The organism is Paenibacillus sp. JJ1683, assembly GCF_053006485.1.
Genome location: NZ_CM129820.1, coordinates 3,517,399 through 3,575,069 on the forward strand (window position 1 = coordinate 3,517,399; position 57,671 = coordinate 3,575,069).

A 57,671-nucleotide genomic window follows, 5' to 3' on the forward strand; every position below is an offset into this window, starting at 1 on the left:
TCCAAAAAACGGGCTGGTGATGGCTGTGACGTTGTAGGTAGTTCATCAGCCCGTACCAGTTCGCTGTAAAACTGTGCAGCTGACATCTCAATACCGTCCAGGTAAGCTGTGCTTCCGAACATCACCGTCAATGGTACAATGACTATGCCGAGACGATCTGCTATTTCCTGTGGAATATCAGCCGTGCTATCTGTCAAAATGATAGTTCTCATCAGTCAGACCTCCTTTGTAGTGGACTACCATGGGTGTGCCAAAGCACATCAGGTTTCCACTGAGAACAGATAAGGATAAATCGGCTGACCACCTTCATGAACTTCCACTTCAACATCCGAATAATTTTCTTCAAGCCACGCAACAAGCTGATTTGTCTCTTCTTGTTTTGCGTCCGAACCTGTAAGAATCGTAACAATTTCATCGCCATTCACCAGCATTTTCGCCAGCAAAAGGCGGGATGTTGCCATTAATTGCTCCTCAGTCGCCACGATCTTAGAATCCTGAATACCAATGTAGTGGCCCGCTGTAATATGCAGATCATCAAGTGTCGTATCCCGAACCGCATAGGTCACTTGTCCAGACTTCACACGGGTAACTGCGTCCCGCATATTATCTTGGTTTACCTCAAAGGCTTCTTCCTCTTGGTAAGCAAATGCTGCTGCAATGCCCTGAGGAATTGTTTTGCTTGGAATCACCGACACCAAACGTTCCACCTCTAGCAATTCACGCGCTTGTTCAGCAGCCAAGATTATATTGGAATTATTCGGCAGAATAAAAATATGTTGAGCCGCAATCGAGCGAGCCGCATTCACGAAGTCTTCTGTGCTCGGATTCATCGTCTGACCACCCGAAAGGACAACATCAACACCCAAGCTTTTGAAAATATCAGCAATCCCTTCACCAGAAGCCACAGCTATAAAGCCAAAAGGTGCTAGCTCATGAGCTGGAGGCTCAGATGGCTCCTCCTCACGTGCAGGCTCTGTTGGTATTTCTGCAAACCATTCAGGCTCAGGAGCACCATCCATACCTGCAGACAGCAAATCACGATGCTGCTCGCGCATATTCAAAATTCGAATCTGTGTAATTTCCCCGTAACGCAGCGCAAGATTCAAGACTTCACCTGGAGCCTTCGAATGCACATGAACCTTGATGACATCATCATCCGAAATAACGATAATCGAATCACCATCTACTGACAACGCTTTCCGGAAAGCTTCCTCATCAAAATTTGTACCTTGCGCTTCGCCCAATTGTCGATTAATAAAAAACTCCATATCATACAAAAATTCAATATTCTCCGTTTCGAGCTTCGCCTGCGCAGAAATCGGCGCATCTGGAGAAGGAGCAACAGGCGCAGCTGTAGGTCTCTCCAATACATAAGGAGCAAAAACCGGGCGTACACTATCGCCTTTTGAAGTTGGAGATGTCACCAATCCGCTTCCAAGATGCTGCATAAATCCTTCATAAATATACACAAGTCCTTGTCCACCCGAGTCTACAACCCCTACTTGCTTCAGTACAGGGAGCATGTCCTGCGTCATGGCGAGCGTTTCCTTTGCTTTGGCAAGCACTTCTTCCATCAGTTCTGTGATGTCGTTCGTCCGGCGCGAGAAAAACACAGCATGTCTGGCCGCTTCCTTCGCCACGGTAAGAATTGTACCCTCCACCGGCTTAACCACCGCCTTGTAGGCCGCATCCACCCCGCTCTGCAATGCCGATGCGAACTGAAGGGTATTCAATTCCTCGTATGGGGCAGCGTAACGGCTGAAGCCACGGAACAACTGAGACAGGATAACCCCTGAATTGCCGCGGGCCCCCATCAGCAAGCCTTTGGATAAGATGCCGGACATGACACCGATAGAGGAAGAATCTCCCCTCTTCAATTCCGTTACGCCCGCGCTCATCGTCAGATTCATATTGGTTCCCGTATCACCATCTGGCACCGGGAATACATTTAGTGAATTGACATGCTCCGCATGCTGCTGTAATTGTTCCGCCCCGGCTAAAACCATCGCGGTAAAGTCTGTTCCATTCAAAGAACGATTACTCAAGAGAATTCCCCTTCCTAGCTTAATACAATTGTTTTACAATCCATCTTCACAACACATGTTCAAGGTTCAATTGAATTATACTAAAGCCAGACGACGAATACGAATGTCACCCTTTCGTAAGCTTCCGTAACCATCCTCTGGTTTCTTTCCACAGCTCATATAATATGAAAAACCAGTCAACTGCCCAACAAAAAATCATTGGCCGGAATGATGATTATGGTCCCGCCTCTGAACTGCCCGGCATGACTGGAATAAGAATTCACATTCCATTAAAAAACAAAATAGTCGCAGCAATAGCTATCCCATATTGTACTATAATGCGAAAGAGAAATAAATAAAGTTTTTGAATCAGTTGACGGAGCTTTTTTGACTATGATATTATATTTAAGTATTGTTTTGTTCAGGTTAGTGACTTATAAAGTCCGGCTGACCCAGTCGGCCTGAAGAGCGACCCATTCCATATGGAGTTTGGTTATTTTCAGAATAGGAGGTGGAATCATGTCTCGTAAATGTTCTGTAACAGGCAAAAAGCCTGGCAGCGGTAACCACGTATCTCACGCTAACAACCGTAATCGCCGTACTTGGGGCGTCAACGTACAAAAAGTTCGCATTCTCGTTAACGGTAAACCGAAACGCGTTTATGTCAGCACTCGTGCATTGAAAGCCGGTAAAGTGACTCGCGTGTAGTCGTAAAAAAATATCGTTATAAACAAAAGGCACCTCGTTTTAAACGGGTGCTTTTTTGATTATTCGAATAATATCCCACTGATTCAGGAGGACAAAATGTCAGGCAACTTCCCGCGCATTCTTGTCTTTTATTGCCGAGCTATCAATCTGCTGTGCCCGGGAAGCGTGCCTCCTGTGTACCTTTCGCCTTCATCCTACATCCTGTGTCAACGTTACTTTGATTTCAGTTCTTCTGGAATGTATTCAAAATGGCTTTGACGAATCCACCCAGAAATTTTGGCAGCTTGATTGTGTAAAACTTCATGCCTCACCCTCCCCATCATCCTCCTGCATCCGTTCTCTGTAGTTTATGCAACCTGTCAAGGGTTGTTGCCCCACAAAAAAAGGCTACATGAGAATCCCGCTCATGTAACCATATTTATGCACAACCATCCCAGGCTATACCATCAGACAAGTCCGCGAACATAGAGATATGCTGAGAGTATAAAAATAAACAGAATATAATAAAGCACACTGCAGACCACAAAACCGATACGCAAACCACGCCGTTCATTTTTACGAAAATAAAACAGGACAATAAGAACAGCCAAAAGTGAAAGTATAGCATTCCAAGGCGTCTTCACTAGCGAGAAACAACTGAGTGTCAAACCGGTCAGCATGCTCGCTAAGGTCATCCACAGTGCTTCAGTTAGCTTCACTTGGACAAATGAGCGACACTATCCCGAATAGCAGCAATAGCCGCTGCACGGTCTGCTCTGCCGTACACTGCACTGCCTGCCACTAACACGTTAGCACCCGCTTCAAATACGGCTGGTGCCGTCTCCTCCGCAATACCTCCGTCCACCTCGATATGTACGTCTGGACGACCCAATTCGTTCAACCAAGCACGGATTTGTCTGATTTTATTCAACGTCTCTGGAATGAAGGACTGGCCCCCAAAACCAGGGTTAACCGTCATCACCAGAATCATATCTACATTGGGCAGCACTTCCTTGATCGCGTATGGTGAAGTCCCCGGATTGAGAGCCACTCCCGCCAGAGCGCCTTGCTGCTTGATCATGTGAAGAACACCATGCAAATGAACACAGGCCTCCGCATGGACCGTGATGATATTAGCTCCTGCCTTTACAAAATCACTAATATAACGTTCAGGCTGCTCAATCATCAGATGAACGTCCAGTGGGAGAGTTGTATGCGGCCGAATAGCCTGAACGATAGGGGGGCCCAGTGTAATATTGGATACAAAATGACCATCCATAACATCCACATGAATCCAGTCTGCCCCCGCTGCTTGGACTTCCGCGACTTCACTGCCCAAACGAGCAAAATCAGCGGATAAAATCGACGGTGCTATTTTTAACATATGCTCAATACCTCCGTTTTTTTTCTTTTAATTCCTGATAAAACTGCAGATAGCTATCATAGCGTCCCTGTGAAATATGTCCCTCTTCCAAGGCCTCTCTTACTTTACAGCCAGGTTCGTGAATATGCGTACAACCCCGAAATTTGCATCCTTCCGCATATTGTTGGAATTCTCGAAAACAAGGCGATAACTCATCCACACCCAGCTCTAAAAAATCCAGTTGGCTAAACCCCGGTGTATCTGCTACAAACCCGCCGTTGTCTAAAGGAATTAGCTCCACATGGCGAGTCGTATGTCTTCCTCGTCCCAGCTTATTGCTTATGGCGCTCGTCTCCAGCGTTAAGCCAGGCTCCAAAGCATTAAGCATGGAGGACTTCCCTACACCTGACTGACCGGAAAACACGCTGATTTGGCCGGCCAACAGCTTCTTGAGCTCAGCCGTACCCTCTCCAGTACGGGCGCTGGTTACCAGCACCTCGTAACCAATCTTCCGATACATTTCCTGAACCATCAGCACCTTATCATCCTCTGAAGGGCTGCCTTCATACAAATCGCGCTTGGTCAGACAGATAATCGTATCCAGCCCAGCGTGCTCAATATGGACTAAAAATTTGTCCAGTAAAGGCAGGTTTAAATCCGGCTCACGCAGGGAAAACAGCAGCACGGCCAGCGTGGTATTAGCTACTGGAGGGCGAATTAGCTCCGTCGTACGCTTTCTAATCTCCTTGACCATACCTTCCCCGTTTTCAGTTAGTTCGTAAAGGACCCGATCACCAACAAGGGGCGTAATCTCTTTTTTCTTGAAAAGGCCACGTGCTCTGCATTGTACCGTAGCTTCGCCGGATACCGGACGCCCATCCTGATCCAGGCTGGAGACATAATAATATCCGCTAAGCGCCTTGACGATCAGACCTTCAGGCATGTGTAAGATGTCCTCCTTCATAATGTTCAAGTTTCATAGTGTGGAACAGGTTAAGCTTCTTTCTCTAGTAAGTTTACTGATGCTGCACAGCCTCGATCACTTTGTCCTTCTTTTTGCGGGAACCGTGACCGGGGTTGTTTTTTTTGCTAACCGCCAACTCACTGCGCGTAACTCCTGAGGAATCGGTTCCTGGGGCAAAAGCAGAAGGATCACCATCGCCTTCTGTCCCCTCCTGGTTGTTAGAGTCGCCTCCACCATTACCACTATCGTTAGAAGATTCCCCGCTGTTTCCTTCCTCACCGTTTCCACTTCCATTCGGTGAGGAAGTACCACCAGATGTATCAGTCGGTGATGTTCCTGCAGGTGGAGCAATTTGAGGCATCGTCACCGTTCCATTTTTTGCATCAATATAAGAAACAGGATACGTGTCAACAAAAGCACCATCTCTAAATACGGAGACGACACTGTCTTTGTTAGGGGCCATCAGCAGGTTGATCGTAAACACCTGTGTCGTATTAATCGTACGGTTGCCCCACTCCTGATTTTCTCCACGTGCATCTGTATAAGTGATACGAATTTTACTGTTTTTGCCCTCTTCCTTCGGCGCCACAGGTACATTAAACGGTAACGTAATCGCTTCTGGCGGGTAACCCGTACTTACATAAAACGTAATTTCCGTATTTGGGGGCAGATCACTGCCCGCCTCTGAAGGCCATTGTTTGGTTACTTTTCCTTTATCCTGCTCATAGCTAAATTCCTCTTTAATTGAGCCAACCTTCAGCCCCGCCTTTTTGACCTCATTTTCCGCCTGGCTCTGCGTCATCCCTACCAGATTCGGCATTTTAACAGTGGCAGCGCCTTTGCTGACGGTGAGCACTACCTGAACCGAATCCTTATCAAATGGCTCATTTGCAGCAGGTGTCTGACTAATGACGGTTCCTTCAGCCTGATCACTGAACTGCTCATTTTGCTGAATCTGCGTTTCCTTAATCTGCTGGGCGGTCAGTAGCTTGACAGCATTCTCGTAGCTTTGTCCTTTGACATCTGGCATCGGGGTGAGCGGCTTGGCAATCCCGACTTTCAGACTAATCTCCGTTCCTTCCTTGACTAAAGAACCTTCAGGGTAGCTTTGATAAAAAACAACTCCCGGTGCAATCCCCTCTTTATATTCATGCTGGATTGGATCATCAATGACTAGTCCTGCTTTACTTAGAGTGACCTTCGCTTGGTCTTCTGTTTGTGTCAGTACACTTGGTACTTTCACCTCAGGTACGACAAGCACACTTTGCACATAGTACACCACGCCGCCCATGCACAAAAGTAGTACCAACACTAGTGTTACCCAGAAGATCGTTTTTTTTCTATTTTTCTTGGATGTTTGCTTGTTCGGAAGCTGTTCAGACTCCCGAGGTTGGACAGGCACATCGTCACCACTGGAAGACACACCTAATTGTTGAGGCTTAATAGCTGGGATAACCCGCGTTTGGCCCTCATCATCCAAATGTGTAAACTCCAGCTTGGATTCATTGCGCCGCCCCGGTAGCAGACAAGTCTCCAAATCCCTTAGCATTTCGTCTGCTGATTGGTAACGTTCCTCCGGATTTTTACGCATCGATTTTAGAATGACATTTTCTACACTTTGCGGAATCAACGGATTAATTTTACGCGGTTCCTCAAATTCCTCTTGCAAATGCTTGAGTGCCACACTAATTGGGCTTTCTCCCAGAAAAGGAAGCTGTGCCGTTAGCATTTGATATAAGACAATACCTAAAGAATATAAGTCCGATTTTTCGCCGGTAATGACACCCTTTGCATGCTCAGGTGAAAAATAATGAACAGAGCCCACAACAGAACCTGTCTGAGTAATTGTCGTTGACGTAACAGCTCGAGCAATCCCAAAATCGGTTACCTTAACCCGTCCATTACGTCCAATTAAGATATTATGAGGCTTAATGTCCCGGTGAATAATCTGATTTTGGTGGGCATGTTCCAGCGCATCACAAATCTGGGAAGCAATCCGCACTGCTTCATCCACTTGTAATGGCGCACGTTCTTTAATAATCTCATTCAAATTTTTGCCTTCAACGCACTCCATTACAATATAATGGATTTCATCCTCTTGGCCGACATCATAAATACTGACCACGTTCGAATGAGAAAGCGAGGCCGCTGACTGTGCCTCACGCCGAAACCGGCGAATAAATTCCTCATCATGAACAAATTGCTGACGCAACACTTTTACCGCGACATTGCGATTCAGCAAAATGTCTTGAGCCTTATACACCAGCGCCATACCGCCGCCACCGATGCGCTCAATAATTTCGTACCTTCCCCCAAGCAGGTGCCCGATCATGCTTCACACCCCTTTTCACTCAATGAAACCGTGTTGTCGGGCAATTCAAACAAAGCTACAGTAATGTTATCGTCTCCACCGGCAAGCAGCGCCAGATGTAGCAAACGATCCGCACGTTCCTCCAAAGGATTTTCTGCGGCACCTACTACCTTACTGATCTGTTCTTCTGTTACCAAATTGCTTAATCCGTCACTGCATAGTAATAGTACATCGCCTTTTTCCAGCGTAATGGTGTCAATGTCTACCTTTACCTCGGAATCAGTGCCCAATGCCCGTGTCAGCACATTGCGACGGGGATGGTTCTCCCGCTCTTCCTTACTGATCTGACCGTTTTTGAACAACTCATTAACCAAAGTATGGTCTTCTGTAAGCTGACGTACCGTTCCTTTGGATATGACATAGGCGCGACTGTCACCAATATGTCCGATAATTCCAGATGCATCATTGAGCAACACGGCAACAACCGTCGTTCCCATATTATGATACTGGTCATCGCGCGCAGCCGTTTGGAAGATGACTTCATTGGCATGCAAAATAGCGTCGCTGAGCGCCGCCGTCAAAGAATGTGCGGATAATCCGCTCTCCAGCGTCGCCAAATCAGCGGCAAGTGTCTCTACCGCAAGGCGGCTGGCCGTATCACCGGCCAGATGCCCTCCCATACCGTCGGCAACAATTCCAAGAATATAGCCTTGCTCCAAGTGCCTGATCCAGGCAGAATCCTCATTTACCGAACGCACACGTCCGACATGGCTGACATGAACTGTTTTGATCAAATGGTTTCACCCCAACTCCATATGCTTTGCACGCAACTGACCGCAGGCAGCGGCAATATCGTGACCCTGTTCACGCCGGATCGTCACATTGACGCCTTTTTCGGCAAGAATACGTTGAAAATTAAAAATATCGCTGCGCGATGTGCGCACATACTTGCGCTCAGGCACATGGTTGACTGGAATCAAATTGACGTGACACAGCATGTCCTTCAACACATCCGCAAGCTCTTCAGCATGTTCTGCCTGGTCGTTTACTCCACCGATCAAGGCATATTCGAACGAAATTCTCCGCCCCGTCTTAGCAAGATAATAACGAAGAGAATCCATAACATCCTTAAAAGGATAACGGCGATTTACAGGCATCAGCTTCGAACGCAACGCATCATTGGGCGCATGAATGGATATTGCCAGATTAATCTGTGTATCCTCGTCAGCAAATTTATAAATATTGGGCACAATGCCGCTGGTTGACACCGTAATATGACGTTGACCAATATTCAGGCCCTTTTCATGAATCATTGTACGCAAAAACGTCATTGTCGCTTCATAGTTCTCAAAAGGCTCACCCGAGCCCATAATCACAATACTGCTCACTCGTTCATTCGTTTTATCCAGAATTTTCTGAGCCTGCACCACCTGTGCCGTAATTTCGCCAGCCGTCAGGTTTCTTTTGAGACCCCCAAGCGTCGAGGCACAAAAAGTACAGCCAATCCGGCAACCCACTTGAGTCGTTACACAAATACTGTTTCCGTAATTATGTCTCATGATAACCGTCTCAATAGCATGGTCATCGTGTAAACCAAACAGAAATTTAACAGTCCCATCTTTCGATTCCAACTTTGTTATTTCGTGAAGCGTCACAAAACTGAATTGCTCCTCCAGCTTTTCTCTCAGCCCCTTGGACAAATTCGTCATCTCACTGAAATTATTGACCCGCTTTACATACAGCCAGTCAAAAATTTGTCCTCCCCGAAAGGCAGGCTCACCGTTGTTTTTGGCCCAGTCCTGAAGCTCTTCCAGTGTTAAATCATATATAAAAGGTTTCATCAATATTTGCACCCGTTCCTTCTTCATTAAGTTCTGTTTAATCGCAGACAGTGTTTTTCATTCTTCCTATTTTAGCACAAATCCCTGAGGGGGTAAAAATTTTTCATCTTCATGCAAAAAACCGCCGGAAGTGTCCGGCGGATTGTGGAAATACTGGTGGGCAGCTACCTGGAATTCTCTTCCGATCTACTTTACCCGGCGCAGACGCGCAATATAAAATCCGTCACTGTGAAAATGCTGCGGTAACAGCTGTACCGAGCCTTTCTGTATACCGTCCATTTCATGACTCACGGCTGGAAAAGAATGATCCTTTGCCAACTCATACTCTGGATGTTCGCTTAAAAACCGGGCCAATTGTCCTTCATTTTCGTCAGGCTCAATCGTGCAAGTGCTGTATACCAGAATACCACCCGGCTTCAACAGTCCGGCCACGCTATCCAGCAACTCGTGCTGCAGTTGAGTAATGTCGCGAACATCCTGCACAGTTTTGCTCCAACGCAGATCAGGTTTACGGCGAATCACCCCAAAGCCCGAGCATGGCGCATCCAGCAAAATGCGGTCAAAAGAAGCCGGAGCATATCGTTCTTTCAAGTCCAACGCATCACCAGTAACCGTCTCAACAGCATCCAGACCAAGCCGATTTGCTTGCTCACGGATTAGTTGATGCTTATGGGCATGCAGATCGTTTGCAACGATCCGGCCGCGATCCTTCATCAACTCAGCCATATGAGCTGTTTTGCCGCCTGGAGCTGCGCAGCAATCCAGCACCGCCATGCCAGGCTCAGGAGCGACCGCTTCAGCAACAAGCATGGAGCTTTCATCCTGTACAGACAACAATCCGTCCGTATACCACGAGGTAAGCGCCATATTTCCGCCGCTACGAACAACAATCCCATAGGGACTAACGGCCGAAGGAACGGCATCAATCCCTTTTGCAATCATCTCGTCAAGCAGCTGATCACGACTGGTCATCGTCGTATTCACTCGCACGCTGACTGCAGGGGGCTCGTTATTAGCCATGCAGATAGCCTCAGCTGTATCGGTACCGTATTGCTTGATCCAGCGCTTAACTAGCCACTGTGGATGGGAATGTTCTAACGAAATCCGTTCCTCTGCTGACAAACCGTCAGGAATACGCAGCTTGTCCGACTCACGCAGCATGCTGCGAAGCACGCCATTGACCATACCGGAAATCCCCTGATGCCCACGCCGCTTGGCAATGGTCACTGCTTCACTAACAACTGCATGATCCGGAACTCGATCCAGATACACCAGCTGATATACGCTCATCCGCAGCAACGAACGTACCCAAGGCTGAAGCTTGGCCGTTCCTTTTTGAACAAATTTATTCAAAAAATAATCCAGTGTATTTCGGCGTGCCACTGTACCGTATACAAGTTCCGTCGTCAAACCAACATCACTTGCAGATAACCCTGCCTGCTGAAGCCGGCGATTGAGCTCAAGATTGCTATACGCGCCCTCTTGCTCCACACCGGTCAGCACGTCAAGTGCAACTTCCCGCGCCGTCTGTTTGCGAGTTTTGTCGGATCTGGTCCCCACTACCTTGCGTTGGTCTCCCTGACGGGAGTGTCCCCCGCTCATCCGAGCACCGTGCCAGGCTTCATCTGTCCGCCGCGTGCAAAGGTTCCGGCTTCCATAACCTTCTTGCCTGCCGGTTGAACCTGGGTCAGCCAGAGAGTGCCTTCGCCTGTCTGCACCTCAATGCCACGGGCGGTTAATTGAAGAACCGTGCCGGGTGCTGGAGCATTTGAGCCACTCGCTTCATTATTTATGGAAGGCTGCTCCGCAGCCCATATTTTAAAAACATTGTTCTCCCAAAGTGTAAACGCGCCAGAAAAAGGAACCAGACCGCGAATCCGGTTGTATATTTGCTCTGCATTATCACTCCATGTAATGCGCTCATCATCACGGTTCAGGTTCGGGGCATAGGTCGCCTCGTCCTCATTTTGCGGTGTACGGTCTGATTGCCCTGCCAGCAACTTGGGCAGCTCGTCCTGCAAAAGTCTAGCTCCGGCTACACTTAGCTTTTCAAAAATTGTGCCCGATGTATCCTCCGGCTCTATAGCCACCTCAACCCGCGATATCATATCGCCGGTGTCCAGCCCTTCAGCCATATACATTAGCGTCACACCTGTCACAGTTTCACCGTTAATAATCGCACGCTGGATCGGTGCACCTCCCCGATATCGGGGAAGTAACGAACCATGCACATTCAGACAGCCGAAACGAGGCAGGTCTAATACGGACTTAGGCAAAATTTGGCCATAAGCTGCGGTTACAATCAGGTCGGGACGCAATTCCGCCACCTGAGCTACCGCTTCCGGTTGACGCAGGCGTGTCGGTTGCAGCACAGGCAATCCGCGCTTCTCAGCCGCTTCCTTGACTGGTGTAGGCGTCAATATTTTTTTCCGTCCCTGTGGCTTATCCGGCTGAGTAATTACACCGACCACGTTATATCCGTTGTCCAGCAACATGTTCAGCGATGGGACTGCAAATTCAGGTGTACCCATAAAGATAATACGAATGTCTTGGCTCATCGAACCTCACTCCCCTGTCTGACGGTTCGGTCCTGGCTGTTCCAGAGCAACCTCATATACTTTTTCTGCAATATCCGTGAACAATACTCCATTTAGATGATCAATTTCATGCTGAAAAGCACGAGAAAGCAACCCTGTCGCTGTAACGGTAATAGCCTTACCCTCGCGATCCAGTCCCTTGACTGTAACCTTCTCGGCACGACGTACATCCCCGTTCAACCCTGGAATACTTAGGCAGCCTTCAGGTCCCAGTTGCTCTCCTTCTTCGGCCACAATTTCTGGATTGATCATTTTTATCAAGCCATGCTCATCTCCAGCATCTACGACGATGAGCCGCTTCAAAATACCTACTTGTGGAGCAGCTAGACCTACTCCTTCCGCTTCATACATCGTATCTGCCATATCGTCCAGCAGCTTTTGCACATTAGGCGTAACTTTAGTAACTTCCTTCGCTACTTTGTGCAATACGTCATCCGGCTCCAACACTATAATTCTAATTGACATGACAACAGAACACCTTCCTCTTTTTCCTTCATTTAGGCTTTACTGTATTCATCACAAAAGCGACTGCTACATTATCCTATGTACGGACGGCTTGTCCGCATCAATTGTGCGAATAACTTTAGTGTTAACACTCTACATTAGCATCTGCGGATCAACATCCAGACTAATCAGCAACTTTTGTGCCTGTGCAGATTCGGCCATTTCATCAGCCACTTGCTGAGCCAAACCAATCGCGTCGATATTTCCACGCCATTTTATCATACATTGAAATCGGTATCTATTCTTGATTCTCGAAATGGGTGAAGCTACTGGCCCCAAAATGTCCAATACATTCGATGTAAGCCGGTCCATATTCCCGAACCAGCCCCGTTGTCTGGCTCGTCCCTGTAGTGTCGCTGAATAATTTTCAGCCAATCGGACTAGCACTGGAAGCTGTTCATGAGAAAAGGTCACCAAAATAAGTCGGCAATATGGCGGGTAGTGCAAATTACGGCGGTGTTTCAACTCTTCCCTCACAAAAGATGAATAATCATGACGGCTTGCATGAACCACCGAATAATGCTCTGGAGTGTAGGATTGTACGAATACTTCCCCCGGCAATTGATGCCTTCCAGCACGCCCGGCTACTTGTGTTAACAGCTGAAAGGTCTTTTCCGCAGCCCGAAAATCCGGTAAATTAAGAGCAGAATCCGCAGTAATGACACCTACCAGCGTTACATCGGGAAAGTCCAGCCCTTTGGCTACCATTTGAGTACCCAGTAGTACGTCTGCTTTTTTATCACGAAATTGCTTAAGCAGCTTTTCATGAGCGTTTTTTTCAGTCGTTGTATCGACATCCATTCGGACAACACGTATACCAGGGAATAGCTTAGCCAACTCTTCTTCCACTCGCTGAGTACCTGTACCGAAGTAACGAATATGCTCACTACCGCATTCCGGGCAAGTCTGAGGTACAGTCTCGGAATAGCCGCAATAATGACAACGTAAATTGTTCGACCGCTGATGATAGGTAAGCGAAATATCACAATCCGGACATCCCGCCACATAGCCGCAGCTCCGGCACATGACGAACGTGGAGTGACCACGCCGGTTCAACAGTAATACCGTCTGCTCCTTACGCTCTAATCGCTCTGCGATTCCATTATGCAACGCGCGGCTGAACATGGAGCGGTTGCCGGCCCGTAGTTCCTCACGCATGTCCATGATATGGACTTCGGGTAACGTGTTCCCCAATGCTCGGGTCGGCATTTCAAGCAGTAGCGGCGCAAACTCGTCATTGCTTTGGGAGCGGGCAGCATAATAGCTTTCTAGTGACGGTGTAGCTGAACCGAGAATAACGACAGCCCCGTGCTGGTGCGCTCTGCGAATGGCTACATCACGCGCATGGTATTTGGGCGTCTCTTCCTGCTTATAGGACGTTTCGTGCTCCTCATCCATAATAATGAGCCCTAGCTCACGAAAAGGGGCAAATACCGCTGAACGAGCGCCAATCGCTACTTTTACACGGCCTTCGCGTATTTTGCGCCACTCATCGTACCGTTCTCCCCCGGACAATCTACTGTGCATCACTGCGACCTGGTCGCCAAAACGTCCTTTGAAACGTTCGACCATTTGTGGAGTTAATGATATTTCAGGTACGAGCACAATCGCCTGGCGATTCTGCTCGATACAGCGCTGAATGGTCTGCAGATAGATTTCCGTCTTACCGCTTCCTGTGACTCCATGCAGCAAATAAGCTCCTTGCTCACGCATGTCCAGCTGACGAACAATCCGTTCATACACCGACTGCTGCTCTGCCGTAAGAGGGAGTGGGTCTGTAGGCTTGAAGTTTCTGCCCCGGTAGGGATCGCGGAACACTTCAACATCTTCCTGTAACACATAGCCCTTATCTTCCAGTGCCTTAACCGTCGCAGCTGATACACCTAACGAGGTCATAACTTCCTTCAGCGGCAGAGGCAGAAACTCGCTACGTTCCAGCAAAAAAGCAAGTACCTCCCGCTGACGCTGCGCCTTGGCAGAAAATTGCTCCAGTGCCATGGATGCTTCATCTATGCTGATAGCCAGATCAACAGCTTTCATCGTCTTTTTGCCAAGCTTGTCTTTAATAACCTGGCTTTCCTGAAGCACTCCGCGGCGTAACAGCGATTTAATAACCTCCGCCTCCTCGGGGAAACGTCTACTAAGTTGCTGCAACGGGACTTGCTCCTTATTCTGAATGAAGCTGACAATCTGACGCTCCGCCGGGTCGCTCATACCGTCGTCAGTCAGAAGGGCCCATTCGATCTCATCCCCCTGATTAGACAGCATAGACCACTGTGGATTCGTAGACTCTTGCTGTTCGGCAATGGAGATATAACGTTCCGCCTTGCCCTTAAGCGCGGTAGGAATCATCACTTGCAGTGCCATAATTTGATTACAAGCATAACGCTCGCTCATCCATTTGCCCAGTTCAACCAAATCGGGAGATAAGGGCGGTACCAGATCCAGCAACTCCTGAATCGCCCTCATCCTGTATTTCGGCGGCTCTTCAGCTGGAACTACCGAGATAACAAAAGCCTGCACCGTCCGTTTGCCAAATGGCACAGCTACCCGACTACCTGGCTCAATCCAAGGTCTCATGGAATCTGGGATCAGATAATCGAAGGTACGATCTGTATCCTTGGCAGGTACATCGACAATGACCTTGGCAACTAAATTGCCTGTCTCCATTAATGCAGCACCCCACCCATGCGTCCCGCGGCTAGAGTAAGCAATTTACGCGCAACCTCTTCCTTTGACTGTACAGGAATCTGCTCCACCATCCCGCTTCGGTCATATATTTGAACAGCATTTGTATCGACGCCAAAACCTGCACCATCCACAGTTACATCGTTTGCCGCAAGCAAATCACAATTTTTACGTTCTAATTTATCTATTGCATACGTCTCCAAATTTCCCGTTTCTGCTGCAAAACCAATTAAAAATTGATGTTTCTTGCTGCGTCCGAGTGATTCCAGAATATCGACGTTCTTCACTAACTCCAGTGTAAATACACTATCTTTTTTCTTGATCTTGGTCTGTGCCACCTCACGTGGTCGATAATCTGCAACGGCAGCAGCCATAACGACCATATCACTCGTTTCCCATTGTTTTAGCACAGCCTGGTACATGTCTTCAGCTGACCGGACCCTTTCAAGCGAAATACCTAAAGGCGGTTCCGCACTGGTATTGGCAGCAATCAAATGCACCTCTGCCCCCATCTCCTGAGCCACTTTCGCAATGGCAAAGCCCATTTTACCAGATGAATCATTCGTAATATAACGGACAGGATCAATTCGCTCAATCGTGCCTCCAGCCGTGACAATGACTTTTTTTCCCGAAAGCGCTAATTCATTCTTATCTACAAGTCGCTCGGTTACTTGTTTCTCCGTAGATTTTTCTCCAAACCACCGTGCTTCAGACTTGATTGTGGCTTCAGGCTCCTGAGCTTGCTGATCAAAAAAGCGCTCAATCGTTTGCACAATAGTTTCTGGCTCTTCCAAACGTCCTTTGCCAACATAACCACAAGCCAGTAATCCTTCACCAGGCTCAATCATCTTCACACCACGGGATACCAGTGTCTCTATATTTTGCATGACTGCAGGATGAGTGTACATATGTACATTCATCGCAGGGGCCACCATAATAGGCGCTGTCGTAGCCAGCAACGTTGTCGATAACATATCATCAGCAAGACCATGCGCCATTTTCCCGATGATATTCGCCGTTGCAGGAGCAACTAGCACCAGATCAGCCGCATCCGCCAGATGAATATGGGATACGATAGACGGCTCTCTTTCATCAAATGTATCACTGTACACCGGATTGCGAGAGAGTGACTGCAGCGTAAGTTCGGTAATAAACTCCTTGGCAGAAGCCGTCATAATCACATGTACATCGGCTCCCTTTTGCGTCAACTTACTGCAGAGCGCAGCCCCTTTATAGGCAGCAATTCCGCCGGTTATACCAAGAATAATAACTTTCCCCTTCAACATCGTTAACTCCCCCTGACCGAAAAAAATAACAACCTTGCGGTTGTCAAAGGAATTGGCATTGCGCCTGGTTATAATGATTGTCTATAATTCTTATTCTTCTTCGCCGCTTTCAAGCAAAAGATGATCTGCATAGATCTCTTCGAGAGCTACTCCAACCTGTTTGTGAGATTTAGGACTCTTCAAGCTCGTCTTCTCGCCCTCACGCAACTGTCTAGCACGGCGTGATGCCGCTACAACCAGCGAATATTTACTATCTACCTTTTTCATCATTTCATCAATGGAAGGATACAGCACGAATAGACACCTCTTCATGTAGTTTTAAGCTGTATAAGCTGAACTCCAGTGTACACCTTCAAGCTCAGCTTATACAGTATTATTTCACTTTCGGTACGCTTGGCATATGTAAAGCCTCGCTTAAGGTCGAACCTTACAATGTTCGGCGATAATAATGGATTCTATTCGTTTACAAGCGAGATCAATCTCATCATTGACAACCGCATAATCATAATGACGCAACAGGTTCATCTCGTCCACAGCTACCGACATACGGTGATCAATGGTTGCTTGAGTTTCTGTGCCACGTCCCCGAATTCTATCCTTCAACTCATCCAGCGAAGGTGGAAGCAAGAATATAAATATGCCTTCTGGAAATTTTTCTTTAACCTTTAGCGCGCCCTGAACTTCAATTTCCAGAAAGATATCTTTACCCTGCGCAAGCGTCTGGTCTACAAAATCACGTGGAGTGCCATAGTAGTTACCTACATACTCTGCGTACTCCAGCAATTCATCCCGTTCAATCATCCCTAAAAATTCTTCACGCGTTTTGAAAAAATAGGTCACTCCATCTTGCTCGCCCGAACGAGGTGTTCGAGTTGTAGCAGAAACAGAATACGTTATCTCAGGTAGCTTTTCACGCAATGCATTGCCTACCGTTCCTTTACCGACCCCCGAAGGTCCGGATATTACAAATAATAATCCCTTAGCCATAGTACACTCCATTTTTATTCGTCATTGTCATCATCTTTAGTGGATAGGCGATGAGCGACCGTCTCCGGCTGCACCGCAGACAGGATTACATGATCACTGTCTGTAATAATAACAGCCCGTGTCCGGCGGCCATAGGTAGCATCAATTAGCATATGACGGTCCCTGGCTTCCTGTATAATCCGCTTGATCGGAGCAGACTCCGGACTGACGATGGAGATTATTCGGTTGGCCGACACGATATTGCCAAAGCCAATATTGATCAATTTGATTGCCATATTCAGGTCTTTCCCCCTATACATGTGACTATTGCAGCCGTGCCGCTACCAGGTAGCTACTCAATATTTGCAGCCTGCTCACGAATTTTTTCGAGCTCTGCTTTCATCTCAACGACCAGATTAACTAATGTGAGATGATTAGCCTTAGAGCCGATCGTGTTGACTTCCCTGTTCATTTCCTGGATTAAAAAATCTAATTTGCGACCGGCCGGCTCGTCCGACAGCAGCAACCTTTTGCACTGTCCAAAATGACTTTGAAGCCGGGTAAGCTCCTCATCAATATTGCTGCGATCCGCGAATAACGCAATCTCCATTCCGAACTTATGTTCATCAAGCGTAAATGAACCGTCCTGAAGCTCTTTAAGCCTGTGCTTCAGCCTGTTACGGTAGTCGCTCACAACATGAGGAGCCAACACCGTCATTTCATGATGAAAGGATTCCAAACGTAAAATGCGGGATTCCACATCTTGTGCCAAATGCCCGCCTTCTCGCCTTCTCATCTCCAGCAAACCTTGCAAAGCTTCGTTCAAAGCTCGCTGTAGCTGCTCTTCCCAGTCATCTTCGTCTCCATTGCAAGCCTCTCCAGGCTCACCCAGAACATCAGGCAAAGCAAGGATATCACTTATACCTAACGTTCCTTTCACGCCATAACGATCCGCCAGCTGCTCCGCTGCACGCAGGTAAGCCTGCACCACAGTGTCATTCAACCGTGCGGCGGGTATCTGTTCTTCATCACGTTCCCTGTGGATGAAAACATCGATACGACCGCGTTTAATCTGCTGTTGAACCGTTCTTCTCAAGCCATCTTCATAACGAGTCCATTCACGTGGAATTCTCATCATCACTTCGCAATAGCGGTGATTGACCGATTTCAATTCCAAGCGCACTTTATACCCCTCATGATGAAGGATGGCTTGACCGTATCCGGTCATACTCAATGACATCGGCATCACATCCATTATACTATTGTAATTGATTATTATAGTCGAAACAAGGGGGCCTGTGCTCGGCCTGATTTTTCCCATACATATGAAGTCAGCTCAGCTGTCATTTCATAGAACATAAAAGGAGTCATGAAATAGATCCCATTAAAATGTTCCATGGCCGTATCAAGCAGCTCCTTGGCAATAGACACGCCCATTGCTCGTCCTTCCGGGCCCTCCAGTCCCGACATACGTGCACGCACCTCATCGGATAACTGAATGCCTGGCACTTCATTGTGCAAGTATTCTGCATTGCGGCCACTAGCCAGCGGCATAATACCGATAAAAATCGGTATTTCCAAATGCCTTGTCTCTTCTGCGATGGCTATAATCAGCTCAGGATCGTAAACAGGCTGGGTCATAATATAATCGGCCCCGGAGGCAATTTTCTTTTCCAACCGCTGTACGGCTTTACCCAAATGCTTAACATTCGGATTAAAAGCAGCTCCCACCACAAAATTAGCTTTCTGCTTGAGTGGTTTACCGGAAAATGCGACGCCATCATTTAGCTGCTTGATCATGCGTATGATTTCAAAAGATGTCATATCATACACCGAACTGGCGCCTGGTAAATCACCAAACCGCGCCGGATCACCAGTAACCGCCAGTACATGGTCAATACCCAGTGCGTCAAAACCCATCATGTGGGATTGAGTACCAATCAAATTACGGTCACGACATGCGATATGAATTAATGGACGCAAGCCTGTTTCAATACTAACCAGATGCCCAAGCGCCATGTTGCTCATACGAGTGACTGCGAGCGAATTGTCAGCAAGTGTAAGTGCATCGGCTCCGGCTTTCTTCAAGGCATGCGCACCTTGCATAAACCGGGTAATGTCCAGATCTCGCGGAGGATCCAGTTCTACAATGACAGTATGCCGTTCCTTAACCAGATCCACAATGTTGGGTTCGCTGGCATGTCTGCCATTGCCTCGTCCCCCTTCATTTGCTGTCTGCTCCACCACATGAATGGACTCTGTCGACAAAGCTTCTTTTGGAGCCAACGGGGGCGGTTGCAAATTTTTTAAAGCTTTGGAAATAGCAGCAATATGGTCTGGCGTAGTTCCGCAACAACCACCAATCAGCCTGGTCCCGAGATCTACAAAGGACGCGGCACATTCTCCGAAATATTCAGGTGATGCACCGTATACATAGTGACCGTCCACATAATCTGCCAGTCCCGCATTTGGATATACAGACAGCGGTACAGACAAGGGACCATCCAGCTGCTCCATTACACTCATAATTCCCTGCGGACCGGAGTGACAGTTAAACCCGAGGATGTCAGCTCCTTCACTACGCAGTGTTGAAAAAGCTTCTGACACTAGAAAACCATCTTGGGTACGACCAACCTGATCGACCGCAAATTGACAAATTACCGGAATGTCACTGTATTTACGTACACTGTGAAGCGCAATGCGCATTTCGTCCAGTGAATAAAACGTTTCGCATAAAATGCCGTCAACCCCTTCGGAAAGAAGGGCATCGATCTGCTGCTCGTAATTTCTTGACAGCTCCAGCTTGGATATGTTAAGACGTTTGCCTCCGCATATGGAACCGACCGCACCTACTACATAATGTTCAGGTCCGGCAGCAGCCTTGGCAATTCGCACACCAGCACGATTAATCTCTTCCACCTTAGATTCCAGTCCAAAGCGGGCTAACTTATAATCATTTGCAGAGAATGTATTCGTCTCCAGCAATCGTGCTCCTGCATTTAAATACTGACCATGTACGTCTGATATAACATCTGGCGAAGTAATGTTCAGTTCTTCGTAAGACGTATTTACTGGAAATCCTAGCTGGTACAAAAAAGTCCCCATAGCGCCGTCTCCGACAATAATTTCACGATTCAGCACAGTACGCAAATCCGGTTTCATGTCCTCTGCTCCACCCCGCTCTTTATTTTCATACTAATGTAACATAAAGAGACTACAAACATAAGCCAAAAACAAAAAAAGCCGCCTCACGCCCCGACAAAATGATACCAGGAGTAAGGCAACTTGAGTTATCATTTTCTATTTACCACTACATTTTCATAGCATTTTCCCATCAGAAGAATGGAGAGAAAACTCGTAAAAAGTCCCTTTTTTATTTACTTTAGCCACAATAGAATCCGTCCCCTTTTGGGAGAACGTATATTGATTTCCTTGAACATTCACTTTATAGCCGGACACATTGATATTGAACAATAGTTGAACCTTAGGCTTGACCAGCTTCAATGCTTCGGCGGCGGTATATTTGGGACTTGCAAAAGATTTTTTGAAATCTGCGTCATCATTCCAGTCCATCCCAGAGGTGGATACAGCCAGCACTTTTCCAGTTACCGCTCCAATTTTGACCTCATTCGCCTCACTTGCATCCTCGAACGACCAATAAGAAAGCCCATTCTTCTCATCCTTGTAGCGTGAGGCATGCTGCACTGTGATTCGCTGTCCACTCACTCGCTTAAATGTGTTCATTGCACGGTTCAATAATACTGGGTCCACCTGTCTCAGCGCATAGTCCGCATTGACGGTAATAGCATTACCTTGATCCACATCAACATACAATGAGGAAGCTTTTTCTCCTGCCCCCCAGAATACCCAGTAATTCGAAGGCTTGTTGGACTGATAGGGGGATTTGACCCGCCAGAATGCTTCAAATTGTAAGGGACGCTTGCTGTCAAACGCTTTGGCGCTGTTTAATACTTTTGCCTTGAGTGGCGCGTTCATCGCCTTTCCCAAACTACTTATTTTATATCGTATAGTTGTAGAATCTACTCTGTTTTTCTCTTTATTATATTCTGTCTGCAACGTAGCTGTTCCGTCTTCCAATTCACCCTCGACAATCCAGGTTTTCCCCATATCCGTTACATCGTCAAATTGAAATGCAGCTTTTGAACCGATAAGTTCTTGTACTGCTTTTTCTAAACGGCTTACGACTGTCGGAGTTAGCGAGCCCACCTGCTTGTCCGTCGTTCCCGTGGCAGCAGGAATAGTCGCCGCTTGAACCGGAAGCGCGGTGGCTACAAGTATGAGGACTGCAACTGCTGAAATCCAACGAAATTTCCGCACTATGAACGGCCTCCTTATCGTTTTCTCATTTTCTATATTATACATTGTTCAGACGTCAAAAAAAGACAGAATATCGCTTGGTTCACCATTTCCCCAGTAAACAGCGGCATAAAAGGACAAAAAAAGAAGACCTACTCAGGTCTTCTTTCCCTTCACTTCTATATATTCTTAGGTATTTTACGGGCTATTCTTATCATTCACATCAATTCAGAATAGACGACCTTCGAATACAATCTCAGCCGGACCTGTCATATAAATGTGATTATCATCCTCGCTCCATTCAATATCCAGATCGCCGCCCTTTAGGCTTACCATGGCGCGGCGGTCGCTGTATCCATTTAGTACAGAAGCAACAAGCGTAGCACAGGCTCCAGTTCCACAGGCTAGCGTAGGTCCTGCTCCCCTCTCCCATACCCTCATATCTATATGCTTCCGACTCCGTACCGTGGCGAACTCAACATTTGTTTTTTTAGGGAACAATGGATGACACTCCAGCTTTGGCCCCCAGGCCTCCAGATCAAAGCTAGGCGCATCCTCAACATAAATGACACAGTGCGGATTTCCCATAGAAACAGCCGTAAAGCGAAAACCACTTCCTCCAGCTTCAATGGGCTCATCTATTACGTTAGTCAAATCGAGTGTAGTTGGAATTTTCAATCCTTCCAGAATCGGCTCTCCCATATCGACCTTTACCATTCGTACAGTTCCGTTTTCCACAGTCAGTTCAACCTGCTGCACACCTGCACCCAGCGTCTCAATCGTGATCTGTTCACGGTTGATATGCTTACGGTCATACACATATTTGGCAGCACAACGAATAGCGTTACCGCATTGCTCGGCCTCCGAGCCGTCCGAGTTAATGATGCGCATGCGAAAATCTGCTTTTTCAGACGGCAATATATATACCAATCCATCGGCGCCAATACCAAAATGTCGATTACATAGCCGAACAGCTAATTCCGAGGCGTCAGACGGCAATTCCTGATGCCCGTACCAAACGATAAAATCATTACCCAGACCATTCATTTTAGTGAATTCCATAGCTTCCTCCCGCCGTTGCTGCTGATCTCATGCTCCTCTTGAAGCTTTGACCCCATAATATCATACAGGGCAAAAGCGGGAAAGCGATGCGATATGCAAGACCCGAATTCTAGGCTGAGAACTTTGTACGTCCCGCTGAAAATCGTGTATTTCCGCCGTGACGACGGTTACGTCGACCGCCCCATACACTTCCCGCTCCCATCAGGAACGTAGGAATTCCAGCTGCGACAATAGATAGTGCCCATTCACGTAAACCAAGAGGTACCGTTTTGAAAATAGGTTGCAGCACAGGCACATACATTACAACCAGCATCAGTACAATGGAGGACAGTACGGCAAGCACGAGATAACTATTTTGAAACGGATTACGATGGAAAACGGAGCGGGAGCTACGGCAATCAAATACATGAATTAACTGCGCCAGCACTAACGTAGCAAATGCAACCGACTGCGCTTTGATCAATTGCCCTGCATCATTCGGAGCAATCCGTAATGTCAACCAAAAGGCCGCAAGTGTACATAAGCCAATCAACAGACCGCGACTAATAATTTTCCAGCCCAGTCGACGTGCAAAAATATTTTCCTTTGCGCCACGAGGCTTATGCTCCATAAGATCCTTTTCCGGCTGATCCACACCCAGAGCCATCGCTGGCAAACCGTCAGTTACCAGGTTCACCCACAAAATCTGAATGGGTAACAAAGGTAGCGGCAGCCCAGCCATCATGGCAAAGAACATCGTCAAAATTTCGCCAACATTGGAGGCGAGTAGATAACGAATGAATTTACGGATGTTCTCGTAAATATTTCGTCCTTCCTCAATTGCCGCTACAATCGTTGAGAAATTATCGTCACTCAGTACAAGTGCAGCTGCTTCTTTGGTCACGTCTGTTCCTGTAATGCCCATGGCAATACCGATATCCGATGCCTTGATCGCAGGTGCGTCATTGACGCCATCTCCGGTCATAGCTACGACATGTCCGCGTCTTTGCAGCGACTTGACGATTCTCAGCTTGTGTTCCGGCGACACCCGCGCATACACAGAGACGGTATCAACAACGTTATCCAACGCCGCATCATCCATGAGAGACAGTTGCTGTCCTGTCAATACATTTGAGCCGCGTTGGAGAATGCCCAGCTGCTGTGCAATGGCCTCCGCAGTTGTACCATGATCGCCCGTAATCATCACCGTGCGAATGCCGGCACGACGGCACTTGCCAATGGCCTCGCGAACCTCGCGGCGTGGCGGATCAATCATGCCGGTCAGGCCGATAAAAATCAGCTGTGTTTCAGCCTCCTCAACCGTAGAGACACGCTCATGCGAGCGGATATCACGGTAAGCGACGCCAAGTACACGCAGCGCCTCCGATGCCATACCTTCATTGGCTGCCAATACCTTTTGGCGCAGCGTACCCGTTAACGGAACGACATTCCCTTCCCATAAAATGTAAGAGCACTGACCCAGTAGCACGTCTGGCGCTCCTTTGGCAAATACAATATGTCCTCCCTGGTGGCGTACGAGTACCGACATCCGCTTCCGATCTGAGTCAAAAGGAAATTCTCGCTCCCGTGTGTACAGTTCGTATAGCCCTTGTCGCGTGACTCCGCCTTTGGCAGCTAACGTGACCAGCGCTCCTTCTGTCGGATCACCTTTCAGCTCCCAAACAGCGGAAGGCATCGGCTCTTTGGTTTTCTTTTTTGAACGCAGCTCATCTATGTCAGCTTGAACAATCTCCGCATTATTACAAAGTACACTAGCTTGCAGCAATCTACGCAAGGATTGTCCGTTTTTTAGGTCGGCCGGAAGATCCCTGTCCATAATATGACCGTGTGGATCATAACCTTCCCCGGTAACTCCCCAGAAACGACCATCCAGCCACAGCTTGGTGACTGTCATTTTATTTTGGGTCAGTGTGCCCGTTTTGTCAGAGCAAATGACAGACGCACAGCCGAGCGTCTCAACGGAAGGCAGCTTGCGCACAATGGCCTTGCGTTTGATCATACGCTGTACACCCAAAGCGAGTGCAATGGTTACAATCGCGGGTAATCCTTCTGGTATAGCTGCCACAGCCAAGCTCACGCCGGCCAAAAACATGCTCATGGCTGGCTGACCATGCAAAATACCCGCTACGACCACGAGCACGGTTAGCGCTAACGCCACAATAATCAAAATTTTGCCCAATTGTTCCAGTCTGTGCTGTAACGGTGTCTCCTGCGACTCCGTATTTTCGATCAAGTCTGCGATCTTTCCCATTTCGGTACTCATGCCTGTGCGAATGACCACGCCTTGTGCGGTGCCTCTGGTCATCATGGTGCCCATAAAACCGATGTTCTTTTGGTCCCCAAGAGGTACTTCGGCGGCATGAATAGGACGGGAATGCTTACTCACCGGAACCGATTCACCTGTCAGGGCAGACTCCTCGACATCACAGCCGTTTGTACTCAACCACCTTACATCTGCAGGGATACGATCACCACTTTCCAGCAGCACGATATCGCCCGGCACCAGCTCTCTGGCCTGAACATGTATTCGTTTGCCGCCTCGCAGCACCTTGGCGGTTGGAGCCGAAAGCTGTCTTAAAGCTCGCAATGAACGTTCAGCTCTGAATTCCTGCACAAAGCCGAGAATTCCATTTAGCACAACGATAGCAATAATGGTAATCGCATCCAGATACTCGCCGAGTAGGCCAGAGATCAGGGTCGCTCCCATCAATACAAGCATCATAAAATCCTTGAACTGGTTGAGCAGCAGCAAAATTGCCGAAACACGCTTGCCCTCGCTCAGCTCATTCCAACCCGTCCTTTCTCTTCGTTCCGCAATCTGTTCCTCCGAAAGACCCTGCTTCGGGTCGACTTCCAGACTAGTTGAAAGCTGTTCATTGCTTAATTGGTGCCAGTGTGCTTGTTCCATTCTCCCCAATTCCCTCCCGGTCAGATAGTCCGTTTCCGTCGGTTGTGCGTAGGATGGCTGCCCGTTATTCTATTTTTGTGCCACGATTGCTGATATGCTGGACAGACTTTCTTGATTCAATCTATTCGGACAGGACTCGAAATATCACAAAGCCGCTTAAGTTTTGTCCCAAAGTTATGTATCATAGAAGGAAGGCGAAAATACATTTGCTTCAAAGGAGAACATACATTATGGCATTGGACGGAATCGTAACCCGCGCTATCGTACACGAACTGCAAGCCATCCGGGGCGGGCGCATTAATAAAATACATCAGCCAAACGAACGCGATATCGTGCTGAACCTGCGGGCACAAGGCGGGAGTGTAAAGCTGTTGCTGTCGGCTAATCCGACATTTCCGCGCGTACATTTTACAGAGCAAAGCTTTCTCAATCCGACAGAAGCTCCCATGTTTTGTATGCTTCTTCGCAAACATTGCGAAGGAGGCATTATTGAGAACATCACGCAAGTGGGCATGGAGCGCATTATTCATATGGATATACGTCAGCGTGATGAGCTGGGGGATATTTCATTGAAGCGCATTATTATTGAAGTGATGGGTAGACATAGCAATATTATTTTGCTTGACCCGGAAACAGGTATGATGCTGGATGGCATTCATCATGTCACACCCTCTATCAGCAGCTATCGGGTCGTTATGCCAGGCTTTCAATACACAGAGCCTCCTGAACAAAATAAGCTGAATCCACTAGAAGTCGAAGAAGCAGCCTTCATCTCCTCGTATCAAGCAGCCCTTGAGGCCGAAGAAGCTCCCAAACGCTGGCTCGTGAACACTTTTACCGGACTTAGTCCCCTTATTGCTGAAGAGATACTAATCCGAGCATCTAACGAAGAAGCATCTGGTGACAAGGATCGTCGACTGTGGAGGACATTCAGTGACATTATGGATGACGTGCGGAATCATCGTTTTCAGCCAGTATCTGGACTGAACGCACAAGATAAAGTAATATTTTCAGCCATTCCACTGACGCTGATCGAAGGAGAACGTAAGGAATACGCTACCATCAGCGAGTGTATGGAGGACTTCTTCGGTGAAAAAGCAGAAAGGGACACGGTTAAGCAAAAGGTTAGCGACCTACTGCGGTTTCTACAAAACGAGCGGAGCAAAAACGTAAAAAAACTCGATCATCTCCATCAAGATTTGGCTGAAGCGGAAGATGCCGATCAATTTCGGATTTACGGAGAGCTGCTGTTCGCTTCACTGCATGAGGTAAAAAAGGGAGACAAGGAAGTAACACTCACTAACTTTTATGACGAGGAACAGGGTGCGATCACCATTCCATTGGACCCGCTACTCAACCCTTCAGATAATGCACAACGTTATTTTAAAAAGTACAACAAATATAAAAACAGCCTGGCTGTCATTGACGAACAACTAGCAAAAACACACGAAGAAATTCGTTATATGGACAATCTTCTTCAGCAGCTAGCCCATGCCTCTATTAACGACATTGAGGAAATACGTGAAGAGCTGGTTCAGCAGGGCTATCTCAGAGATCGGGTTAAAAAAGGAAAGAAAAAGAAGAAAAATGACCGCCCGACCTTGCACGTATATACATCATCCGAAGGCATCGAGCTGCTGGTCGGCAAAAATAACTTGCAGAATGAATATGTGACCAATCGACTGGCCGGACCCAATGACACGTGGCTGCATACAAAGGATATTCCAGGGTCACACGTCGTTATTCGTGCCGAGAAATTCGGAGACGCAACGTTGGAGGAAGCTGCTCAACTGGCTGCCTATTTCAGCCAAGCCAAGCAGTCTAGCAGCGTACCTGTAGATGCCACTTTGATTCGGTATGTACGCAAGCCAAGCGGTGCGAAGCCCGGCTTTGTCATCTACGATCATCAGCGTACGCTCTTTATCACACCTGATGAGGAACTGGTCAAAAAGCTGCCGAACCGCATCAAAAACGGCTAGGTTCCACCAGCATATGGAATCTACAAAAAAAGCCCTTTGCCCGTTGCACGTACACTTCTAGTGTTCCATGCGGTAGGCAAGGGGCTTTTTCTCATTTACTTTTGTCCAACAGCAGCCTTTCTCAATTCCTCGACAACCTGACCTTCCACACTACGGCTACCCAGATCACCGTGGAAAATCACACCTTGGCGCGCACCGTGAAAATCCGAGCCGCCTGTTGCGATAAGCCCATAGTGCAGCGCCATTGCAGTATATCGGCTCTCAGCCTCAGCATCATGGTCTGAATGGCTCACCTCCAACCCTACAGGCTTCGCTGCCTCTATAATGGAGCGCACCAGTTCATCATTTCCATACAAGCCAGGGTGGGCCACTACAGGCACACCTCCTGCTTCACGAATCCAGCTTATAGCCTCCGCAGGCTCTACACGGGGTACAGATACGTATCCGGGCGCACCTTCTGCCAAGTAACGGTCAAACGCATCACGCATGTCCTTCGCGTAACCTTTTTGAACCAGGGTATCTGCCATATGCGGACGTCCAATGCTTTCATCTGGCGCTAGTGGTCTGCCCATTGTAGCCACCACCTCATCTAGCGTGATTTCCACGCCCAAGCTACGCAATCGACTCAAAATCAAATCATTACGGGTATCCCGCGCCTGTCTCAGCTTTTCCAACCGTTCCAAAAATATTTTATTACGGTAATCCATAAAATAACCTAATATATGAATATCTTTGCCACCAGCACGTGTACTGATTTCCACACCCGGCACCACTGTCATTCCAATGCGTCTTCCCTCCTCCAAGGCTTCCTCCAAACCGGCCACCGTATCATGATCTGTAATAGCCACACCGGCCAACCCTTTTTCCTTCGCCCAGCGCACATTATCAGCAGGTGATTGCATACCGTCAGATGCTTGGGTGTGTGTATGTAGATCATATCGTTGTGAATTAATCTGTTCCTTCATTACGCAATTGCTCCTCCTCTTTCATCACTACAAGTTTGTCCTGCGAGTCCTCGAATACGTCCAATCCCTGATCATGACGACGCAAGTAAGATAAAAAAGTTACTACCGGGATTGGCAACAAAGCTGATTTCAGATGAATCGCATAAAACTCTCGTTTGAAGGTAATATCTGAAATATTTACAATTTTCAACAACCCGAGCGCAACCTCGTGTTTGACTGAAGATGGTGACAGCATGGTAATCCCCAGTCCTGCCTCTACCGCTGATTTGACCGCTCCAGTGCTGCCCATCTCCATTACAATATCAAGTCGAGAGGCATCCGCACCACGATTTTTGAGCCCGTCTTCTATGACTTGTCGTGTACCAGAACCTTTTTCTCTAGCTACAAAAGGATGCTTGAATACATCTTCTAAAACTACTTTTTTGGCCTTGGCTAACACATGCCCCGAAGGAACAATCAGCTTCAGTTCGTCCTGCATCACAGATTCCACCACAATATCTGGGTGTTGTACCGGGGCCTCAATCAGCCCTAAATTCAACTGATGCTTTAGTATATCATCCATAATTTGAGTCGTATTCATTACATTCATTGCCATGCGTATGTGAGGGTACTCCTGACCAAACGGGCCCAACATTCTTGGCACAATATATTCACCAATCGTTAGGCTGGCGCCAATATGCAATCTTCCCTCCAGCATGTGAGTAAAAGCAGACATTGCCTCGTCAGCTTCCCTGATCAGTTGCATACTTCTTTTTGCAAAAGGAAGTAATGTCGCTCCTGCCTCCGAAAGCTCAATTTTTTTAGTCGATCGGTGCAGTAGCTTCGTGCCAAAATAATCTTCCAAAGATTGAATTTGCATCGTCACCGCAGGTTGCGTCATATGCAGCGCTTGCGCCGCCGCCGAGAAGCTTCCGCGCTCCGCTACGGTATAAAAAATGTGCAGCTGATGAAAGTTCATATTGACAGCCCTCTCCCCTCTGATCTCCTTATTTTAGCATAAGAAAAACGTCTGGCGAATAATTTCCGAGTAAACTTACCGAATTGGGGAGTTATATGCTTGCAAAATAAAAAAGCATGCAGCTGATAACTGCATACTTTTACTCAAACTCGACGGTGTCAATGAGCGCGGTTTCTAATGGAACCGTTCGCCAAATCACCGTCTATTTTTGCTTACGAGTGCTTTTCATCAGTGTCATGCGCCGCGAATGGCGCAGCCATGAATAGTAAGATTTTAAGTCCCTCAATTCGATAGTCTCTGACATCCGACCCAAAAAGGTAATGATAATCATCTTATGAAGCGGATTTCCCGCAATGTCCATCTCACCTGGCAACTCACCAAATTCGGCGACAACGACCAGATCACCATCAATTAAATATACATCCTCTTCATTATGATAGTAGGACTCCATCCTGTTTTGCTTCAGGCATTCCCAAAGCCAGGCGGCGATATGATTCGTCTCGGACTGTTTCTGCTCTACCCGATCTAAATAACGTGTTTTCGCATGATTTGTAATCACGATATCGGCGACTTTCTTATCGCCCATCTCCACGTAGAACGGTTCGTATGTACTCCATCGCTGCATTGCCTTGTCACGCACGGGATCACTCTCCCCACCAGATAGGTCTTTATATCTACCAATATATTCATATGTTACCTCAACAGACCCGGGACTACAAGTTACAAAATTGAAGTTTATGGGTGTTTTTTAAAGATTTTTTAGGTCTAACAGCATTAAGATTAGTATGCAAAAGTCCTGGCTTCACAAAAAAAAGCCAGCCCGTAGGCTGACCTTTTTTAAGAATTCTAAATGTATAGACAATCAAAGCTTATATTTCATATTCTTTCATCTTTTCCTTATCGTCGTTGTACTCCGTCCTAATCTCATTTCGGAAAGAGCGCTCAACCTTACGTACATAGGAAAGTCTGCGAATATTTTTAACGGTGTCCTCTGCCCGATCCGCATTCATATAAATAACTACATAATGCATACGCTTTGAAATATAGTGGACATTTCCGTATTTCTCCAGATTGCGGGCAGCCTTGATATCGCTTACCCAAATGATGTACCCTGTCCGCTCGGCAAACATTCGCTTCATCTCCCCTCCGTATCATTCCTATGGCCTATCCGCAGGAGCATTTTCCTCCGCTGCCGCATCCGCCCTTTTTCACATTCGGATCGTTGCTCGGCACCTTAATGGTCTCGGACACGGAATATGCAATTGTTTCAGACATGGCATGAAGCATATCATCCAGCGCCTTTTCGGCCCGTTTGAACTCCTTAACAGCCTCAAATTGTTCCAGCTCCAGTTCAACGACCTGCACTGCGTCCTTCGCTTCATGATAGTTGGGATGAAAATGCCCAAAACGCTCCGTTTCAGCGAAAAGCTCCTTTTTGGCATCCAGCTTGCGTACACACGCCTGAATAGACGGATTCGATTCCACACGCTGCTTCCAATATAAATAATCCGATACCTCAAAGGACCGGTTGACCATATCGCCCAATTCATAGGCGTTAATAAGCACTTCTGCCATATTGACCGTGTTCAATTCGGCTACGCTCATGAATGTCATCTCACTTTATATAAAGTTCTACCCAATAAAAGTAGACTCATTTATCATACCACATCCTTCTTTTGAGAAGAAGGAGTTTCATGCACTTCCTGACACGACTATGTAAAAGGAACCAACAGCCTCATCTCGGACCAATCCCTTGGCTGCAAGGTCGCACGAGAAGGTGTTTCCTCATCCATTCCTGAGGCGTACCAGCCTGTGACACTCCAGGGATCGCCAGAAACCACCGATTCCGGTATCCATTTAACCTCTTTCCCGCTGATACGCAATCCCACCGCCGCCTGCCAACGGATCGCTTGCTCCATCAACTGCCTGGAAGTGGACGTATGGTAACTCCTCCATTCTTTTGTCCATGAAGAGGGTACTGTAGATCTTTCTGGAAAATAGTCAAACGGATCAGGCAGGGTGTGCTCTTGTTCATAGAAATGCAACGTACGCCCTGTGTAAACCAGACCAGCTCTTCCCTCTTGTGAAAATAGGGAACGGCCTGCTTCTAGGTTCTCTGTCTCCGTCAAAAGTGGATAATGATGAGCTGGCTCATCCGCACCTTTTGGCTCAAGACGCGGACTTAATCCAACTGCAGCGAGCGCTTTTCGTATTTTGTCAGCAGAGCGCACCGGGATAATAAAATCTTTGTCACCGAGTCGCTCCAGTAATCCTTCTAATGCAGGATGACGCGCAACCATGTCCGCATCCTCCTGAGTACCGCATCGCAGAAGTGTCACCGTCGCAAAAGCCGTTCGTCCGACATCGCCTGCCCACTGCTCTACTGCCAGCCGTACATGTTCTGGCACCCCTGTCCGACTGTACTTGTCCAAAAGAGCAGGAATCGCCTTGGCCTCCATGCCCAGCTCGATTGCCTCTGTAATACTCTCTCTGGTGATCCGATATACTACCATCCGGTCTCCTGTCACACGTTCACAGCAGCATTCCAATCGCCAGCGCACATCATATGCGACACCTGGCGGCACTAATATTTCAAAATCAGGCTGCACATAAAAGGCATCTTGCTCTTGATGTGTATCCTCACCATGATAGGGACGAAGCAGATCTGTCACAGAGACATTCCAGCGAAAACACAATTCACCTGATGTGGTCTGACCCCAATCCCCCATTCCAAAAGCCGTCAGGGCCTTCAACCAACCCTTTATATCTTCCATAAAAGGTCCAATGAAATTACAATCAGATACCGTTTCCTCCGCAGGCCCTTCGAGATTTGCGATTGTAGGAACAATGTCTATAAGGGTACCGTTCGTAGAATCATTTCCCTTTAAACGATTCTGCGGCATTAAGCCTACCTGAAGCATCCATTGCAGCAGACATTGAATAGATACCCATCCATCCGTACCTACATACTGCGAGACGGCACACAGCATATAGCGAAAATGCTGTATGGGCGCTTCAGCCTTGCCGTACCTTTCCATGAGGGTGGCAAAAATATGCTTGCGCATTTGCCCAGCAGACAAGCGAATCCATGTCGCCAGTTCCGCTTCCTGAATGCGGAAAGACACAGTTTCTTTCACAAGCAGGCCCAAACTAAGTAGTAAATCGATCATGACCACCGTTTGTACAGGATACAGCTCGGCATGCGCATAATGCAACCCAAGTCCCTCCAGGTCCTCTGGACGAAAGGGGGTCAGTTCATTTAATTTTTGCAATGACCGCTTATGTATGGTTCCTTTGGCCGTCAAAGGAACCCCCTGTATTGCAATACGTGACAACACATGCAGCAACTCCGACTCCAGTCCTGTCATTGCTTCATGTACCGTTATCGGATGATCCGTATGTATCCCGTTCATTGGAGTTTGCTCTAACAGCATATCGTACAGAGCGGGTAGTCGATCAATCGGAATATATAAAATCCGCTCACCCCACGATTTGGTGACTGCCTCCAGCCACCCCCGGGTGCGAAGCCCATGCAGTGCCAGTTTTGTTTCGACTCCGCTTAAAGCACCTTGGGTAAGCTGCACAGGCTCCTCTTCCCTCATAGGTTGTGCAGCATGCCGGATAAAGCATCGTTTAAGCACCAGCAGTTCATCCGCTGAAAGCTCATTCCAGCTGCCTTGCGTATTCGTTACGCCCATCCTTGATTAGGCCTCCTTTTTCTTTCCGTCATCTTCTGTCTCATCCTCCTGGCTTCTGCTAGCCATTGTCTTATCAAACCTGCAAACCGCATATTCATAGCCCTGCTCAATCAGAAACAGCTGACGACGTGCTGCAAAATCCGTCTCCCTACTGTTCTCTGTCACTAATGCATAAAAATAAGCTTTATTCTCGCCTGGCTTTGGTCGTAAAATGCGGCCAAGTCGCTGCGCTTCTTCCTGACGTGAGCCAAAGCTACCCGATACTTCTATGGCCACCGCTGCATCCGGCAAATCCACCGCAAAGTTCGCCACCTTGGATACCAATAGGGTTTGAATACTGCCCTTGCGAAACGCTTCGAACCAACGCACCCGCTCACTCTGAGTCATGGATCCCGTAATCAGTGGAACGTCCAGCTCCTGAGCCAATTTACGTAACTGGTCTAAATATTGACCAATAATAAGCGTGGGTAGACCCTTGTGTTTCTCCATTAGACTGCGTACTGCCTCCAGCTTAGCCGGATTTTCGGCTGCAATTCGGTATTGCTGTCTGCCTTCAGCGCGCATACTTCGCTCCAAAAGGTCAGCGGTCATGGGCAAACGCAGCTCTACACAATCGACCTGAGCAATCCAGCCCTGTCGTTCCAGTTCCTTCCACGGCATATCGTACCGTTTGGGTCCAATTAAAGAGAACACATCCCGCTCACACCCGTCCTCTCGAACTAACGTAGCTGTTAATCCCAAACGACGGGTAGCCTGAATATCAGCCGTCGCTCGAAATACTGGCGCAGGCAGCAAATGTACCTCATCATATATAATGAGTCCCCACTTCCGCTCACTCAGTAGCTTCATATGTTCAAACTCTCCGTCTTTGGTGCGACGATGCGTCAAAATCTGGTAGGTTGCCACCGTTATCGGTCGCACCTCCTTTTTCTGACCACTGTATTCCCCGATAGAATCGACAGGAATATTCGTCTTTTGCTTCAATTCTTCGATCCATTGCCGCACGGAGATAGTATTAGAAGTTAAAATGAGCACCTCACACTGAAGGCGATTCATCACTGCCATACCGATCACTGTTTTTCCGGCTCCACATGGGAGCACTAGTACACCACTCCCCCCTAAGCCGTCTGCACCTTCAAATGCATCAGCGGCTTTCACCTGGTAATCACGAAGCTGCAACTCCGTTTGTCCCTTTCCCAAGGTAAAACGAAGCAGATTACCCTCAAGATAACCTGCCGTATCCACAACAGGATATCCCAAGCGAGTTAATTCCTGCTTGAGCAAGCCACGATTTTCGGGCGGTACGGATGCACTTGTCTCATTGGTGCGAAGCAAACCAAGCTGTTTTAGCTCTTTCTTGTTTAATAGCTCATCCAGTAAAGCTGGGGTCTCTGCCGTCAAGATCAAGTGATCCCCTATTGTGTATGTGTTGGTTTTACTCGCCTTTGTATCTCTGTCTGACTCTTGCTCATCACGATTCGCGTCAATCGTATCAGTGCCGTAAATTTGTTCTTCTTTTGCACTTGCCCGTGACAGCGTCAACGTCCCGTAACGAGATACAAGCTGTTCAATATCTCTCAACAAATCACGCGGAATATCCCAACGAGACATAGAGTGCAAACTATTTTGAATGTCCTCAGCACTCCACCCGAGAGCGGCCGCATTCCAGAGCGACAATGGAGTGATGTGATATGTATGAAAAGCGGACGGACTTTTTACCAGCTCTGCATAAACCTGCAACTGTGAACGGGCCCATTCCGAATCGGGCAAACCCATTTCCAGCAGAACGGTAAAATCACGTTGTACAATACAAGGATGATCTGGGTTCATGACTACCTCCTGACACTCAAAAGTTCTATAACAAATAGCTTATCCGTTTATTCGCATATCAACCGGAATAGCAAGGAGTCCAACCCACACTCGGGTTGAACTCCTGATCAGAAGCTCGGGATAATGACCGTCCCAAACTGGTACCTGCTATATTATCCTTCTAGTGAACCTGCTCGGAAATTTGGCTAAGCGCCTCTCCAGCGTTGTCTGCAAAAATATTACGAACCGCTAAATCCCCAATCGAAACAATCCCGATCAGACGGTCTCCTTCCGTCACGGGCAAACGACGGATTTGCTGTTCTGCCATCAGTTCAGCTGCTTGGTCCACTGACATGTCAGCACTGGCTGTACGAATACCTGTTGTCATTACCGTATCCACCGAACCAGAACCAGAATTTTTAGCTGCGTAGCCGCGAATCACAAGGTCACGGTCTGTTACCACACCGATCAACTTATCACTGCCTTCGCTTTCCACAACTGGGATAAAACCAGTATCATTGTCTTTCATTTTGACCGCTATTTCGTAAATATTGTCCTGCGGGGTAACCGTTACACATTTTTTAGTCATAACTTCCTGAACCTTTTTCATGGGTACTCCCTCCTTTTCAAGAGTAGGGTACCCCATTTCATTCAGCTCATACTCCAGATTGGACCCTTCCCAATTTAGCTCGTATTAGCCGTTAATTGCCCCTTCTTTTCGTCCAGCAACATATCCGGTAGACATGGCAATAAACAGACGAACTGCGTTGATCATGGCATCCTCATCAAAATCAAATTTTGGATGGTGATGCGGATAAATTGCTCCTTTGGCCGGATTACCCGCCCCGACGAACATAAAACAACCTGGCACACGTTCCAAATAATACGCAAAATCTTCGGCAGGCATCAACTTTGGCGCTTCCTGTACATTCCCCTCGCCGAACACAGGCTTTGCTTCCTTAAAAAAGCGGGATGCTTCCTGGGCATCGTTAACAACTGGCGGGTATCCCATAATGTAACGAATTTTTGCTGATGTCCCATATGTTGCTGCTGTAAGCTCAGTTACCTCATGCAATCGCTCTTTCATGACCGTCCGGGTCTGCTCATCAAACGTACGAATGGTTCCACTCAAGCGGCAGGTTTCTGCAATTATATTTTGCGCAGAGCCCCCTTGGATCGTTCCCACCGTCAACACAGCAGGCTTTAACGGGTCGACTGAACGGCTTACGATACTCTGCAGTTGCATAACAAGAGCTGAGCCTGCCACCACACTATCATTAGTGGACTGGGGCATACCGCCATGCCCACCCTTACCTGCAATTTCAATATAAAAATCGTCGGCAGCCGCCATCAACGGCCCTGCACAACTCGCAGCGGTCCCGACCGAGAAGGGTGTCCATAAATGGATGCCATAAATAACGTCCACACCTTCCAGTACGCCATCTTTGATGACATTAACCGCACCCCCAGGCAGCAATTCCTCCGCAGGCTGGAACAAAAACCGAATTTCTCCCTCCAGCTCATCGCGGTTCAGACTGTAATAGTATGCTGTCCCAAGCAAAACAGACGTATGTCCGTCATGTCCGCAAGCATGCATGGCCCCATCCACACTGGAGCGATATTCACATTCCTTTTCATCCTGAATAGGAAGAGCGTCCATATCGGCGCGCAACATAACCACAGGTCCAGGTTTGGCACCACGAATGGTACCTACAACACCGTGTCCCCCTACCTGTCGGCGAACATCTAATCCCCAGCTCTCTAGTTTATCCGCTACAAAAGCGGCAGTTTTACTTTCCTGAAAAGAAATTTCGGGATTCTTATGTAAATGTCTACGCCACTCCACCATGTTTTGTTGTAATTGATTAAACCAGGTTTGGTCCATCGCCTGTTGTGTCATTATGTTCCACCTCTCCTTTTAAAACATCGGGCAAGTTTCCGATAAATCATGTAGCTTTACCCCATACGCGCCGTTTCTCTCAAGTCTTTATTTTTATCCTATTGTAGCAGATATGGAATTGTTGTGATATCTGTTGCTCCAGATGGTTGCAGAAGCCTATCAAACATACTATGATAAAATGGATAAACGATAAAATGATAAACGTCTGCGAGGAATATACCTTGCGGCGAATACCGGGGGAAGCTGATATGAGAAATACGAAGCCGGAGACTCGAAGAAGAGGGACACCGGATTTCCAATTGCTGATCCTCACTTTGTTGCTGGTTGGATTCGGTGTAATCATGGTATTTAGCTCCAGCTCCAGCGTAGCTCTGCTGAATAAAGAATACAATTTTGACTCTTTATATTTTGTAAAGCGCCAGTCCGCATTTGCTATACTTGGACTTTTTATTATGCTGGTAGCTATGAATATTAAGATGGAAAAATATAAAAAGCTTTTTGTGCCTTTATTTTTCATAACCATATTACTGCTAATCATCGTTCTTTTTACAGGCTCTCTGAATGGTGCAAAAAGCTGGCTCAGATTTGGTAGTATTGGCTTCCAGCCAACAGAACTCGCAAAGATATCCATCATCCTTTACTTATCCGCACTAATTGTCAAAAAAGGAGATCGGTTTAGAGATTTGCGGACTGGCTACATACCTGTAACGGTCATTGTAGGCTCTGTCGCAGGACTCATCATGCTTCAACCGGATTTAGGCTCCTGCTTTATTTTGGTAGCCACCAGCGGCCTGATTATTTATGCCGGGGGAGCCAGCGTCAAACACATTACAGCATCAATCATCCTGCTCGTGCTAGGCGCTTCCATCGTATTTGGTATTGGATCGTTGTTTGGAGGAGATTCCGACAGCGCAAATGGACAAGCTACTGCTGCCAAGCAAGATTATAAAATCGGACGCTTTCAAGCCTTTCTTAATCCCGAGAAGTATAGACAAGGCACAGGATACAATCTGGTGCAGTCCCTGCAAGCTATTGGCGAAGGCGGCTTAAACGGATCGGGATTTGGTAAAGGCATTATCAAGCTTCATTATCTGCCCAATTCGTTTAATGATTTTATCTTTTCAGTTATTGGTGAAGAATTCGGATTTATCGGAACAGCCATTTTCCTAATGCTATATTTGTATTTCATTTGGCGAGGCATGATCATTGCTCTGCGTTGCCATGATCCGTTCGGAACGTTGGTGGGCACTGGCATCATGGGTCTGATCGCCATTCAGGCCTTCATTAATATCGGCGGGGTAACCCAAACGATTCCAATCACTGGCGTAACTCTTCCGTTTATTAGCTTTGGTGGTTCCTCCCTGCTTGTCATGATGTTTTCTATGGGCATCATGCTCAGTATTTCTCGTGAGAACACCAAACAAGCAGTGCAAGAACGCACCACAGGGGTGACTGTTCGTAATGAAGTTCCCACTCGCTTTCAAACTCGTAGAACCAACCGTTACCGCTAAAAAAAGAACTTCCATATGACCACTAATCACGGTGGCATTGGAAGTTCTTTTTTTGTATATGTATATAACTACAGGTCCGTCTGCAAAATGTTAACCAGCAGATTCACAAAACGAAAACTGGCGTTTTATAACCACCAGTTTTCGTGTTCTTATGCGGATTATCGCACGGAATTCCCGGCATCTATACCATTGGTGAAAAATGTCCATTTAGCACGAAGTGGTTCTATTACACTGCGTCGTCCTTGAACGCGACACCTTCCACTTTTACGTTCACTTCCACGACCCGCAACCCCGTCATGCTTTCGACGGCTTCTCGCACATTTTGCTGAAGAATTCGGGACACCTCATGAATAGGTGTTTCGTAGAGCACGATAATACGTAGATCAATGGCAGCTTCCAGTTGTCCAACCTCCACTGATACGCCCTTTTGCACATTTTTACCGCTCAGCCTTTTGGCCCAGCCTTCCGATAAGCCGCCTGACATTGCAGCAATGCCTGGTGTCTCTAATGCGGCCATCCCGGCAATTTTTCCTACGACATCGTTGGAAATCTTGATGTTTCCTGCTTCCAGTTGTTGAATTTGCTCTGCCATGACCTATGTCCCCCTTCATCCATCCTTTATTTGTATTGTAAAGCCTCAGCCACTCCAAATGCAAACCTTACGTATAAAAACATCGTTCGTTTACAACCTATATCATTTTGGGTATATTAATTTAGAAAAATCCATACAAGTGACAGTATTCACCAAACTTGTACACATCTATTGATATCGAGGTGCTCTTCATTGAAAAAATGGTTATCTCCCGCTTTGCTTATAGCGACATTTGCTCTTAGTGCAGTCGCTCATTACACACATTGGAATGCCATAGCCCAATTTGTCATTTGTGCGATTTCTGTTGTATTCGTAGCCGGTTTTCTCGGTAGGGCGACTGAAAGTGTTGCTCATTATGCTGGTCAACGTTTAGGTGGATTCTTAAATGCCACCTTTGGTAACGCAGCCGAGCTGATCATCGCCATTTTTCTCGTCAAAGAAGGTCTTTACGATATGGTAAAGGCCAGTCTTACGGGTTCGATCATCGGCAATCTGCTGCTGGTGCTCGGAGCGAGTCTGTTCGCTGGCGGATTGAAATATAAAGTGCAAAATTTCAATATATCGCTGGCTGGATTAAGCGGCTCCCTGATGATTGTGGCTGTTATTGCCTTGTTCGTTCCAGCTGTCTTTCTGAACACACATGTGATCACGGATAGCGAGTCAGATACACTCAGTCTCATTGTTGCAGGCACGCTCATTGTCGCGTATATTGCGTGGCTTATTTTTTCTATGATTACGCATAAGGACTATTTAGCTGACGTGACCGAACAAAAAGATGAAGAATTGCCGCATGAGCATGCCCCTGTATGGTCTAGAAATAAATCCATTGCCTATTTGGTACTCGCTACCGTTATGGTCGCTTTTGTCAGCGAATGGCTGGTAGGTACACTGGAAGTATTTACGACTCAATTTGGACTCAGCGAATTGTTTGTGGGTGCATTTCTTGTCGCTATTATTGGTAATGCGGCCGAACATAGCGCTGCCATTTTACTAGCCATGAAGAACAAAATCGGTGCATCTGTTGAAATTGCTGTCGGCAGCAGTTTGCAAATTGCCCTATTCGTTGCCCCTGTGCTGATTTTTGTCAGTTACTTTATGGGAAACACGATGAATATCGTTTTCACCACCATTGAATTGGTAGCCATTGCCGTCGCTGTATTTATCGCCAAATCCATCACTCAGGACGGCTCAACCAACTGGTATGAGGGACTCATGCTGCTGGTAGTGTATGTATTGTTGGGTGTATCCTTCTTCCTGGTGTAGCTTCCAAAGTTTAAAATGTAGATTACATTGTAATGACTTCTTCGCATTTCGTTTATTCTTCTGATCACTAATGCCCTTGAATTTTTAAGACGATATAACCCCTTAAACTGTAAAAATTCAAGGGCAAAGGTGAATGCTATAAGCAACCTCTCGTCCCCTTTTTAAAAAATGGCATCAAAAAAAGCATGCTCTCAAACTTCGCATGCTCTCATCAATTCAACCGTCTTTCTAATTAGCCTTATTATTCATGGCCTCATATAGAATAGCCAGATTGCGTTCCAGCTCACTGACCAGCTGTTTACCTACCATTTCCGGAAGAAGTCCGGCGCGAACCGCAAAATCCACTTCCTTGGAAAATCCGTACATCTGAGTATCCAGCACTTCCTCATAGAGAGGGCAATAACGGGTTGCCAGATTCTCCATCTGTACTTCAATAAGCTTCTTTATTTTATCTGCATCTTCCTGAAGCAGATTAATGGCCTTGATATTCAATTGTTCCTGCAAATCAGATGAAGTCATGGATTCTTCCCCCCTATGTCTCAATGTCGCACAAGACGTCCTAACCTTAATATTAGACCAAATTGCAGGCTAATACAAGAACCTGACAAAAAAAGCATCCCTACAGTTACAGGTAGGGATGCTTTTGCTTCCTCAATAAGTTAGGTGGCTACTGAAATGTGCAGCCCGTGCTTCTGGAACACCTCAATAATCGCTTTTTTGGCTTCCTCGGCGTCAGGTCCGTGAACATGCAGCTCATAACTGTGACTGCTGACCAACGTCGTAAACAAGCCCAGTATACTTTTCACATCAATATACTTATTTTCGGAATGAAGGACGATGGAAGAAGTGAATTTGCTCGCCGTCTGTGCAATTTCAACAACCGCCGCATTATTGTTGGACATAGTAAGATCCCTCGCTTTACTGGATTGTCGTGTATCAATGCTCATTCATTATGATACATTGAAATCGCTTTCTCAGCAAGAACAGATATCGTTATTTCAAGTTTTCAGGATTTAAAGGCTCCAGCTCAGGCAGCACAAATATGCCGTCCTTACGGATTAGAACATCATCAAAATAAATTTCACCGCCACCATATTCTGGACGTTGAATCAATACCAAATCCCAATGAATCGAAGAACGGTTACCGTTATCCGCCGTTTCATAAGCTTGACCTGGTGTAAAGTGCAAGCTGCCTGCAATCTTCTCGTCAAACAGAATATCCTTCATTGGGTGTAAAATGTGTGGGTTAAACCCGATGGCAAACTCGCCAATATAGCGTGCTCCCTCATCGGAATCGAGAATATCATTTAACCGCTTTGTATCGTTGCTTGTCGCTTCCACGATTTTACCATTTTCAAAACGGAATTTAACATTTTCAAAGGTAATTCCATTATACAGGGTTTGTGCATTATAGCTAATAGTTCCGTTAACTGAATCACGTACAGGCGCGCTGTATACTTCGCCATCCGGAATATTGCATTGACCCGAACACTTAATGGCTCCGATTTGCTTGATAGAGAAGCTCAAGTCAGTACCTGGACCGCTGATCCGTACTTTGTCTGTCCGATTCATCAAGTCTGCCAATGCATCTTGAGCCTTGTCCATTTTTGCGTAATCCAGGTTACATACATCGAAATAAAAATCTTCGAATGCTTCGGTGCTGATATTGGCCAATTGAGCCATGCTGTCATTCGGATAACGCAGCACTACCCATTTTGTGTGTTTCACTCGTTGTTCGCTATGTACCGCATGCTGATAAATTGAATTATACATTTTCATTTTATCTTCCGGTACATCTGACAGATCATTTACATTTTCGCCCGCACGAATTCCGATGTAACAGTGCATTTGTTTCATCCGGTTGAGGTCAATTTCAGCCCAAGTTTCCAGCATTTCCTTTGTCGCATTGCGAAGCATAGCGCTCTGCACCTTACGATCTGTAAGCTGAACAAAAACATTTCCGCCTTTTTTACCAACTTCATGAATGATGGCGTTAAGCAAGTCACGCTCTGTACCAATCATTTCGATCAATACATTTTCTCCAGGCTGCACTTCAACAGAGTAACCTACCAGATTTTCCGCCAGCTTAAGTATTCTAGGATCTTTCATGTAGTGTCTCTCCTTCTTTATTTCACTCTTTTTGAACAACGGTTAATTCAAATTCCATTGTATCATGCCCGCTCCGTTACTTGTAGTCCTCAAAAGCAACTCGGGTGATCAGAACCTCTTGATGCAGCTCTTCATTCGCAACCTGTCGGGAAATTCGGCATTCTGATGACAGCTTTAAGGGTAAACCCGTTTGGCGATCTATAGTTAAATGGTACACAGTCTGCACACTGGAATGCTCCAGCTGGTTGTTCATATCCTCACAACTCTGCTTCCATACTTGGCTCAGCTTTTGTTGCAGCTCTTGGTTCGTTTCTGTATGCTGCGTTTTTAATATCCTGATTTGAGGATTTAACGTATTCATCTCTTCCATTAAACGTTCTTTTAACCAACGCTTTGCCGAGGCAGGCTCTGGTTCAATCCTCACCACCCAAGTTCCCCGGGCAGCTCCCTTTTCCATACGAATGCTCTTATTCAGTGTATTTAATTCCTCGAGCTCCTGAATCGGATTGAAGCGATTTAACATGCCATTTTGAACCATAGAAGTATCCCCAGATGTCAGCGCAATCCATTTCCCATTTTGACGAAGAAATCGTTCATGTGTAACACCAGGCTCGGACTTATCTTCTTTTAGTGCTACATAGTCGCCTTGCTTACGGAAAGCCTCTGTAGATCCCCAGTGCATGATTAATTCATCGTGATTTCTTAGCTTCCCGCGATATTCAAACTGTTTAGCCGTAGGCAGACCATCGTCAGTTCTGATTCCAGTCTGTCCGCTAAATGTTATCCTCTCTCTGCCAGCCATTCCTGCAACAGCTCTTCTAAAAATCTGCTCAGGAGTATATTGTCGATCCAGTACACAACCGCTTAACACACATATAATTAGAAACACACAGCCCCGCATTACCCATTGCTTTCTCCAATGCATACCATCATCCGTCCTATCCTAAACATGAGTATAAATCATGATAAAAATTCTGTTTTAGAACATCCATGTTATAGCTACGCTTAGGATTACCTGTCTACAAACGGTTATGCAAAACAAAAAGAGAACATTCCCTAAGGAATATTCTCTACACATCGCCTATATGATCAATAACTATACGATTACGGCCTTCATTTTTTGCTTCATATAAGGCCATATCAGCCCTATAAAATAAAGATTCGATACTGATCTGCTCGTCCAGCCAGTTCCATTCAGCAATCCCGCAAGAAACAGTCACCTGAGGATTAGTTTCATATTGTACACGGCTACGTATTTTTTCTGCATACCCCAGTGCCTGCTGCACCCCCAGCTGCGGCAAATAAATGGCAAGCTCCTCTCCGCCCCATCTGGCACATACATCCTCATCACGGGTCGCCGAGCGAACAATATTGCTGACGCTTTTCAGAATTTCGTCCCCCGTCTGGTGGCCATACGTATCATTCACCTGCTTGAATTGGTCAATATCGACCAAAATAAGCGAGCCACAGAAATCCTTTTCCTGATGCTCCTGAATGATTCGGTCTACATAATGACGCACATATAAACCTGTTAGCATGTCCATATTAGCGAGACGCCGCACCTCGGCATGCAGCATAGCATTAGTTACGGCCAGTCCGATATGAGGAGCCAGCATTTGCAGCATCTTGTAATTATCGTAAGAAAAAAAGTGTGGGAGCTTGCTCGATAATAATATAACCCCTCTAGGAGTCCCCCTGTTCTTCATAGGCACAGCCATCAAAGACTGAGAGTCCGTCGCATCCATAAACCGAGAGGATATCTTTCCATCCTTCCTATAGTCAGACACAATCACAGGCTCTCCTGTTTTGCATATCAGTCCAGCAAATCCGCCTTCACGAGGGTAACTCTCCAGCTTTAAACTTTCAACATTGCTTGACATCACCCTAAAGCAACTTCCATCCTGATCCAGCTGCACAATACAACAAAAGTCGGCCATGAACATTTTTAATAACTCCTGCACGGCAAACTCAAATATTTCATTTAATTTCAGGCTCTGATTCAAGCGCTGAACCAACTCATTAATGAGCCGCAATTCATGGATAAGTACATTTGATTGCTCCAGCAGCTTCGCATTTTCAAATGCGGTGCCAGCTGTATCTGCCATCATCGCAATCAGCTCTACGTCCACTTTTTCCATACTATCCGCACCTGCCGGAAGAATCATATGGAAAACACCATATACGCCCTGCTTACCACGTAACGGGATACCGATTTCAGTTATTTCATCTTGTGGACCAGCAGGCTCATTCACAGCCATTTGCCCTTTCATAAATGCACGGACACATACATCCTCGTCCCGTTCATGCAGCAACAAAGGCTTGACCTGAGGATTTCGACTGTGCCGATCCTGACTCATATACAACGTGATATCCACATGGGGAAACAAATAGGCGATACTTCCAAATACTTCATCCAGCACGCCTTCCACATCAATCTTGTCATGCATCCGTTTTACAATCTGAAATAAAATAGAGCGGCGTCTGCCCTCACGTTCGCTCCGATTCTGCATCCCTAGGATATCTTCCATAAATATATACTCAAACTTCGAGTAAAAGCAGGATCTAAAATGCAAAGAAGCCACTAACAATGCGTCCTGATTCGAGACAGAATGTTGAGCAGGCCGTGTAAAACGAAGAGCGGCGAAAGGCTCTCTCTTGTAATTGCGGCATAATATGGGGACCATGTATACAAATGCAAGGCTCCCATCTCGAAGTTTACGCTGGCTCACTTCCATCTCTCTAGATATGCAACAACGCTCGACCAACTCTAAATCCTCGTCATCATCCTCTTCCCTACCAGCAACCCGAACACCTGTAAAATTAAAGACAGCAGTATACTCTTCACTGATCCAGGATATACCATTGCTCTGCTGTAACCAATTCCGATATCCTTGGACGAGAAGCTGATTAATATAGGGGTAATCATAGGGTGTCATATCCATGTTCTGGAGCCAGGCAAAAGACGTATATCCTTTATCATCAAACAGCGGAGCACCGCTAGCCTGCACTGTTTTACTGTCAAGCGTTTGCTGATCCGTTGTTGAAAATTCCGACATATTAAGGCGCTCCTTCACAGCAAAATTAGCTGTACCAAGACAGCGGCTATACACCACTATAGCTCATAATATGATCTATTTTACTCTCAACTTTAGAAATTTGCATCCATTTTTCAGAAATTCGTCCCACTTTTTTAGTTCTAAAGCCCTATCGACAAATTTTGACGTTTTCATTCTTTTTCTCTTCTTGACATTGACCCACTATACCATATAATATATATTATTGAAAAAGACTGTACGGCAGAACTATCTACTGTGCGGATCTTAAATTTTGGGCGTAACAGTTTGTGTCACCCTCATCTTATTTGTTGCTGACAGGACAGCGGCTGAACTTTTCTGTCAGTAGTGCGTCTCACCTTACTAGGTAGCGCCGAACAAATTGGAGCGCAAAGAGAGCCCCAACTCAAATTTTAATTATGAAGGAGTTAACTCTATAATGGCACGTTACACTGGTCCTAAATTTAAATTGAGCCGTCGTCTCGGTATTTCCCTGAGCGGCACAGGTAAAGAATTGAAACGCCCTTTCCCTCCGGGACAACATGGTGCAAACCAACGGAGAAAAATCAGTAACTACGGTATGCAGCTTCAAGAAAAGCAAAAGCTGCGCCACATGTACGGTTTGGGTGAAAAACAATTCCGTACCCTGTTCAACAAAGCTCAACACATGCACGGTATCGCTGGTGAGAACTTCATGTTCTTGCTGGAAAGCCGCCTGGACAACCTTGTATTCCGTCTTGGCTTTGCTAATTCCCGTGCAGGCGCACGTCAATTGGTAGCTCATGGTCACGTTACTGTGAACGGCAAAAAAGTTGACATCGCTTCTTACCAAGTAAGCCTTGGCGACGTGATCGGTCTTCGTGAAAGAAGTCGTTCCCTGTCTTCCATCAAAGAAGCTTTGGAAAACCGTAACCACTTGGCAGCTTACCTGGAGTACAATGACGCAGCTCTGGAAGGTAAATACATTCGTTTGCCTGAGCGTGCTGAATTGTCCCAAGATATCGATGAAAAACAAATCGTCGAATTCTACAACCGCTAATCCTTGCATTAGCACCAAAAAGCACCCGAATTCATTCGGGTGCTTTTTATATTCCCCACGCATTAAGCCTGAGAGTTTTATTCAATAGGGATGTACACTTTCATATTCAAATGATCAGGATAGGAATTCATCACGTCCGTAATTTCAAAATCAGGTCCCTCCCTCCGTTCAAAATTAGAATTAGGAAGCCATGTGCCGTAGATAAAATCTCGTATACTCTGAACTCGTCCATTTGAACCTGAAGCGTCAAACTCAGCATACTTTCCTGCTGGAATCTCCATATATATGAAACCCTCAGCCAGTTCTTTTGATTCTTCTTCAACGGCCTCACCCACCACAAATGAAAATGCACCGTTGTCTTCAAATCGACAGGCAATCCCATATGACATTCCCGGTGCGATTTTATTTGGAATACACATAAAATATTCATGTGCGCCAAAGTGTTCATAAAATCCTGGGATTTCTTTATAATGCTGCTCATTATTGAGATTTGTTTTATATTCATATCCTACAATTTTGGTCGTTTCGAGTTGCAGTATCACAGGCTTGTTCACCTCTAATTCCTCCGTTGCGTTTTTTTTGTAATCCAGAAAATTGATTTTACTTTGATCAGAAAGCTCAATATCACAGTTACGATATTTCCCAGGGGTGATCCCAAAACTTTTTTCAAAAGCGCGAGTAAAAGCTTCTTGCGAGTTGTACTGATACTCAATAGCTATGTCCAATACCTTTTGGTTGGATTGCTTTAGCCGTTTTGCCGCCTCGGACAATCTTCTCCTTCTTATATATTGTTGAACTGTAAAACCCGAAATGGCCTGAAAAACCCGCTGGAAATGAAAAGCTGAAAAGTATGCCTGTGAAGCAATCTCGGCAATTTTTAAATCTTCCCGGAGATTCAATTCAATAAACTCAATCGCACACTGAATTCGTTTAAAGTAGTCCATATAATCCTTCCCCACACTTGTTATTTATCTAGACTTCACCCACATTGGGCAACCCACGTATTCATTATGTAAAACTCTGTATCTATTTGTTTGATTATTTGTGCTAAGTTTACCACGGCTTTTCGCTTGGTAGAAATAAAAAAAGCAGCACTGAGATACGAGATCAATCTCAACGCTGCTTTTAAATGTATTTTAATTATCCAAGCTTGATCTTAGCAAATTTCCGTTTACCTACCTGTACAATGTCGCCTTCCTGCGGCTTGTATGCTTCGTTCACATCGGTCCACTTCTCTTCATTAATTTTGACCGACCCCTGCTGAATACTACGCTTGGCCTCACCGTTAGATGCTGCAAAGCCTAGATGAGTCAGCAACTGGATCACACGAACGCCACCTTCTTCTAACTGATCTGCTGTTAAGGTGAATTCTTCAATGTCATCAGGAAGCGCGCGTTGTTGGAATACAGTCACAAAATGCTGCTTGGCCGCTTCTGCCGCCTCTTCACCGTGGTACATGCGCACTAATGTTCCGGCCAGTTTCATTTTGGCATCACGTGGATGCACCGAACCCTCCTTAACACCTTTCGCCAGCTCTGCCAGCTCCTCATTGGTAATATCCGTTGCAAGCTCAAAATATTTCAGCATCAACTCATCAGGAACGGACATCGATTTACCATAAATTTCATTTGGCTCCTCATCCACACCAATGTAGTTACCCAAACTTTTACTCATCTTTTGAACGCCATCAAGCCCCTCAAGCAGTGGCAATGTAATGGTTGCCTGCGGTTCTACTCCGTATTCCTTTTGCAGGGTTCTGCCCATCAGCAGATTAAACTTTTGGTCTGTTCCTCCCAATTCTATATCGCTTTGGAGAGCCACAGAGTCCATGCCCTGCATCAGCGGGTAAAAGAACTCATGGATGCTGATCGGCAAGCCGTTTTGGTACCTTTTTGTAAAATCATCCCGCTCCAACATACGGGCAACCGTTACTTTGGCAGACAGAGTTACCACATCCGCAAAAGACATCGGTCCTAACCATTCGGAATTGTAGTATACCTTTGTCTTTTCAGGATCGAGAATCTTAAAAATTTGTTCCTTGTATGTTTGTGCATTACGTTGTACATCTTCCTCAGTCAGTTGCTTGCGGGTCTCCGATTTACCTGTCGGATCACCAATTCTGCCTGTAAAATCTCCGATAATCAGTTGCACTTGATGCCCTAATTCCTGGAACTGGCGCAGTTTGTGCATAACAACCGTATGTCCGATATGAATATCGGGTGCAGACGGATCTAGACCCAGCTTAATTTTAAGTGGCTCGCCGCTAACAACCGATTTAATAACCTTACGCTTCAGCTCATCCTCAGGTACAATTTCCGCTACTCCACGACGGATCACTTCTAGTTGTCGTTCTACCTCTGCCTGTTGCTCAGGCTTCAATTCTTCCCACTTCATCCTGAATCCCTCCTATTTTCCATCCAATAATTACTATTTAAACAAACCAAAAAGCCCCTTTCATCCCAAGGGACGAGAAGGAGCTACTCGCGTTACCACCCTAATTAAAGAAACGTATGCAAAAAACCAACGTTTCTTTCACTTCATTCCTATAACGGGTTTACACCCGGTACCGGATTACTATGGAGAGCTTCGCAAACCTGCAAAAGCTTCCATTCATCCAGACAGCTCCAGACGGTAATTCAAAGGAGGGACGCTACCGATTCACACCACCCATCGGCTCTCTGCACAACGTGATTCCGCCTTCTACTGAAGTCTTTCTCTGCTTTTCACGATATTTACTTTGACCTATTTATAACACACTGTTTTTATGTAGTCAACGACACCAAAAGACAGGCTTTTTAGCATATGGGTTCATTTTGTAATTTTATGCTATAATAATGGCTGTTATAAAGGAGGAAGACTTAATGGTTGAAGAAAAAAACAATGTATCAGAGCCTAAGCCTTCCCGCTTACGGAGAACCATGCGAAGGCTCGGCCGTGTCATAAAGTGGGTCGTCATCATCGGTTTTATGGGGGCACTATTCGCAGGGGGAACCGCCGCTGGCTATGTTGCTTCTATTGTAAAAAACGAGCCCGTGCGTTCCAGATCTACGATTCTACAGGAAGTAGATAAAAATGCAATTACAGGCTTCGCTTATTTTAATGATGGCTCTCCCATCGGGCAGCTTCGGACCGAGGAAGATCGAAGACCTGTTACGTTTAAGGAGATTCCTCAGCTCGTCATTGACGCAGTTATTGCCATTGAAGATAATCATTTTTACGAGCATAAAGGTGTCGATTTGTCGGGAACGCTGCGTGCTGTGAAGCAAAAGGCACTACATGAATCCGTACAAACTGGAGGGAGTACGCTTACCCAGCAGCTTGCACGTCGTGTCTTTTTAAATCTTGATCGTACGGATGACCGCAAGGTCAAAGAAATTTTGCTATCTCTGCGCCTTGAGCGCTTCCTGAGCAAGCAGCAAATAATTACAGCCTATCTCAATAAGGTACCTTTCGGTAACGGATCAAGCGGTTACAACGTCTTTGGTATTAAAGCAGCGGCCAAAGGTATTTTTAATGAGAATGATTTGGGCAAGCTTAATGTAGCCCAAGCTGCCTATCTGGCAGGTCTGCCGCAACTCCCTTCTTCTTATTCTGCTTACAACGGTAAAGGTGAGTTTAATGAAGCCGGATTTAAAAGAGCGATTAACCGCCAGCACCTGGTGCTCAGCCGAATGCTGGAGGAGAACAAAATCAATAAAGCACAATATGATGAAGCGATGGCTTTTGATATCAAAAAATCTCTAGCACCACGCACTGTTAAGGCTTATAACACCTATCCATATCTTATGATGGAAACAGAGCGGCAAGCTGCTCAGGCACTCATGTCTGTCACCAATCCGAGTCAAGCAGCTAATGCCAGTGCAGATACCAAAATCAAGGATGATAACGACATGCTCAAAGAAGCTGAACAGCAGCTTCGCACAGGCGGCTATATGGTATATACCACCATTGATAAGAGCGTGTACAAATCCATGCGTCAAATTGCAGAAAATAAGGACAACTTCTCTGCTACAAGTAAAACCAAGGGTGACGAGCAAGCGGCGGCCATTCTGATTCAGCATAAAACCGGCGCCATTCTCGGTATGATGGAAGGTCGGGACTTCCAAAAAGAGCAAATGAACTATGCTACCCAGATGGTACGCCAGCCGGGTTCAGCCATGAAACCGATTGCTGCTTATCTGCCTGCTTTGGACAGCGGTCTTGTACAACCTGGCACGATTGTGGATGATGCTCCTATTATTTTGAAAGATGGCAGTAATGGATATCACATCCCGAAAAATGCCAACAACCGCTACCAAGGATTAGTCACAGCGCGTTATGCACTGAATCAATCGCTAAATACGATAGCACTCAAGCTGTTTAACGAAAAGGTAGGGATTAATAAGGCTTGGGCTTTTGCTAAAAAACTGGGTATTACCACCTTGGAACCAAGTGATAACAACGCCCAAACTGGTGTACTCGGCGGCTTGGCCCACGGGGTAACCGTTGAGGAACTAACCAATGCATATGGAGCCATCCCAAATGGCGGTGTGTTTAATGATGCCTACATGATCGAAAAGATCGTGGATTCGCAAGGCAATATTGTATACAAGCATCAGCCTAATCCTGTACAGGCCTTCACACCACAAACCGCCTACCTGATGACAGATATGTTACGTACAGCCGTATCGGAAGGCACAGGCAGACTGGTGAAGCGTAACTTTAATCAATCCGGCAAGATTCCGATCGCTGGCAAGACAGGTACTACGCAATCCTACACCGATGTGTGGTTCGAGGGTTTTACGCCTGACGTCACGCTGGGAGTGTGGGTTGGTTACAAGCAACCTGTCAATAAGCTTGAAACGAAAGCACAAAAAGAGCGGGCTCGTCGTCTATGGGCTCTAATCATGAATGAAGTAACGGCTAAAGATTCTCAGTTATTCCAAACGGACAGTTTCAAGAGACCTGACGGTATTGTAAGCCGGACAGCGTCCGCCTATGGTTCAGACATTTATAACAGTAAATATTTACCCAAAAACAGTGAAAATGGTGTTACCCGTGCGAAATACATTACCTATCAGGGTGTAAATTACATTCCACGTGATGGTACGCCAGATGATATGTTGTATGAACGGACTGTTAGAAAACGGGAAAAGCCAATCTCAGAATTGATTAAAGAGCTTCAGCAAGCCTTTAGAGTGATGAGACGGCATAATTCGTTGTCCTACTATCTGCCTCAAGATGCAGATAAAGAAGCACCTACTCAGATTGATCCACGCAAGGACGATGGGGCAGCTCCTAACGCTCCATCTAGCGTCAGCGTAAGCTATAGTGATGGCAAAGCCATAATTAGCTTTAGCCCAAGCGGAAACAGTGATGTTGTAGGTTACCGTCTATATCGTTCTACAGATGGAGGCAGCTTCCAACGGCTTGGTAAGGTTGTCATGGCTGATGGCTCCAAGGTATTCTCTGATAGCCCTGGTGGAAGCAGCGCAAGTTACTATGTGACCGCCGTTGATGTGGGAGGACATGAATCTGGGCCAAGTACCCAAGCAAGTGCAGCGCCTGTAGTGCCACCTGCAGATTCTGAGTCACCAGATATTCCGGGCGAGGGAGATGGAACAGGTGCGCAGCCTACAGAAGTTCCTACAGCTCCTGGGCAGCCCCAAGCTAAAGCTGCAGGCACGTCCGTAGTCCTCCAATGGAGTGCAGGAAAGCCTGCGGACGCTATAACAGCCTATAACGTATATTACAGTGAAAGCGGTGCGGAGCCTTTTAAAAACATAGGCTCTACCGCAAACACCAGCTTTGAGTATAAACCAGGCCGCAAGCCCAAAGGCTGGTTCCGTGTTACTTCCATGAATACCATGGGGGAATCAGCTCCTTCTGGAGCCGTTCGTCCATAGTTCAAAACAAAAACAAGAAGCGATAGTTTGGGTGAGATGCATGAGTTCACCCTAATAAAAAAGGGAGTCTCCATAGCTATAATAGCTATGGAGACTCCTTTTTGGTGCAAACATGCATCAATTCAATCCTCAATAGTAGACAAGTCACCTGTAGGAAGGTTAAGCTCCCAAGCTTTCAGCACACGTCTCATAATTTTGCCGGAACGGGTTTTGGGTAACCTTTCCTTAAATTCAATTTCACGCGGAGCAGCATGAGCAGACAGCCCTTCCTTGACGAAGCGGTAAATGTCCTGTTGTAACGCTTCCGACGCGGTATAGCCATCACGCAGGGCGACAAAAGCTTTAATGATCTCTCCTCGTACAGTATCTGGTTTGCCAATGACTCCTGCTTCCGCTACGGCAGGATGCTCCAGAAGCTTGCTCTCCACCTCAAAAGGACCGATGCGCTCTCCAGAGGAGTTAATAACATCATCAATTCTTCCCTGAAACCAGAAATATCCGTCCTCATCCATGTAAGCTGAATCACCGGATACATACCAACCGGAAAAGCGGAAATATTCCTGAAACTTATTGGGATTGTTCCATATGCGGCTCATCATGGATGGCCATGGTGTACGAATCGCCAAATGTCCCATCCTATTAGGAGGCAACACCTGGCCTCTGTCGTCCAAAATAGCAGCCTGAATACCTGGAAGTGGCTTTCCCATCGAACCCGGCTTAATCGGCAGCTCTGGGTAATTACAGATCAACTGTCCTCCTGTTTCCGTCATCCACCAAGTATCATGAATACGCTGTGTGTATACTTGCCAACCCCATCTCACTACCTCGGGATTCAGTGGCTCCCCAACGGATAATACATGCCGCAAGCTGCTTAGATCATAATTGGCAACTACCTGCTCCCCTGCGCTCATCAACATCCGAAACGCCGTAGGAGCACTATACCAAATAGTCACTTCGTGACGTTCAATCGTGCGGTACCAATCCTCTGGGCTGAAACGTCCTCCACGGATGACATTCGTGGCTCCATTTAGCCAAGGAGCAAAAATACCATATGATGTTCCCGTGACCCAACCAGGGTCCGCAGTACACCAATACACATCATCTTCCCGCAGATCCAGTACCATTTTCCCGGTATAGTAATGCTGAATCATTGCATTTTGCACATGATACACGCCTTTGGGCTTGCCCGTTGAGCCTGACGTATAGTGAATAATTAATCCATCTTCCCGACCCAGCCATTCGGGCTCAAGATCTTCTGAGGACGTGAGCATTTCCGTTTCGAAATCAATAATTCCCTGCTCCCGTTCGTCCATATCACCAACCACAAAAATATGACGCAACGCAGGAAGCTCCTCACGTTTCACCCGTGAAAGAAGCGCAGGTGTGGTTACTAGTGCCACCGCCCCGCTATCCTCCAAGCGATCTTTAACCGCCGTTTCCATAAACGCCTCAAATAGTGGACCGACAACAGCCCCTACCTTTAAAACCCCAAGCATGCTAATGACCAGTTCAGGTGAACGCGGCATGAATATAAACACCCGCTCCCCTTTACCAATACCGTATTTGCGCAGCACATTTCCGAACCTGTTGGAGCTGGCACGGAGCTGAGAAAAAGTGTAGGTTTCATGACGGTTTGCGTCGCAATACAAAAGTGCTGCTTTCTCCCCCCGGCCTTCCTCTACATGTCGATCAATCGCCTCATGTGCCATATTCACTTTGCCTGTTTCATACCACGTAAAATGACGTTCTACATCTTCCCACTGAAAGTTGTTGTAAGCTTGTTCATAAGGGCCCATGTTGGATGTGGGAACTACAGCCTGGAGTTCTTCAATCTTCATGCGTTCAGCCTCCTCACAATGGAATAATGAGAATTACACAGAACAAAATAGCGCTTACAAAATTAATGATGCAAATCAAGTCTTTTGATTTGTGGTTTGATTTAAAGCATTTAATTGTGAACAATTCGTGTCTAAATCAGTATATCATAGGTGAGGATGTGACGACCATCCTTTTCATTTATTTGTTTTTTTGTTATAAGTAGGGGATATGAAGAGGTACTGATGGCAAACAAGGAGGTCGCACCCATGCAGCATTTAAAATTGTACCACTTGGACACACTGGATCATAACGGACAAACCATCCATGTAGAAGGACCGGTATCCGCTGATCGATTGCGTTCATTTCAAATGCATACGCAATTGGACGCCTTTCGTAAACCAAAGGAGCAATTCGACGCGCTGGTGGAAATTTCAGAACTGCCTGAAGGCAGAATCATCATTGCCCATGATGGAGAAACCCTTCTGGGATATGTCACTTTTCACTATCCAGATGAGATGGAACGCTGGTCGGAAGCTGGCATGAAGGATTTACTGGAACTCGGAGCTGTCGAGGTAGCCGATGACTATCGCGGACTGGGCCTGGGTAGCCGAATGATTCGGATTGCCTTTGAAGACGGACAGCTCGAATCCTATATTATTTTTACAACTGAATATTACTGGCACTGGGATTTAAAAGGCAGCGGTCTTTCCGTATGGGAATACCGCCGCATGATGGAACGTCTGATGAAAACCGTAAATATGGTATGGTACGCCACGGATGATCCTGAAATATGCTCACACCCTGCGAACTGTCTGATGGTACGAATGGGAGATGATGTGCCCCTCGAATCACGAGAACAGTTTGACCGTATCCGGTTTGTTCGAAGATTCATGTATTAAAAATATTACACTCTTATCCCAAATGCTTGAGCATGAACTCCACAATACGGTGCGAACGATGTGAGGCTTCTACCGTAAACTCAGCATAATTCACGTGAGCCGATCCATCAGCCTTATCTGACATAGATCGTAGGACAACATAAGGCACAGCGTTCATATGAGCTGTCTGAGCCACTGCGGCGCCTTCCATCTCGGTACAAGCACCGTCCATTTCTTGATGCAATGCTGTCACTATCTCACGATTTGCGACAAATTGATCGCCGGAAAGTACTTTCCCGACAATGTATCGATCGCCAAACGATTTGCAGGCTTGTTCAGCCAGACGGACAAGCTCGGGATCGGCCGCGAACTCTGAGGTGTCCTGATAAGGAATGACCCCTCTGGCATAACCCAAAGGCGTTACATCCATGTCATGCTGCATACATGTTGATGAGATGACAATGTCCCCAATGTTTAAATCCGGGTGTACCGCCCCTGCCACTCCCGTGAATATAATTTGTTCGACGCCAAAATGATCAATCAAGATTTGTGTTGTTACCGCAGCATTGACTTTGCCTACACCGGACTTGCAGACGACTACCCTTTGCCCGTGAATCATTCCGGTAGTGTATGTGATTCCCGTCTTGGTCGTCTTGCTTGCTTCCGTCATTGCCGAGAGCAGCAATTCAATTTCTTCATCCATCGCACCCATTAATCCATAAAGTCGGCTCATTACGCATCCCTCGTTTCTTAGTTTGATGATGATGTCACAAGAAGCTATGTATCTACGAAAAAAGCTCCGTCAAAGGAGCTTTCATCGAAGGTGTATCCTATTCGGCACTGTGCCTAGTCTAAATAATTAACTGATAACCGCAAAATAGTCTCGTGCGGCAAAATAACGCGAGAGTTCTCCACGTTTTCCTTCTTCATCAGCTTGGTCAGCAAACGCATGGCTACCGCACCCAAATCGTACATTGGTTGTGCGACGGTTGTCAGCTGAGGACGAACCATGGAGGCCATACGAATGTTGTCAACACTGATTACCGAAAAATCATCAGGTACTTTCAATCCCTCATCCTGAATACTATGAATCGCACCAATTGCCATTTCATCCGTAGCGGCAAAAATAGCACTTGGTTTCTTCTTCAGACCAAGGAAGTATTTCATGGCTTCAACACCGGATTCATAGCGGTAGTTCCCGATTCTCACGAGATCCTCCTGATAATCAATTCCAGCTGTTTCCAATGCTCTCTTGTAACCTTGGAAACGTGCATAGCCGTTTGCAGGGTCTTGAAGCGTACCACTGATCATTGCGATTTGACGGTGTCCATGACGGATCAACGTGTTAACTGCATCAAAAGCAGCGGCTTCATGGTCAATATCAACTGAAGGATAGCTACCTTTTTCATCACTCGTTGCACATAAAACAATAGGAACTGCAGCTGTATGGAAGGCCTGAATATGCTCGTCCGTTACTGTGCCGCCCATGAACAGCAGTCCATCCACTTGCTTTTCAAGTAATGTGTTGATAACGCGGATCTCTTTTTCTTTACGCTTGTCGGCATTACATAAAATGATGTTATAGTGATACATATTTGCAATATCCTCAATACCGCGTGCAATTTCTGCAAAAATTGAGTTCGATATATCCGGAATAACCACGCCAACAGTCGTTGTCTTCTTGCTGGCCAGACCTCTAGCTACCGCATTCGGGCGATATCCCAATTGTTCAATCGCTTCGTACACCTTCTTGCGGGTCTGAGGTTTTACATTAGGATTATTGTTAACTACGCGGGACACCGTGGCCATTGAGACACCAGCTTCGCGAGCTACATCATAGATCGTTACCGTCACATTCCTTCTCTCCATTGCCAATAAATTTTCAACCGAATCCTAGATCAACTAATTAGAACCATGATACGACAAAATACTACTTTATGCAACGACAGCACTCATTCTATCTATGTGAGATGATCGTGAAGCGCACGGGCTGTAATATTCGAATGGGATGTATGCCAGACAGCCTCCCCGTCCTTGATTAAAATGGCCTGCGGCGATTCATGTTTCACCTGAAGCATGTCCGCAGCCGCATTGGACACCGGCCGATCCTCTACTACATAAATGATACCGTATTCAATATTTTCGTCGGGAGCACCTTCCAAATAAGACTCCACTTCCTGATATGCACCTGCACTTATTGGACAACGTGTACTGTGCTTAAAGAGGAGTAACGGCTTGTCTGATGACGCTTCCAGAGCCGTATTTAATTGTTGAATAGTAGTCATTTTCGTCATCGTCGCCATTGGATATACATTCCTTTCTGTGTCTTGTCGTATGGCCTATTCTCATCGTAACAAAAAGAACATGTAAAATCCAATGGTGACCATGAAAATTTTCATATTTTTTAGTTTTTCGTATTCGTAAACACCGATTTACTGGTAAAACCGGATAATTGAACCAATCTTTTCTCTACATCATTCATCCAATCTTCATCTCCTAGGCTTCTCGCATAGCGATAAAGATCCAGTAAGAGATTAATTCGAAGCTCCATTCGCTCCTCCAAAGCGGATTGCCAATCCACATTGGGATTATCCGCTTCCTCCAGTACAAGCTTACGAATAATTTCTGCCAGTTCATTGTTGCGTGCAAAAGATATTCGCCGGGGTGCAGGTTTGCTCCCTAAACTTTGTAATAGT

General features: G+C 46.5%; 50 protein-coding genes and 1 other annotated feature (2 of these 51 only partly in view). Of the genes, 7 read left to right on the forward strand and 43 right to left on the reverse strand.

What is annotated here, in order from left to right; translation table 11 throughout:
• Together ACUC6J_RS15140 and ACUC6J_RS15145 are read right to left on the reverse strand one after the other, a co-directional pair.
• Nucleotides 1-212: the 5' end (the start) of a DegV family protein gene (locus ACUC6J_RS15140; protein ID WP_016822343.1), read on the reverse strand. 655 nt of this gene lie to the left of the window's left edge; the window shows 212 of its 867 coding nt (coding positions 1-212); its start codon is at nt 210-212; its stop codon lies off the left edge, out of view.
• A gap of 48 nt (nt 213-260) precedes the next feature.
• Nucleotides 261-2,045, reverse strand: coding sequence for a DAK2 domain-containing protein (locus tag ACUC6J_RS15145; RefSeq protein ID WP_447249058.1), 1,785 nt, complete (start codon nt 2,043-2,045; stop codon nt 261-263).
• 498 nt (nt 2,046-2,543) lie between these two features.
• Here ACUC6J_RS15145 and rpmB point away from each other — a divergent pair, with 498 nt between their 5' ends.
• The gene (rpmB, locus tag ACUC6J_RS15150; RefSeq protein ID WP_013310881.1) at nt 2,544-2,732 is read left to right on the forward strand and encodes a 50S ribosomal protein L28; all 189 of its coding nucleotides are present in this window, start codon (nt 2,544-2,546) and stop codon (nt 2,730-2,732) included.
• Nucleotides 2,733-2,955: 223 nt separating this feature from the next.
• Here the strand turns inward: rpmB and spoVM are convergent, their stop codons facing one another.
• From spoVM to ACUC6J_RS15245, 19 genes are all read right to left on the reverse strand, one after another.
• Nucleotides 2,956-3,036 (reverse strand): stage V sporulation protein SpoVM, encoded by an 81-nt coding sequence (gene spoVM, locus ACUC6J_RS15155; RefSeq protein ID WP_010345573.1) that lies wholly within the window; start codon nt 3,034-3,036, stop codon nt 2,956-2,958.
• Nucleotides 3,037-3,426: 390 nt separating this feature from the next.
• Entirely contained in the window at nt 3,427-4,095 is a 669-nt protein-coding gene (rpe, locus tag ACUC6J_RS15160) for a ribulose-phosphate 3-epimerase (protein WP_016822345.1), read from the reverse strand.
• Nucleotides 4,096-4,099: 4 nt separating this feature from the next.
• On the reverse strand, nt 4,100-5,017 hold the full coding sequence (rsgA, locus tag ACUC6J_RS15165) for a ribosome small subunit-dependent GTPase A (protein ID WP_017427460.1): 918 nt from the start codon (nt 5,015-5,017) through the stop codon (nt 4,100-4,102).
• A gap of 73 nt (nt 5,018-5,090) precedes the next feature.
• A complete protein-coding gene (pknB, locus tag ACUC6J_RS15170) occupies nt 5,091-7,370 on the reverse strand; it encodes a Stk1 family PASTA domain-containing Ser/Thr kinase (protein WP_447249059.1) in 2,280 nt (759 codons plus the stop codon).
• Entirely contained in the window at nt 7,367-8,143 is a 777-nt protein-coding gene (locus tag ACUC6J_RS15175; protein WP_016822348.1) for a Stp1/IreP family PP2C-type Ser/Thr phosphatase, read from the reverse strand. The genes pknB and ACUC6J_RS15175 overlap by 4 nt, the downstream gene beginning before the upstream one ends.
• Nucleotides 8,144-8,149: 6 nt before the next feature.
• Entirely contained in the window at nt 8,150-9,190 is a 1,041-nt protein-coding gene (rlmN, locus tag ACUC6J_RS15180) for a 23S rRNA (adenine(2503)-C(2))-methyltransferase RlmN (protein ID WP_025365198.1), read from the reverse strand.
• A gap of 186 nt (nt 9,191-9,376) precedes the next feature.
• Entirely contained in the window at nt 9,377-10,792 is a 1,416-nt protein-coding gene (rsmB, locus tag ACUC6J_RS15185; protein WP_447249060.1) for a 16S rRNA (cytosine(967)-C(5))-methyltransferase RsmB, read from the reverse strand.
• Nucleotides 10,789-11,748, reverse strand: coding sequence for a methionyl-tRNA formyltransferase (gene fmt / locus ACUC6J_RS15190; RefSeq protein ID WP_290402739.1), 960 nt, complete (start codon nt 11,746-11,748; stop codon nt 10,789-10,791). The genes rsmB and fmt overlap by 4 nt, the downstream gene beginning before the upstream one ends.
• Nucleotides 11,749-11,754: 6 nt before the next feature.
• On the reverse strand, nt 11,755-12,252 hold the full coding sequence (gene def / locus ACUC6J_RS15195; protein WP_016822352.1) for a peptide deformylase: 498 nt from the start codon (nt 12,250-12,252) through the stop codon (nt 11,755-11,757).
• Nucleotides 12,253-12,384: 132 nt separating this feature from the next.
• Nucleotides 12,385-14,961 carry a primosomal protein N' gene (gene priA / locus ACUC6J_RS15200; protein WP_447249061.1) on the reverse strand — a complete coding sequence of 859 codons (2,577 nt, stop codon included), beginning with the start codon at nt 14,959-14,961 and terminating at the stop codon, nt 12,385-12,387.
• On the reverse strand, nt 14,961-16,265 hold the full coding sequence (coaBC, locus tag ACUC6J_RS15205) for a bifunctional phosphopantothenoylcysteine decarboxylase/phosphopantothenate--cysteine ligase CoaBC (protein WP_447249062.1): 1,305 nt from the start codon (nt 16,263-16,265) through the stop codon (nt 14,961-14,963). Before coaBC ends, priA begins: the two co-directional genes overlap by 1 nt.
• Before the next feature lie 90 nt (nt 16,266-16,355).
• Entirely contained in the window at nt 16,356-16,559 is a 204-nt protein-coding gene (gene rpoZ, locus ACUC6J_RS15210) for a DNA-directed RNA polymerase subunit omega (protein WP_013371850.1), read from the reverse strand.
• A gap of 120 nt (nt 16,560-16,679) precedes the next feature.
• Nucleotides 16,680-17,252, reverse strand: coding sequence for a guanylate kinase (gmk, locus tag ACUC6J_RS15215; protein ID WP_019687949.1), 573 nt, complete (start codon nt 17,250-17,252; stop codon nt 16,680-16,682).
• 14 nt (nt 17,253-17,266) lie between these two features.
• Nucleotides 17,267-17,527 (reverse strand): extracellular matrix/biofilm regulator RemA, encoded by a 261-nt coding sequence (remA, locus tag ACUC6J_RS15220; RefSeq protein WP_005548256.1) that lies wholly within the window; start codon nt 17,525-17,527, stop codon nt 17,267-17,269.
• 56 nt (nt 17,528-17,583) lie between these two features.
• Nucleotides 17,584-18,471: a YicC/YloC family endoribonuclease gene (locus ACUC6J_RS15225; RefSeq protein WP_016822356.1), complete on the reverse strand. Its 888-nt coding sequence runs from the start codon at nt 18,469-18,471 to the stop codon at nt 17,584-17,586.
• A 35-nt stretch (nt 18,472-18,506) separates the two neighbouring features.
• Nucleotides 18,507-20,393: a bifunctional homocysteine S-methyltransferase/methylenetetrahydrofolate reductase gene (locus ACUC6J_RS15230; RefSeq protein ID WP_025365203.1), complete on the reverse strand. Its 1,887-nt coding sequence runs from the start codon at nt 20,391-20,393 to the stop codon at nt 18,507-18,509.
• A 156-nt stretch (nt 20,394-20,549) separates the two neighbouring features.
• Nucleotides 20,550-21,569 carry a hypothetical protein gene (locus tag ACUC6J_RS15235; protein WP_031461721.1) on the reverse strand — a complete coding sequence of 340 codons (1,020 nt, stop codon included), beginning with the start codon at nt 21,567-21,569 and terminating at the stop codon, nt 20,550-20,552.
• A gap of 207 nt (nt 21,570-21,776) precedes the next feature.
• Nucleotides 21,777-22,610 (reverse strand): diaminopimelate epimerase, encoded by an 834-nt coding sequence (gene dapF / locus ACUC6J_RS15240; RefSeq protein WP_250247607.1) that lies wholly within the window; start codon nt 22,608-22,610, stop codon nt 21,777-21,779.
• Between the two features lie 109 nt (nt 22,611-22,719).
• On the reverse strand, nt 22,720-25,518 hold the full coding sequence (locus tag ACUC6J_RS15245) for a calcium-translocating P-type ATPase, SERCA-type (protein WP_025365205.1): 2,799 nt from the start codon (nt 25,516-25,518) through the stop codon (nt 22,720-22,722).
• 230 nt (nt 25,519-25,748) lie between these two features.
• Here ACUC6J_RS15245 and ACUC6J_RS15250 point away from each other — a divergent pair, with 230 nt between their 5' ends.
• Nucleotides 25,749-27,497, forward strand: coding sequence for an Rqc2 family fibronectin-binding protein (locus tag ACUC6J_RS15250; RefSeq protein ID WP_151255857.1), 1,749 nt, complete (start codon nt 25,749-25,751; stop codon nt 27,495-27,497).
• A 95-nt stretch (nt 27,498-27,592) separates the two neighbouring features.
• Here ACUC6J_RS15250 and ACUC6J_RS15255 read toward each other — a convergent pair whose 3' ends face one another.
• The 9 genes from ACUC6J_RS15255 to ACUC6J_RS15295 all read right to left on the reverse strand — a co-directional run bounded on the left by ACUC6J_RS15255 (nt 27,593) and on the right by ACUC6J_RS15295 (nt 36,827).
• Complete coding sequence (locus ACUC6J_RS15255; RefSeq protein WP_031461723.1) at nt 27,593-28,462, reverse strand: PHP domain-containing protein; 870 nt, start codon at nt 28,460-28,462, stop codon at nt 27,593-27,595.
• A complete protein-coding gene (locus tag ACUC6J_RS15260; protein ID WP_016822363.1) occupies nt 28,446-29,420 on the reverse strand; it encodes a selenium metabolism-associated LysR family transcriptional regulator in 975 nt (324 codons plus the stop codon). The genes ACUC6J_RS15255 and ACUC6J_RS15260 overlap by 17 nt, the downstream gene beginning before the upstream one ends.
• Before the next feature lie 202 nt (nt 29,421-29,622).
• Entirely contained in the window at nt 29,623-30,060 is a 438-nt protein-coding gene (locus tag ACUC6J_RS15265) for a hypothetical protein (RefSeq protein ID WP_013371860.1), read from the reverse strand.
• A 229-nt stretch (nt 30,061-30,289) separates the two neighbouring features.
• Nucleotides 30,290-30,550, reverse strand: a complete 261-nt coding sequence (locus ACUC6J_RS15270) for a YlbG family protein (protein ID WP_017427798.1) — start codon at nt 30,548-30,550, stop codon at nt 30,290-30,292.
• Between the two features lie 34 nt (nt 30,551-30,584).
• A complete protein-coding gene (locus tag ACUC6J_RS15275; RefSeq protein WP_090890024.1) occupies nt 30,585-31,025 on the reverse strand; it encodes a YlbF family regulator in 441 nt (146 codons plus the stop codon).
• Between the two features lie 107 nt (nt 31,026-31,132).
• Nucleotides 31,133-33,118: a helicase-associated domain-containing protein gene (locus tag ACUC6J_RS15280; RefSeq protein ID WP_447249063.1), complete on the reverse strand. Its 1,986-nt coding sequence runs from the start codon at nt 33,116-33,118 to the stop codon at nt 31,133-31,135.
• A gap of 6 nt (nt 33,119-33,124) precedes the next feature.
• Nucleotides 33,125-34,948 carry a DNA repair helicase XPB gene (locus ACUC6J_RS15285; protein WP_447249064.1) on the reverse strand — a complete coding sequence of 608 codons (1,824 nt, stop codon included), beginning with the start codon at nt 34,946-34,948 and terminating at the stop codon, nt 33,125-33,127.
• A gap of 160 nt (nt 34,949-35,108) precedes the next feature.
• Nucleotides 35,109-35,537: a CBS domain-containing protein gene (locus ACUC6J_RS15290; RefSeq protein ID WP_013371865.1), complete on the reverse strand. Its 429-nt coding sequence runs from the start codon at nt 35,535-35,537 to the stop codon at nt 35,109-35,111.
• A gap of 84 nt (nt 35,538-35,621) precedes the next feature.
• Nucleotides 35,622-36,827, reverse strand: a complete 1,206-nt coding sequence (locus tag ACUC6J_RS15295) for a M20 family metallopeptidase (RefSeq protein WP_016822368.1) — start codon at nt 36,825-36,827, stop codon at nt 35,622-35,624.
• A 248-nt stretch (nt 36,828-37,075) separates the two neighbouring features.
• Between ACUC6J_RS15295 and ftsW the strand changes: the two genes are divergently transcribed.
• Nucleotides 37,076-38,338: a putative lipid II flippase FtsW gene (gene ftsW, locus ACUC6J_RS15300; RefSeq protein ID WP_016822369.1), complete on the forward strand. Its 1,263-nt coding sequence runs from the start codon at nt 37,076-37,078 to the stop codon at nt 38,336-38,338.
• Between the two features lie 226 nt (nt 38,339-38,564).
• Here the strand turns inward: ftsW and ACUC6J_RS15305 are convergent, their stop codons facing one another.
• Entirely contained in the window at nt 38,565-38,930 is a 366-nt protein-coding gene (locus ACUC6J_RS15305) for an Asp23/Gls24 family envelope stress response protein (RefSeq protein WP_013310912.1), read from the reverse strand.
• A 192-nt stretch (nt 38,931-39,122) separates the two neighbouring features.
• Between ACUC6J_RS15305 and cax the strand changes: the two genes are divergently transcribed.
• Nucleotides 39,123-40,193 carry a calcium/proton exchanger gene (gene cax, locus ACUC6J_RS15310; protein WP_013371868.1) on the forward strand — a complete coding sequence of 357 codons (1,071 nt, stop codon included), beginning with the start codon at nt 39,123-39,125 and terminating at the stop codon, nt 40,191-40,193.
• Nucleotides 40,194-40,421: 228 nt separating this feature from the next.
• Here the strand turns inward: cax and ACUC6J_RS15315 are convergent, their stop codons facing one another.
• The 5 genes from ACUC6J_RS15315 to ACUC6J_RS15335 all read right to left on the reverse strand — a co-directional run bounded on the left by ACUC6J_RS15315 (nt 40,422) and on the right by ACUC6J_RS15335 (nt 45,358).
• A complete protein-coding gene (locus ACUC6J_RS15315) occupies nt 40,422-40,712 on the reverse strand; it encodes a YlaN family protein (RefSeq protein ID WP_007431028.1) in 291 nt (96 codons plus the stop codon).
• 140 nt (nt 40,713-40,852) lie between these two features.
• Nucleotides 40,853-41,095, reverse strand: a complete 243-nt coding sequence (locus ACUC6J_RS15320; protein WP_013371869.1) for an HPr family phosphocarrier protein — start codon at nt 41,093-41,095, stop codon at nt 40,853-40,855.
• Between the two features lie 91 nt (nt 41,096-41,186).
• On the reverse strand, nt 41,187-42,302 hold the full coding sequence (locus ACUC6J_RS15325) for an aminopeptidase (RefSeq protein WP_013371870.1): 1,116 nt from the start codon (nt 42,300-42,302) through the stop codon (nt 41,187-41,189).
• A gap of 76 nt (nt 42,303-42,378) precedes the next feature.
• Nucleotides 42,379-43,203 carry a hypothetical protein gene (locus ACUC6J_RS15330; protein WP_447250299.1) on the reverse strand — a complete coding sequence of 275 codons (825 nt, stop codon included), beginning with the start codon at nt 43,201-43,203 and terminating at the stop codon, nt 42,379-42,381.
• 169 nt (nt 43,204-43,372) lie between these two features.
• Nucleotides 43,373-45,358, reverse strand: a complete 1,986-nt coding sequence (locus tag ACUC6J_RS15335; protein ID WP_263560548.1) for a sensor domain-containing diguanylate cyclase — start codon at nt 45,356-45,358, stop codon at nt 43,373-43,375.
• A 436-nt stretch (nt 45,359-45,794) separates the two neighbouring features.
• On the opposite strand from ACUC6J_RS15335, the gene rpsD reads away from it, so the two are divergent.
• Complete coding sequence (gene rpsD / locus ACUC6J_RS15340; protein WP_016822373.1) at nt 45,795-46,394, forward strand: 30S ribosomal protein S4; 600 nt, start codon at nt 45,795-45,797, stop codon at nt 46,392-46,394.
• Nucleotides 46,395-46,471: 77 nt separating this feature from the next.
• On the opposite strand, the gene ACUC6J_RS15345 is transcribed toward rpsD, so the two are convergent.
• Nucleotides 46,472-47,338 (reverse strand): AraC family transcriptional regulator, encoded by an 867-nt coding sequence (locus ACUC6J_RS15345; RefSeq protein ID WP_025365212.1) that lies wholly within the window; start codon nt 47,336-47,338, stop codon nt 46,472-46,474.
• Between the two features lie 196 nt (nt 47,339-47,534).
• On the reverse strand, nt 47,535-48,788 hold the full coding sequence (gene tyrS / locus ACUC6J_RS15350; RefSeq protein WP_447249065.1) for a tyrosine--tRNA ligase: 1,254 nt from the start codon (nt 48,786-48,788) through the stop codon (nt 47,535-47,537).
• 65 nt (nt 48,789-48,853) lie between these two features.
• Nucleotides 48,854-49,120: a binding site (T-box leader), on the reverse strand.
• 135 nt (nt 49,121-49,255) lie between these two features.
• On the opposite strand from tyrS, the gene ACUC6J_RS15355 reads away from it, so the two are divergent.
• The gene (locus tag ACUC6J_RS15355) at nt 49,256-52,279 is read left to right on the forward strand and encodes a transglycosylase domain-containing protein (RefSeq protein WP_447249066.1); all 3,024 of its coding nucleotides are present in this window, start codon (nt 49,256-49,258) and stop codon (nt 52,277-52,279) included.
• Between the two features lie 122 nt (nt 52,280-52,401).
• On the opposite strand, the gene acsA is transcribed toward ACUC6J_RS15355, so the two are convergent.
• Entirely contained in the window at nt 52,402-54,117 is a 1,716-nt protein-coding gene (gene acsA, locus ACUC6J_RS15360; protein WP_447249067.1) for an acetate--CoA ligase, read from the reverse strand.
• Between the two features lie 246 nt (nt 54,118-54,363).
• Between acsA and ACUC6J_RS15365 the strand changes: the two genes are divergently transcribed.
• Nucleotides 54,364-54,996: a GNAT family N-acetyltransferase gene (locus ACUC6J_RS15365; protein WP_016822378.1), complete on the forward strand. Its 633-nt coding sequence runs from the start codon at nt 54,364-54,366 to the stop codon at nt 54,994-54,996.
• Nucleotides 54,997-55,009: 13 nt separating this feature from the next.
• On the opposite strand, the gene ACUC6J_RS15370 is transcribed toward ACUC6J_RS15365, so the two are convergent.
• From ACUC6J_RS15370 to ACUC6J_RS15385, 4 genes are all read right to left on the reverse strand, one after another.
• Entirely contained in the window at nt 55,010-55,708 is a 699-nt protein-coding gene (locus tag ACUC6J_RS15370) for a 5'-methylthioadenosine/adenosylhomocysteine nucleosidase (RefSeq protein WP_016822379.1), read from the reverse strand.
• A gap of 113 nt (nt 55,709-55,821) precedes the next feature.
• On the reverse strand, nt 55,822-56,829 hold the full coding sequence (gene ccpA / locus ACUC6J_RS15375; protein ID WP_013371881.1) for a catabolite control protein A: 1,008 nt from the start codon (nt 56,827-56,829) through the stop codon (nt 55,822-55,824).
• Nucleotides 56,830-56,936: 107 nt separating this feature from the next.
• Nucleotides 56,937-57,278 (reverse strand): bacillithiol system redox-active protein YtxJ, encoded by a 342-nt coding sequence (gene ytxJ / locus ACUC6J_RS15380; protein ID WP_017427808.1) that lies wholly within the window; start codon nt 57,276-57,278, stop codon nt 56,937-56,939.
• Between the two features lie 101 nt (nt 57,279-57,379).
• On the reverse strand, nt 57,380-57,671 hold the 3' portion of the coding sequence (locus ACUC6J_RS15385) for a hypothetical protein (RefSeq protein WP_016822381.1). It continues 155 nt past the right edge of the window; 292 of the gene's 447 nt are visible here — the last part of the coding sequence; its start codon lies off the right edge, out of view; the stop codon is at nt 57,380-57,382.

Coding starts and splice junctions, on each gene's coding strand:
- rpmB (WP_013310881.1), top strand. CDS start 2,544: ATGTCTCGTAAATGTTCTGTAACAGGCAAAAAGCCTGGCAGCGGTAAC.
- spoVM (WP_010345573.1), bottom strand. CDS start 3,036: ATGAAGTTTTACACAATCAAGCTGCCAAAATTTCTGGGTGGATTCGTC.
- rpe (WP_016822345.1), bottom strand. CDS start 4,095: ATGTTAAAAATAGCACCGTCGATTTTATCCGCTGATTTTGCTCGTTTG.
- rsgA (WP_017427460.1), bottom strand. CDS start 5,017: ATGCCTGAAGGTCTGATCGTCAAGGCGCTTAGCGGATATTATTATGTC.
- pknB (WP_447249059.1), bottom strand. CDS start 7,370: ATGATCGGGCACCTGCTTGGGGGAAGGTACGAAATTATTGAGCGCATC.
- rlmN (WP_025365198.1), bottom strand. CDS start 9,190: ATGAAACCTTTTATATATGATTTAACACTGGAAGAGCTTCAGGACTGG.
- rsmB (WP_447249060.1), bottom strand. CDS start 10,792: ATGAGCGGGGGACACTCCCGTCAGGGAGACCAACGCAAGGTAGTGGGG.
- fmt (WP_290402739.1), bottom strand. CDS start 11,748: ATGAGCCAAGACATTCGTATTATCTTTATGGGTACACCTGAATTTGCA.
- def (WP_016822352.1), bottom strand. CDS start 12,252: ATGTCAATTAGAATTATAGTGTTGGAGCCGGATGACGTATTGCACAAA.
- priA (WP_447249061.1), bottom strand. CDS start 14,961: ATGGAGACAGGCAATTTAGTTGCCAAGGTCATTGTCGATGTACCTGCC.
- coaBC (WP_447249062.1), bottom strand. CDS start 16,265: ATGTTGAAGGGGAAAGTTATTATTCTTGGTATAACCGGCGGAATTGCT.
- gmk (WP_019687949.1), bottom strand. CDS start 17,252: ATGGCTAAGGGATTATTATTTGTAATATCCGGACCTTCGGGGGTCGGT.
- remA (WP_005548256.1), bottom strand. CDS start 17,527: ATGGCAATCAAATTGATCAATATTGGCTTTGGCAATATCGTGTCGGCC.
- ACUC6J_RS15225 (WP_016822356.1), bottom strand. CDS start 18,471: ATGTCATTGAGTATGACCGGATACGGTCAAGCCATCCTTCATCATGAG.
- ACUC6J_RS15230 (WP_025365203.1), bottom strand. CDS start 20,393: ATGAAACCGGATTTGCGTACTGTGCTGAATCGTGAAATTATTGTCGGA.
- dapF (WP_250247607.1), bottom strand. CDS start 22,610: ATGGAATTCACTAAAATGAATGGTCTGGGTAATGATTTTATCGTTTGG.
- ACUC6J_RS15245 (WP_025365205.1), bottom strand. CDS start 25,518: ATGGAACAAGCACACTGGCACCAATTAAGCAATGAACAGCTTTCAACT.
- ACUC6J_RS15250 (WP_151255857.1), top strand. CDS start 25,749: ATGGCATTGGACGGAATCGTAACCCGCGCTATCGTACACGAACTGCAA.
- ACUC6J_RS15255 (WP_031461723.1), bottom strand. CDS start 28,462: ATGAAGGAACAGATTAATTCACAACGATATGATCTACATACACACACC.
- ACUC6J_RS15260 (WP_016822363.1), bottom strand. CDS start 29,420: ATGAACTTTCATCAGCTGCACATTTTTTATACCGTAGCGGAGCGCGGA.
- ACUC6J_RS15270 (WP_017427798.1), bottom strand. CDS start 30,550: ATGTTTGCCGAGCGGACAGGGTACATCATTTGGGTAAGCGATATCAAG.
- ACUC6J_RS15275 (WP_090890024.1), bottom strand. CDS start 31,025: ATGAGCGTAGCCGAATTGAACACGGTCAATATGGCAGAAGTGCTTATT.
- ACUC6J_RS15280 (WP_447249063.1), bottom strand. CDS start 33,118: ATGGGCGTAACGAATACGCAAGGCAGCTGGAATGAGCTTTCAGCGGAT.
- ACUC6J_RS15285 (WP_447249064.1), bottom strand. CDS start 34,948: ATGAACCCAGATCATCCTTGTATTGTACAACGTGATTTTACCGTTCTG.
- ACUC6J_RS15290 (WP_013371865.1), bottom strand. CDS start 35,537: ATGAAAAAGGTTCAGGAAGTTATGACTAAAAAATGTGTAACGGTTACC.
- ACUC6J_RS15295 (WP_016822368.1), bottom strand. CDS start 36,827: ATGACACAACAGGCGATGGACCAAACCTGGTTTAATCAATTACAACAA.
- ftsW (WP_016822369.1), top strand. CDS start 37,076: ATGAGAAATACGAAGCCGGAGACTCGAAGAAGAGGGACACCGGATTTC.
- ACUC6J_RS15305 (WP_013310912.1), bottom strand. CDS start 38,930: ATGGCAGAGCAAATTCAACAACTGGAAGCAGGAAACATCAAGATTTCC.
- ACUC6J_RS15315 (WP_007431028.1), bottom strand. CDS start 40,712: ATGACTTCATCTGATTTGCAGGAACAATTGAATATCAAGGCCATTAAT.
- ACUC6J_RS15320 (WP_013371869.1), bottom strand. CDS start 41,095: ATGTCCAACAATAATGCGGCGGTTGTTGAAATTGCACAGACGGCGAGC.
- ACUC6J_RS15325 (WP_013371870.1), bottom strand. CDS start 42,302: ATGAAAGATCCTAGAATACTTAAGCTGGCGGAAAATCTGGTAGGTTAC.
- ACUC6J_RS15330 (WP_447250299.1), bottom strand. CDS start 43,203: ATGCGGGGCTGTGTGTTTCTAATTATATGTGTGTTAAGCGGTTGTGTA.
- ACUC6J_RS15335 (WP_263560548.1), bottom strand. CDS start 45,358: ATGTCGGAATTTTCAACAACGGATCAGCAAACGCTTGACAGTAAAACA.
- rpsD (WP_016822373.1), top strand. CDS start 45,795: ATGGCACGTTACACTGGTCCTAAATTTAAATTGAGCCGTCGTCTCGGT.
- ACUC6J_RS15345 (WP_025365212.1), bottom strand. CDS start 47,338: ATGGACTACTTTAAACGAATTCAGTGTGCGATTGAGTTTATTGAATTG.
- tyrS (WP_447249065.1), bottom strand. CDS start 48,788: ATGAAGTGGGAAGAATTGAAGCCTGAGCAACAGGCAGAGGTAGAACGA.
- ACUC6J_RS15355 (WP_447249066.1), top strand. CDS start 49,256: ATGGTTGAAGAAAAAAACAATGTATCAGAGCCTAAGCCTTCCCGCTTA.
- acsA (WP_447249067.1), bottom strand. CDS start 54,117: ATGAAGATTGAAGAACTCCAGGCTGTAGTTCCCACATCCAACATGGGC.
- ACUC6J_RS15365 (WP_016822378.1), top strand. CDS start 54,364: ATGCAGCATTTAAAATTGTACCACTTGGACACACTGGATCATAACGGA.
- ACUC6J_RS15370 (WP_016822379.1), bottom strand. CDS start 55,708: ATGAGCCGACTTTATGGATTAATGGGTGCGATGGATGAAGAAATTGAA.
- ytxJ (WP_017427808.1), bottom strand. CDS start 57,278: ATGGCGACGATGACGAAAATGACTACTATTCAACAATTAAATACGGCT.